Source organism: Sphingomonas sp. SORGH_AS_0950 (genome assembly GCF_030818415.1).
In the GTDB taxonomy this organism is placed as follows: domain Bacteria; phylum Pseudomonadota; class Alphaproteobacteria; order Sphingomonadales; family Sphingomonadaceae; genus Sphingomonas.
In genome coordinates this window covers 3,051,390-3,107,756 of record NZ_JAUTAE010000001.1, presented here as the reverse complement: position 1 = coordinate 3,107,756, position 56,367 = coordinate 3,051,390, and the positions used below count along the sequence as shown (strand labels likewise).

Annotated in this window: 54 protein-coding genes (2 of these 54 running past the window's edge); 19 read left to right on the top strand and 35 right to left on the bottom strand. The window is 66.9% G+C overall.

From position 1 onward, the window contains the following. Together QE385_RS13910 and glgX are read left to right on the top strand one after the other, a co-directional pair. A protein-coding gene (locus tag QE385_RS13910) for an alpha-D-glucose phosphate-specific phosphoglucomutase (RefSeq protein WP_307102801.1) crosses the window boundary here: on the top strand, positions 1 to 424 show its end. 1,202 nt of this gene lie to the left of the window's left edge; 424 of the gene's 1,626 nt are visible here — the last part of the coding sequence; the start codon falls outside the window, past its left edge; it ends in the stop codon at positions 422 to 424. Between the two features lie 144 nt (positions 425 to 568). Continuing rightward, positions 569 to 2,365: a glycogen debranching protein GlgX gene (gene glgX / locus QE385_RS13905; protein ID WP_307102799.1), complete on the top strand. Its 1,797-nt coding sequence runs from the start codon at positions 569 to 571 to the stop codon at positions 2,363 to 2,365. Here the strand turns inward: glgX and cyoD are convergent. From cyoD to QE385_RS13880, 5 genes are read right to left on the bottom strand one after another with little or no spacing between them, the layout of a single operon-like run. Next, a complete protein-coding gene (gene cyoD, locus QE385_RS13900) occupies positions 2,362 to 2,745 on the bottom strand; it encodes a cytochrome o ubiquinol oxidase subunit IV (RefSeq protein WP_307102797.1) in 384 nt (127 codons plus the stop codon). The two genes, glgX and cyoD, sit on opposite strands and share 4 nt — an antisense overlap. Beyond that, positions 2,742 to 3,377, bottom strand: a complete 636-nt coding sequence (locus QE385_RS13895) for a cytochrome (ubi)quinol oxidase subunit III (protein ID WP_307102795.1) — start codon at positions 3,375 to 3,377, stop codon at positions 2,742 to 2,744. The genes cyoD and QE385_RS13895 overlap by 4 nt, the downstream gene beginning before the upstream one ends. Continuing rightward, complete coding sequence (gene cyoB, locus QE385_RS13890; protein WP_307102793.1) at positions 3,374 to 5,386, bottom strand: cytochrome o ubiquinol oxidase subunit I; 2,013 nt, start codon at positions 5,384 to 5,386, stop codon at positions 3,374 to 3,376. Before cyoB ends, QE385_RS13895 begins: the two co-directional genes overlap by 4 nt. Then, positions 5,383 to 6,270 carry a ubiquinol oxidase subunit II gene (gene cyoA / locus QE385_RS13885; RefSeq protein ID WP_307102789.1) on the bottom strand — a complete coding sequence of 296 codons (888 nt, stop codon included), beginning with the start codon at positions 6,268 to 6,270 and terminating at the stop codon, positions 5,383 to 5,385. Before cyoA ends, cyoB begins: the two co-directional genes overlap by 4 nt. Before the next feature lie 47 nt (positions 6,271 to 6,317). After that, positions 6,318 to 6,770 (bottom strand): hypothetical protein, encoded by a 453-nt coding sequence (locus QE385_RS13880; protein ID WP_307102787.1) that lies wholly within the window; start codon positions 6,768 to 6,770, stop codon positions 6,318 to 6,320. A 140-nt stretch (positions 6,771 to 6,910) separates the two neighbouring features. Between QE385_RS13880 and QE385_RS13875 the strand changes: the two genes are divergently transcribed. Continuing rightward, on the top strand, positions 6,911 to 7,747 hold the full coding sequence (locus QE385_RS13875) for a CoA ester lyase (protein WP_307102786.1): 837 nt from the start codon (positions 6,911 to 6,913) through the stop codon (positions 7,745 to 7,747). Positions 7,748 to 8,046: 299 nt separating this feature from the next. On the opposite strand, the gene QE385_RS13870 is transcribed toward QE385_RS13875, so the two are convergent. From QE385_RS13870 to QE385_RS13815, 12 genes are all read right to left on the bottom strand, one after another. Beyond that, on the bottom strand, positions 8,047 to 8,574 hold the full coding sequence (locus tag QE385_RS13870) for a hypothetical protein (protein ID WP_307102784.1): 528 nt from the start codon (positions 8,572 to 8,574) through the stop codon (positions 8,047 to 8,049). 24 nt (positions 8,575 to 8,598) lie between these two features. After that, entirely contained in the window at positions 8,599 to 9,141 is a 543-nt protein-coding gene (locus QE385_RS13865) for a demethoxyubiquinone hydroxylase family protein (RefSeq protein WP_307102782.1), read from the bottom strand. After that, the gene (locus tag QE385_RS13860; protein WP_307102780.1) at positions 9,138 to 9,632 is read right to left on the bottom strand and encodes a disulfide bond formation protein B; all 495 of its coding nucleotides are present in this window, start codon (positions 9,630 to 9,632) and stop codon (positions 9,138 to 9,140) included. Before QE385_RS13860 ends, QE385_RS13865 begins: the two co-directional genes overlap by 4 nt. Position 9,633: 1 nt before the next feature. Beyond that, positions 9,634 to 10,983 carry a S41 family peptidase gene (locus QE385_RS13855; protein WP_307102778.1) on the bottom strand — a complete coding sequence of 450 codons (1,350 nt, stop codon included), beginning with the start codon at positions 10,981 to 10,983 and terminating at the stop codon, positions 9,634 to 9,636. Positions 10,984 to 11,199: 216 nt separating this feature from the next. Continuing rightward, complete coding sequence (locus QE385_RS13850; RefSeq protein ID WP_307102776.1) at positions 11,200 to 12,087, bottom strand: hypothetical protein; 888 nt, start codon at positions 12,085 to 12,087, stop codon at positions 11,200 to 11,202. A gap of 13 nt (positions 12,088 to 12,100) precedes the next feature. After that, positions 12,101 to 12,466, bottom strand: coding sequence for a hypothetical protein (locus QE385_RS13845; protein ID WP_307102774.1), 366 nt, complete (start codon positions 12,464 to 12,466; stop codon positions 12,101 to 12,103). Positions 12,467 to 12,660: 194 nt separating this feature from the next. Then, positions 12,661 to 13,607 (bottom strand): IS630 family transposase gene (locus QE385_RS13840; protein ID WP_307098127.1). Its coding sequence is split into 2 segments (ribosomal slippage): positions 12,661 to 13,271 and positions 13,271 to 13,607, totalling 948 coding nucleotides; the frame shifts between segments, so codons are not numbered across the junction. 100 nt (positions 13,608 to 13,707) lie between these two features. After that, the gene (locus tag QE385_RS13835) at positions 13,708 to 14,883 is read right to left on the bottom strand and encodes a murein hydrolase activator EnvC (RefSeq protein WP_307102772.1); all 1,176 of its coding nucleotides are present in this window, start codon (positions 14,881 to 14,883) and stop codon (positions 13,708 to 13,710) included. A 2-nt stretch (positions 14,884 to 14,885) separates the two neighbouring features. Next, positions 14,886 to 15,308, bottom strand: coding sequence for a 23S rRNA (pseudouridine(1915)-N(3))-methyltransferase RlmH (locus QE385_RS13830; protein ID WP_307102770.1), 423 nt, complete (start codon positions 15,306 to 15,308; stop codon positions 14,886 to 14,888). Positions 15,309 to 15,326: 18 nt separating this feature from the next. Beyond that, positions 15,327 to 15,731, bottom strand: a complete 405-nt coding sequence (rsfS, locus tag QE385_RS13825; RefSeq protein ID WP_307102768.1) for a ribosome silencing factor — start codon at positions 15,729 to 15,731, stop codon at positions 15,327 to 15,329. Between the two features lie 12 nt (positions 15,732 to 15,743). Next, entirely contained in the window at positions 15,744 to 16,343 is a 600-nt protein-coding gene (locus QE385_RS13820; protein WP_307102766.1) for a nicotinate-nucleotide adenylyltransferase, read from the bottom strand. Then, complete coding sequence (locus QE385_RS13815) at positions 16,340 to 17,614, bottom strand: glutamate-5-semialdehyde dehydrogenase (protein WP_307102764.1); 1,275 nt, start codon at positions 17,612 to 17,614, stop codon at positions 16,340 to 16,342. The genes QE385_RS13820 and QE385_RS13815 overlap by 4 nt, the downstream gene beginning before the upstream one ends. A gap of 263 nt (positions 17,615 to 17,877) precedes the next feature. On the opposite strand from QE385_RS13815, the gene QE385_RS13810 reads away from it, so the two are divergent. Next, positions 17,878 to 20,622, top strand: coding sequence for a [protein-PII] uridylyltransferase (locus QE385_RS13810; RefSeq protein ID WP_307102762.1), 2,745 nt, complete (start codon positions 17,878 to 17,880; stop codon positions 20,620 to 20,622). A 511-nt stretch (positions 20,623 to 21,133) separates the two neighbouring features. Here the strand turns inward: QE385_RS13810 and infC are convergent. The 6 genes from infC to QE385_RS13780 form a co-directional block, all read right to left on the bottom strand. Next, positions 21,134 to 21,667 (bottom strand): translation initiation factor IF-3, encoded by a 534-nt coding sequence (gene infC / locus QE385_RS13805; protein ID WP_037569087.1) that lies wholly within the window; start codon positions 21,665 to 21,667, stop codon positions 21,134 to 21,136. Positions 21,668 to 21,820: 153 nt separating this feature from the next. Then, a complete protein-coding gene (thrS, locus tag QE385_RS13800) occupies positions 21,821 to 23,866 on the bottom strand; it encodes a threonine--tRNA ligase (protein ID WP_307102760.1) in 2,046 nt (681 codons plus the stop codon). Positions 23,867 to 23,968: 102 nt separating this feature from the next. Beyond that, positions 23,969 to 24,718, bottom strand: coding sequence for an EAL domain-containing protein (locus QE385_RS13795; protein WP_307102758.1), 750 nt, complete (start codon positions 24,716 to 24,718; stop codon positions 23,969 to 23,971). Between the two features lie 118 nt (positions 24,719 to 24,836). Beyond that, the gene (locus QE385_RS13790) at positions 24,837 to 25,034 is read right to left on the bottom strand and encodes a general stress protein (protein ID WP_307102756.1); all 198 of its coding nucleotides are present in this window, start codon (positions 25,032 to 25,034) and stop codon (positions 24,837 to 24,839) included. A gap of 239 nt (positions 25,035 to 25,273) precedes the next feature. Beyond that, the gene (locus QE385_RS13785; RefSeq protein ID WP_307104731.1) at positions 25,274 to 26,023 is read right to left on the bottom strand and encodes an SIMPL domain-containing protein; all 750 of its coding nucleotides are present in this window, start codon (positions 26,021 to 26,023) and stop codon (positions 25,274 to 25,276) included. A gap of 32 nt (positions 26,024 to 26,055) precedes the next feature. After that, positions 26,056 to 26,871, bottom strand: a complete 816-nt coding sequence (locus QE385_RS13780) for an LD-carboxypeptidase (RefSeq protein ID WP_307102754.1) — start codon at positions 26,869 to 26,871, stop codon at positions 26,056 to 26,058. Positions 26,872 to 26,944: 73 nt separating this feature from the next. On the opposite strand from QE385_RS13780, the gene murC reads away from it, so the two are divergent. From murC to QE385_RS13740, 8 genes are all read left to right on the top strand, one after another. After that, entirely contained in the window at positions 26,945 to 28,336 is a 1,392-nt protein-coding gene (murC, locus tag QE385_RS13775) for a UDP-N-acetylmuramate--L-alanine ligase (protein ID WP_307102752.1), read from the top strand. Between the two features lie 79 nt (positions 28,337 to 28,415). Continuing rightward, positions 28,416 to 28,670: a DUF6356 family protein gene (locus QE385_RS13770; RefSeq protein WP_307102750.1), complete on the top strand. Its 255-nt coding sequence runs from the start codon at positions 28,416 to 28,418 to the stop codon at positions 28,668 to 28,670. An 86-nt stretch (positions 28,671 to 28,756) separates the two neighbouring features. Then, positions 28,757 to 29,488, top strand: a complete 732-nt coding sequence (locus QE385_RS13765) for an alpha/beta hydrolase (RefSeq protein WP_307102748.1) — start codon at positions 28,757 to 28,759, stop codon at positions 29,486 to 29,488. Beyond that, entirely contained in the window at positions 29,485 to 30,255 is a 771-nt protein-coding gene (locus QE385_RS13760) for a hypothetical protein (protein WP_307102747.1), read from the top strand. The genes QE385_RS13765 and QE385_RS13760 overlap by 4 nt, the downstream gene beginning before the upstream one ends. Before the next feature lie 121 nt (positions 30,256 to 30,376). After that, on the top strand, positions 30,377 to 30,793 hold the full coding sequence (locus QE385_RS13755; protein ID WP_307102745.1) for a VOC family protein: 417 nt from the start codon (positions 30,377 to 30,379) through the stop codon (positions 30,791 to 30,793). Positions 30,794 to 30,803: 10 nt separating this feature from the next. Continuing rightward, complete coding sequence (gene gloB, locus QE385_RS13750; protein WP_307102743.1) at positions 30,804 to 31,520, top strand: hydroxyacylglutathione hydrolase; 717 nt, start codon at positions 30,804 to 30,806, stop codon at positions 31,518 to 31,520. Between the two features lie 37 nt (positions 31,521 to 31,557). After that, entirely contained in the window at positions 31,558 to 31,986 is a 429-nt protein-coding gene (locus QE385_RS13745) for a hypothetical protein (protein WP_307102741.1), read from the top strand. Next, entirely contained in the window at positions 31,986 to 32,351 is a 366-nt protein-coding gene (locus QE385_RS13740; protein ID WP_307102739.1) for a DUF6491 family protein, read from the top strand. Before QE385_RS13745 ends, QE385_RS13740 begins: the two co-directional genes overlap by 1 nt. A gap of 170 nt (positions 32,352 to 32,521) precedes the next feature. Here the strand turns inward: QE385_RS13740 and hslU are convergent, their stop codons facing one another. The 3 genes from hslU to phaR all read right to left on the bottom strand — a co-directional run bounded on the left by hslU (position 32,522) and on the right by phaR (position 35,261). Continuing rightward, entirely contained in the window at positions 32,522 to 33,820 is a 1,299-nt protein-coding gene (gene hslU, locus QE385_RS13735) for an ATP-dependent protease ATPase subunit HslU (RefSeq protein ID WP_307102735.1), read from the bottom strand. A 12-nt stretch (positions 33,821 to 33,832) separates the two neighbouring features. Next, positions 33,833 to 34,375: an ATP-dependent protease subunit HslV gene (gene hslV / locus QE385_RS13730; RefSeq protein ID WP_058744342.1), complete on the bottom strand. Its 543-nt coding sequence runs from the start codon at positions 34,373 to 34,375 to the stop codon at positions 33,833 to 33,835. Positions 34,376 to 34,697: 322 nt separating this feature from the next. Further along, complete coding sequence (gene phaR, locus QE385_RS13725) at positions 34,698 to 35,261, bottom strand: polyhydroxyalkanoate synthesis repressor PhaR (protein WP_307102732.1); 564 nt, start codon at positions 35,259 to 35,261, stop codon at positions 34,698 to 34,700. Positions 35,262 to 35,300: 39 nt separating this feature from the next. On the opposite strand from phaR, the gene QE385_RS13720 reads away from it, so the two are divergent. From QE385_RS13720 to QE385_RS13710, 3 genes are all read left to right on the top strand, one after another. Then, entirely contained in the window at positions 35,301 to 36,347 is a 1,047-nt protein-coding gene (locus tag QE385_RS13720) for an alpha/beta fold hydrolase (protein WP_307102730.1), read from the top strand. 23 nt (positions 36,348 to 36,370) lie between these two features. Next, a complete protein-coding gene (locus QE385_RS13715) occupies positions 36,371 to 37,543 on the top strand; it encodes an acetyl-CoA C-acetyltransferase (RefSeq protein ID WP_307102728.1) in 1,173 nt (390 codons plus the stop codon). Positions 37,544 to 37,735: 192 nt separating this feature from the next. Further along, the gene (locus QE385_RS13710) at positions 37,736 to 40,915 is read left to right on the top strand and encodes a TonB-dependent receptor domain-containing protein (RefSeq protein WP_307102726.1); all 3,180 of its coding nucleotides are present in this window, start codon (positions 37,736 to 37,738) and stop codon (positions 40,913 to 40,915) included. Between the two features lie 51 nt (positions 40,916 to 40,966). Here QE385_RS13710 and alr read toward each other — a convergent pair whose 3' ends face one another. The 7 genes from alr to QE385_RS13675 all read right to left on the bottom strand — a co-directional run bounded on the left by alr (position 40,967) and on the right by QE385_RS13675 (position 48,715). Beyond that, positions 40,967 to 41,995 (bottom strand): alanine racemase, encoded by a 1,029-nt coding sequence (alr, locus tag QE385_RS13705; protein ID WP_307102724.1) that lies wholly within the window; start codon positions 41,993 to 41,995, stop codon positions 40,967 to 40,969. A gap of 207 nt (positions 41,996 to 42,202) precedes the next feature. Then, positions 42,203 to 43,192 carry a 3-hydroxyisobutyrate dehydrogenase gene (gene mmsB, locus QE385_RS13700; RefSeq protein WP_307102722.1) on the bottom strand — a complete coding sequence of 330 codons (990 nt, stop codon included), beginning with the start codon at positions 43,190 to 43,192 and terminating at the stop codon, positions 42,203 to 42,205. Between the two features lie 33 nt (positions 43,193 to 43,225). After that, positions 43,226 to 44,002: an enoyl-CoA hydratase gene (locus QE385_RS13695; protein WP_307102719.1), complete on the bottom strand. Its 777-nt coding sequence runs from the start codon at positions 44,000 to 44,002 to the stop codon at positions 43,226 to 43,228. Positions 44,003 to 44,015: 13 nt separating this feature from the next. Then, positions 44,016 to 45,065 carry an enoyl-CoA hydratase/isomerase family protein gene (locus QE385_RS13690; RefSeq protein WP_307102717.1) on the bottom strand — a complete coding sequence of 350 codons (1,050 nt, stop codon included), beginning with the start codon at positions 45,063 to 45,065 and terminating at the stop codon, positions 44,016 to 44,018. 109 nt (positions 45,066 to 45,174) lie between these two features. Continuing rightward, entirely contained in the window at positions 45,175 to 46,317 is a 1,143-nt protein-coding gene (locus tag QE385_RS13685; RefSeq protein WP_307102715.1) for an acyl-CoA dehydrogenase family protein, read from the bottom strand. A gap of 137 nt (positions 46,318 to 46,454) precedes the next feature. Continuing rightward, the gene (locus QE385_RS13680) at positions 46,455 to 47,960 is read right to left on the bottom strand and encodes a CoA-acylating methylmalonate-semialdehyde dehydrogenase (RefSeq protein WP_307102713.1); all 1,506 of its coding nucleotides are present in this window, start codon (positions 47,958 to 47,960) and stop codon (positions 46,455 to 46,457) included. A gap of 125 nt (positions 47,961 to 48,085) precedes the next feature. Next, the gene (locus QE385_RS13675; protein ID WP_307102712.1) at positions 48,086 to 48,715 is read right to left on the bottom strand and encodes a YoaK family protein; all 630 of its coding nucleotides are present in this window, start codon (positions 48,713 to 48,715) and stop codon (positions 48,086 to 48,088) included. On the opposite strand from QE385_RS13675, the gene QE385_RS13670 reads away from it, so the two are divergent. Further along, entirely contained in the window at positions 48,714 to 49,049 is a 336-nt protein-coding gene (locus tag QE385_RS13670; RefSeq protein WP_307102710.1) for a hypothetical protein, read from the top strand. The two genes, QE385_RS13675 and QE385_RS13670, sit on opposite strands and share 2 nt — an antisense overlap. Positions 49,050 to 49,083: 34 nt before the next feature. Here the strand turns inward: QE385_RS13670 and QE385_RS13665 are convergent, their stop codons facing one another. Continuing rightward, positions 49,084 to 49,239, bottom strand: a complete 156-nt coding sequence (locus QE385_RS13665) for a hypothetical protein (RefSeq protein WP_307102708.1) — start codon at positions 49,237 to 49,239, stop codon at positions 49,084 to 49,086. 257 nt (positions 49,240 to 49,496) lie between these two features. Here QE385_RS13665 and QE385_RS13660 point away from each other — a divergent pair, with 257 nt between their 5' ends. From QE385_RS13660 to QE385_RS13650, 3 genes are read left to right on the top strand one after another with little or no spacing between them, the layout of a single operon-like run. Further along, positions 49,497 to 50,759 carry an efflux RND transporter periplasmic adaptor subunit gene (locus QE385_RS13660; RefSeq protein ID WP_307104729.1) on the top strand — a complete coding sequence of 421 codons (1,263 nt, stop codon included), beginning with the start codon at positions 49,497 to 49,499 and terminating at the stop codon, positions 50,757 to 50,759. Next, entirely contained in the window at positions 50,759 to 53,953 is a 3,195-nt protein-coding gene (locus QE385_RS13655) for an efflux RND transporter permease subunit (RefSeq protein ID WP_307102706.1), read from the top strand. Before QE385_RS13660 ends, QE385_RS13655 begins: the two co-directional genes overlap by 1 nt. Then, on the top strand, positions 53,950 to 55,383 hold the full coding sequence (locus QE385_RS13650; protein ID WP_307102704.1) for an efflux transporter outer membrane subunit: 1,434 nt from the start codon (positions 53,950 to 53,952) through the stop codon (positions 55,381 to 55,383). The genes QE385_RS13655 and QE385_RS13650 overlap by 4 nt, the downstream gene beginning before the upstream one ends. 422 nt (positions 55,384 to 55,805) lie before the next feature. Here QE385_RS13650 and QE385_RS13645 read toward each other — a convergent pair whose 3' ends face one another. Further along, positions 55,806 to 56,367, bottom strand: the 3' portion of a protein-coding gene (locus QE385_RS13645) for an inorganic phosphate transporter (protein ID WP_307102701.1). The gene runs 452 nt beyond the window's last position; the window shows 562 of its 1,014 coding nt (coding positions 453-1,014); its start codon lies beyond the right edge, outside the window; it ends in the stop codon at positions 55,806 to 55,808.

Sequence of the window (56,367 nt, the reverse complement as noted above, 5' to 3'; positions counted from 1 at the left end):
CGATCACTGGGCGACCTATGGCCGCAATTACTATGCGCGCCACGACTATGAGGGTGTCGAGAGCGAGCGCGCCGATGCGCTGATGGCCGATCTGCGCGCCAAGCTGCCGACCCTGCCGGGCGAGAGTTTCGCGGGGCTGACGGTCGAGACGGCGGACGACTTCGCCTATACCGACCCGACCGACCAGTCGGTCAGCCGCAACCAGGGCATTCGCGTGCTGTTCGAGGGTGGCAGCCGCGTGGTGTTCCGCCTGTCGGGCACCGGCACCAGCGGTGCGACCTTGCGCGTCTATCTGGAGCGTTACTCGGCCGACGAACTTGACCGCGAGACGCCCGAGATGCTCGCCGACATCATCGCCGCGGCGGACGAGATCGCCGGCATCACCCAGCATACCGGCCGCACCGAACCCGATGTGGTGACGTGATCCCACCTTCTTCCTCCCCTGCAAGGGGAGGTGGCAGTCCGCAGGACTGACGGAGGGGTGTCACCATCAGCGGGGACACCCCTCCACCACCGCTTCGCGGCGGTCCCCTTCCCCTTACAGGGGAGGAATTGCCATGCTGCCGCCATGACGAATCAGCCCGCCCTCCCCCTCGGCGCAACGCCGGTCCCCGGCGGCACCCGCTTCGCCGTCCGCTCGACCGCCGATCGGGTGGAATTGTGCCTGTTCGACGGCCCCCAGGAACGCCGCGTCGCCATGGCCCGTGAGGGCGATGTCTGGAGCGCCACCGTTCCCGGCCGCGACCATCTCTACGGCTATCGCGCGCACGGCGAGTATGATCCAGCGCGCAACCTGTGGTTCGACCCCGCCAAGCTCCTGGTCGATCCTTACGCGCTTGAACTCGACCGCCCCTTCGTCCAGTCCCCGCGCCTTGGCCGATATGGCAAGGACACCGCCGACATCGTCCCGCGCGCCCGCGTCGTCGCCCCGCTGACCGAGCCCCCCGCCCCGCCGCTCTTTCGACCGGGCGGGCTGATCTATGAGCTGAACGTTCGCGGCTTCTCGATGCGCCATCCCGCCATTCCGCCGGAACAGCGCGGCACGCTGGCGGCGCTCGCGCATCCGGCGGTGCTCGATCATCTCCGAAAGCTGAGCGTGGCGGCGGTCGAACTGATGCCGATCACCGCCGCGATCGATGAGCGCCATCTGCCGCCGCTCGGCCTACGCAATGGCTGGAGCTATAATCCGGTCGTGCCGATGGCGCTTTGTCCGGAGCGGGTGCCGGGCGGCGTCGCCGAGCTGGTCGCCACCATCGCCGCGCTGCGACAGGCGGGGATCGGCGTCATCCTCGACCTCGTCTTCAACCATATGGGCGAGAGCGACGTACAGGGCGGGACGCTGTCCTTCCGGGGGCTCGATCCGGACGTTTATGCCCGGACGGCGGACGGCACGCTCATCAACGATGCGGGGACCGGCAATACGCTCGACGCCAGCCGCCCCAGCGTCCGCGCGACGATCCTCGACAGCCTGCGCCATTTCGCGCGGGCCGGGGTCGACGGCTTCCGCTTCGACCTCGCCCCCGTGCTGGCGCGCGGGCCGGGATTCGATCCGAACGCCCCCATCTTCGCCGAGATCGCCGCCGATCCGATCCTCTCGACCCGCGTGATGATCGCCGAACCGTGGGACATCGGCCCCGGCGGATACCAGCTGGGCGCTTTCCCCGAGCATTGGCTGGAGTGGAACGACCGCTACCGCGACCAAGTGCGCCGCTTCTGGCGCGGCGACGGGCGCAGCGGTGACCTCGCGACGCGGGTGGCGGGATCGGCCGACATATTCACTGGCGCGGCCAGCCGCTCGGTCAATTTCGTCGCGGCGCATGACGGCTTCACCCTGGCCGACATGGTTGCCTATGCCGGGCGGCACAATCAGGCCAATGGCGAGGACAATCGCGACGGGCATGGCGACGAGGTGTCGTGGAACCATGGCGTCGAGGGGCCGAGCGACGACCCCGCCATCCGCGCTGCCCGCATCCGCTCGGTCCGCGCGCTGCTGGCCACGCTGTTCCTGTCGCGCGGCACCCCGATGCTGACCGCCGGCGACGAGTTCGGCCGCAGCCAGCGGGGCAACAATAACGGCTATGCGCAGGACAATGACACGACCTGGCTCGACTGGGAGAGTCGCGACGAAGCGCTGGAGGATTTCGTCGCCGCGCTCAGCGCCTTCCGTCGCGAGACGCCGCTCGACTGGACCGACTGGCTGAAAAACGCCGAATGGCGTACGCTATCGGGCGATCCCATGGGTGCTGACGACTGGAACGGCGACGGCTTCGCCCTGCACCTGCCGCTCGACGACGAAAGCCTGATCCTGCGCTTCGACCGGGCACGCGGCGTCTCCGCCATCCGGGGCCCGGCGATCCAGAGCTAGGGCGTCGCCATCGGCCCCATCAGATTGTGGTTCAGATGCCCCATGATCCAGATCGACCCCAGCAGCACCAGCGCCACGATCAGCACGCCGAACAACAGCGCCAGCACATTGTTGCTGTTGTCGGGCCCGGTGGTGATGTGGAGGAAAAACACCAGATGCACCCCCATCTGCCCGATCGCCAGCGCCACCAGCGCGGCGGGGACCGCCGGGCCCCAGACGATGTCGAACTGCACCAATGCGAAGGACGCCGCCGTCAGGATCGCCGCCGCGACCAGCCCGATCGCATAGCTGCGGATGCCGCCCACGATCGAGTCGCGCTCGCCATCCACGCCCGGCGCGGTTTCGTCGCGCGCCATTTCCTCGTCGGGCCGCTCGCTCATCCGCGCACTCCCATCAGATAGACCATGGTGAACAACGCCACCCAGATGATGTCGAGCGCATGCCAGAACAGGCTGAAGCACAGGATGCGCCGCAGGATATCCTCGCGAAACCCCTTGGCCCAGGCCTGCGCCATCATCGTCGTCAGCCAGAGCAGGCCGAGCGTGACGTGCAATCCGTGACAACCGACCAGCGCGAAGAACGCCGACAGGAAGGCGCTGCGCCCCGGCCCCGCCCCCTCGCCGATCAGGTGGAGGAACTCATAGGCCTCCAGCGCGAGGAAGGCGGCGCCGAGCAAGGCGGTCACCGCCATGGCGATCTGGAACCAGCGCATGTCGCGCGCCATCGTGCCCACCCCCGCCAGCCCGCAGGCGAAGCTGGACAGGAGGAGCAGCACCGTCTCGGCCTCGACCAGCTTCAGCTCGAACAGGTCCTTGCCCGAGGGGCCGCCCGCCGTCGCGTCCACCAGCACCGCATAGGCGGCGAAGAAACAGGCGAACAGAATGAAGTCCGACAGCAGGAAGATCCAGAAGCCATAGGACACCACGATCCGCTTGGGGGCGGGGCCATCCGGATTGGGCTCGGCGGCGCGGCCCAGCTTGTTGGGATCATGGGCCTTGGCGGTCTGGCTCATGACAGCGCCTCTTCGGGCAGGTCGAGCAGCGTCGCCTTGCTCCGGCGGCGCGCCTGGTCCAGCCGCTCGACCTCCTCGACCGGGATGTCATATTCGGCCTTGTCGCGCCACGCGAAGACGATGAACGTCCCCCAGGCCCCGAAGAAGCCCAGGATCACCAGCCACCAGATATGCCAGATCAGCGCAAAGCCCATGGCGGTGGCGAAGAAGGCGCTGACGATTCCGGTGGGCGAGTTGCGCGGCATCTCGATCGGTTCGTAATCGGGGCGGTCCGACAGGCGGCGGTTCTCGCGCGCCTTGGACTTGATGCCCCAATAGGCTTCCTCGCCCTTCACATCGGGCAGCACCGCGAAGTTGAAGGCGGGGGGCGGCGAGCTGGTGATCCATTCCAGCGTGCGGCCGTCCCAGGGATCGCCGCTCTCGTCGATGCGGGTCTCGCGCGTCCTGATCGAGACATAGAGCATCATGACCTGGCACATGATCCCGCCCAGGATCAGCAGCGCGCCGACCCCGGCCACCAGCAGCCAGGGATGCCAGCCGGGCACGTCATAATGCTGCATCCGCCGCGTCATGCCCATCAGCCCCAGCACATAGAGCGGCATGAAGGCGACGTAGAAGCCGCTGATCCACAACCAGAAGGCGCGCTTGCCCCAGCGCTCGTCCAGGGTGAAGCCGAACATCTTGGGGAACCAGAAGGTGAAGCCCGCAAAAGCGCCGAACAGCACGCCACCGATGATGACGTTATGGAAATGCGCGACCAGGAACAGCGAGTTGTGCAGGACGAAGTCGGCGGGCGGCACCGCCAGCATCACCCCGGTCATGCCGCCGATCACGAAGGTCACGATGAACCCGATCGACCACAGCATCATCGACGTATAGCGGATGCGCCCGCCATACATGGTGAACAGCCAGTTGAAGACCTTCACCCCCGTCGGCACCGCGATGATCATCGTGGTGATGCCGAAGAAACCGTTCACATCGGCGCCCGCCCCCATGGTGAAGAAATGGTGTAGCCAGACCATGAAGGACAGGATGCAGATCACCATGGTCGCGATGACCATCGACCGATAACCGAACAGGGGCTTGGACGAGAAGGTCGAGATGATCTCGGAAAACACGCCGAAGGCGGGCAGGATCAGGATATAGACTTCCGGATGGCCCCAGGCCCAGATGAGGTTGACGAACATCATCTGGTTGCCCCCCGCCTCGGGCGTGAAGAAGTGGAAGCCCAGATAACGGTCTAGGATCAGCATGCCGAGGCAGGCGGTCAGCACCGGAAAGGCCGCGACGATCAGCAGGTTGGACGCCAGCGAGGTCCAGGTGAACATCGGCATCCGGCTATAGCCCATGCCCGGCGCGCGCATCTTCAATATGGTGGTGACGAGGTTCACGCCGGACAGCAGCGTCCCCATCCCCGATATCTGCAGCGCCCACAGATAATAATCGACCCCGACACCGGGGGAGAAGCGCAGTTCGGATAGCGGCGGATAGACCAGCCAACCGGTCTTGGCGAATTCGCCGATGACCAGGCTCATATTGATCAGCAGCGCGCCGCTGCACGTCAGCCAGAAGCTGACCGAATTGAGCGTCGGAAAGGCCACGTCGCGCACGCCGAGCTGCAACGGCACGACGAAGTTCATCAGCCCGATCATGAACGGCATCGCCACGAAGAAGATCATGATCGTGCCATGCGCCGAGAAGATCTGGTCGTAATGGTCGGGCGGCAGATAGCCCTCATTGCCGTACGCGATCGCCTGTTGCGACCGCATCAGCAGCGCGTCGGAAAAGCCGCGCAACAGCATCACGCCCGCCAGCAGGCAGTACATCACGCCGATCCGCTTATGGTCGACGCTGGTGATCCACTCGCTCCACAGATAGGGCAGAGCCCCGCGCCGCCAGACCCAGATGAAGACGCCCAGGAGGACCACGCCGATCACCCCGGCCGACACCAGCGGCAGCGGTTTGTGGAACGGGATCGAATCCCAGCCCAGCTTGCCGGTCAGGCTCATTGCTCGCGCCCATCCTTGGCCCGGTCGCCCTCGGGCGCGCCGTTGCGCATCACGATCTGGTCGTAAAGGCCCGGTTGAAGCCGGGGATAGCTGGCGGGGCGGACATTGCGGCTGGGATGCGCCATCGCCACGAACTCGTTCCAGTCAAGCGTCTTGCCCCGCCCCGCCCTGGCGGTCGCGACGAAGCGATCGAACGCCGCCTGCGGCACCGCATCGACGAAGAAGTCCATATCGGCAAAGCCCTCCCCGCTATAATGCGCCGACAGCCCGCGATACCGCCCCGCCTTGTCCGCGCGCAGGTGAAGCGTCGAGTCCATCCCCGACATGGCGTAGATCTGGCTGCCCAGCTGCGGCACGAAGAAGCTGTTCATGACGCCCGCCGAGGTGATGCGGAACTTCACCGGCGTACCGACCGGCACGACCAGCCGGTTGATCGTGGCGATCCCCTGTTCGGGGTAGAGGAACAGCCATTTCCAGTCGGTCGCGACGACCTCGACCGTCATCGGCCTTGCCTTGGAGGCGATCGGCCTGGGCGGGTCGAGATCGTGGCTGCCGATCCAGGCGATGCCGCCCAGGAACATGATGGCCAGCGCCGGGATCGACCAGACCAGCAATTCCAGCCGCCCCGAATAGGCCCATTCGGGCAGATGCCTGGCGCGGCTGTTGCCCGCCCGGAACCACCAGCCAAAGGCGAAGGCCAGCACGATCACCGGCACGACGATGGCCAGCATCACCGCCAGCGCATTGAAGAAGATGCTGCGCTCACCCGCCGCGATCGGCCCGGCCGGGTTCAATATGCCCGGCTCGCAGGCGGTCAGGACAGCGCACAGGCCAAGGCACGAAAAACGCGCGGAAAATCGGGCGAGGCGCGGATCGCGGAGCATTCAGACGGTGAACGGCGGCCTCATGCTTTCGTTCCGCACCCGCATGGTCAGGCCGCGAGTCGTCGCCCCTCGCCGTCGCCGCTGTCATTGGCGGGCCGCTCCGTCCGGCGCGGGCGCGCCGCCCGGCTCGCGGACATTTGCCGTCCCCAGCGGCGGAAGACCGGCCAGCGCGCCAGCATCGAGGAGGACAGGACCGTAGCCATGGTCAGTTCGGCCAGCCCGCCCCATTCGATCGTCGAGACGATCATCACCAGATCGCCCATCGACCCCGCCGCCCCGCCGAGCATGCGGATCTCGTCAATCTCGAACCAGATGGCGAACCCGATCAGCGCCACCCCCAGCGCGATCGTCGCCCAATGCCCCGGCCGGACCCGATTCAATTGCCGCGCCGGGGCCTCGACCAGCAGGCGCGCCAGCCAGCGGCTTATCGGCAAGGTCGGGCAGCAGCGCAGCAGAATCGTCAGCCCCAGAAGCAACAGCGCGGTCGTCTCCACCATCATCCCCCTTCGATCCCCCTGCCGCCTCCACGTCCCTTTGCGGGGATGGTGGAACCGGTTTTCGCGACCGTCCCACTATGGAGACGAAACGGCGATTTACCAGAGGCGTGACGGCGGCGCCCGCTCGCGTCTATGCTCGTGCCATGACCCTGCGCAGCGCCCTGTTCCTTCCCGCCTCCAATCCCCGCGCCATCGCCAAGGCGCGGACGGTCGACAGCGATGCGGTGATCCTCGACCTGGAGGATGCGGTCGCCCCCGATGCCAAGGCGGCCGGGCGCGAGGCGGCGGTGGCCGCGGTGCGCGAGGGAGGCTTTGGGGACAGGCTGCTGGTGGTGCGGACCAACGGGCTCGACACCCAGTGGGCGGCGGACGATCTCGCCGCGCTCGCCGCCGTGCGTCTGGCGGCGGTGCTGATCCCGAAGGTCGATGACGTTCCGACCCTGGCACGGGCGCGGGCGGCGCTGGGGCCGGGCGTGCCGCTCTGGGCGATGATCGAGACGTGCCGGGGCATCCTGTCGCTGGGCGCGATCGCACAGGCCGCGCGCGAGGTCGGGCTGACCGCGCTGGTGGCGGGCACCAACGATCTCGCCAAGGAGATGCGCCTGCCCGCGCCGCCGCCGCCCGAGGCCTTGCTGCCGTTGCGGGTGCAGATCGTCGTGGCGGCCCGCGCGGGCGGGATGATCGCGCTCGACGGGGTGTGCAACGCGCTCGATGCGCCCGAACGGCTGGCGGCGGAATGCGCCGAGGGGCGGCGGCTGGGGTTCGACGGCAAGACGCTGATCCATCCCAACCAGATCGACGCCGCCCATCGCGGCTTCGGCCCCGACGAGGCTGAGATCGCCTGGGCCCGGCGGATCGTCACCGCCTTTGCCGATCCCGACCAGGCGGCGCTGGGCGCGATCCGGCTGGACGGGCAGATGGTCGAGCGGCTCCATCTGATCGAGGCGGAGCGGATATTGGCGCTGGCGGGCGTGGTGTAGCGACTATCTCCGCCTTCCCCGTGCCGGGGAGGATTACGGCGGATCGACATTTACTATTGCTTCTTCTTCCCCTCTCCCCTGGACAGGGGAGAGGGTTAGCGAAGCTTGCCAGCCTGCTGGCTAGCGCAGCTTGGGTGAGGGGTTGAGCGAGCCCAAAGGCTCGCGCGCTCGCTTCGCGAGCGCCCACCCCTCACCCAGCTCCGACTAAGCCTTTGCTTTCGCAAAGGCCAAGTCTGCGCAACCCTCTCCCCTCTGCGAGGGGCGAGGGACGGAAAGGTGTCGCCGAATGTCGATTGGCCCTAGGGGACGCTGGCCTCGCGCTTGCGGTCGGCATTGGCGGCGCGATTCTCGCGGACGCGCTGGGCAAAGCAGCCGGTTGCGCCGCCCGCGCCGACCGCCGAGCAGCTGCCGATGCTGTTGACGCCGACGCCTTCGTTGGTGGTGCCGGTCGCGCGGACCGCCCAGCTTTCATTCTCGGGCGTCACCTGGAGCTCGCGAAGCTCCTTGGGCACGCGGAACTGTTCCTGCGCGCTGCGGCGGACGCAGACGACGATCTCGTTGCCGTTATTGTCGGTGGGGCAGCGTTCGTTGCCGAACAGGGTCAGCACGCCGTTGATCGGCGCGTTGCGCGACACCTCGCCCGGCGCCTGGGCAGGCTTGGGCTTGACCGCACCGGGCGCGGCGACCGGTTGCACCGGAACCTGCTGGATCGGAGCCGGCTGGATTGGGGTCTGCCGGACGGGGGCCTGCTGGGCCGCGACCGGGCTCGCCGCCGCGATCACGCCCAGCCCCGCCAGCATCGCCCCGCGCCACGTCCGCTCGACCATATCCTCTCTCCCACTCACCCCGTGTCAGATCCGCTTGGCCGCCGCGATCGCGACCTTGCAGCCCGCCCGGATCAATCCGTACAGCACCGGATAGGCGATCGCCTCCTCCGCGCCCGCGCCCAGCGCATGGTCGCGATGCTCCAGTTCCTCGGCCTGGAAATCGGCGATCGCCTCGGACAGTTCGGGGTCGCTGTCGCCCAGCTGGTCGAGCTGGTCCTGATAATGTTTGTCGATCTCGGTCTCGACCGCCGCGGTGCACGCCATCGCCGCCTTCGGCCCGATCGCCGCCGTGATGGCGCCCAGCGCGAATCCCGCCTTGTCCCAGAAGGGCTGGAACAGCGTCGGCCGCACCCGGCGCTCGGCGATCATCCGGTCGAAAAAGGCGCGGTGGCGCTCTTCCTGCTCGGCCATGTGGTGGATGGCGCGGGCAAAGGGATGCCGGTCGCCCAGCACCGCCAGCTGCCCCGCATAGATGCGGGTCGCGCCATATTCCCCGGCCTGGTCCACCCGGACCATTGCCTTCATCGGTTCGCGCCGGTCGCCCGGCATCCAGCGAAGCTGGCTCATCGCGCCTTCCTCATCAACATCAGGATCGCCGCCGCGCCGCCCAGCGAGAAGATCGCGTTGAACCCGGCCAGCGAAATGCCGCCCAGCGTCCATTGCGCCACGTCGCAGCGGATGACCGGCGCATGCATGATCGCATTCAACCGATCGGTCGCGCTCAATCCGTTCAAGTCCACCGTCGAGGTGCAGGCGGTGAAGCCCTGCCACCAGCCATATTCGACCCCGGCATGCGCGACACCGATCGCCCCCGACACCGCGATCAACAACGCGGCAAGGATGACAAGCGATCCCCGGATGCTGCGCTGGGGCACTACAAAGGCGAGCAGCGCGGGCACCAGCGCGGCATAATGCGGCCAGCGCTGCCAATGGCACATCTCGCACGGATACAGCCCGCCGATCAGCTGGCTGCCCCACGCCCCCGCCAGCAAGGCGGCGGGCAGCAGCAGCGCGATCCAGTTGGCGCGGCGTTCGCTGCGGGTACGCGGGGTCGTCATGTCACTTCACCGGCGGCTTGGTGGCGGCGGCGACCTGCGCGGCCCCGCCCAGCCGCGCGATGGTCTTCAGCGCATAATAGAGCTGGAAGTCCTCGACCCCCTGCTTCTTGAGCGCATCGGGGGTCATCGCGAAGCGCGGATCGGTCTTGGTATCCTCTTCCAAGATCGCATTGTCGGCCTTCACCTCGTTGATCAGGTGGCGGCGCAGATCGGCCTCGCGGAAAACGGGCCGCGTCTTGTAATCGGGATCGGAAATCTGCGGCACCTTGATATCCGGCTCGATCCCGCCCTCCTGCACCGACCGGCCCGAGGGGGTGTAGTAGCGCGCGGTGGTCAGGCGCAGCGCGGTTTCGGGGCCGAGCGGCAGCAGCGTCTGAACCGATCCCTTGCCGAAGCTGCGCTCGCCCATCACCAGCGCGCGGTGATGATCCTGAAGCGCGCCCGCGACGATCTCGGAGGCCGAGGCGGTGCCCGAATTGGTCAGGACGATCACGGGCAGGCCATGCGCGTCGTCGCCGGGCTTGGCGTAATAGCGTTCGATGTCCGATTTCTCGCGGCCGCGCTGCGACACGATCTCGCCATGATCAAGGAAGGCGTCGCTGACCGCGATCGCCTGGGTCAGCAACCCGCCGCCATTGTCGCGCAGGTCGACGACATAGCCCAGCGGCCGATGGCCCAGCGCCTTGTCGATCGCCATGATCGCGGCGCGCGTGTCGGCGCCGGTGTTTTCGGAGAAGGTGTTGATGTTGATATAGCCGACATCGCCCTTGACCTCCCACTTGACCGGGCGCTGGACGATGACCTCGCGGGTCAGGGTCAGTTCCAGCGGCTTGTCGCGGCCGGGGCGGACGATGGTCAGCCTGATCTTGGTGCCGGGCTTGCCGCGCATCTGGCCGATTGCCTCGTCCAGCGACTGGCCATAGACCAGCTTGCCGTCGATATGGGTGATATAGTCGCCCGACTTGATGCCTGCGCGGCCCGCCGGAGTATCTTCCTGCGGCGCGATGACCTTGATCGCGCCGTCCTCCATCGAGACGGTCAGGCCCAGCCCGCCATAATTGCCCTCGGTCTGGATCTTGAGATTGTCGAAATCCAGCGCATCGACATAGCTGCTATGCGGGTCGAGCGCGGCCAGCATCCCCTGGATCGCGCCCTTGATCAGCGTGTCGTCATCGACCTTGTCGACATAATCGGCCTTGATCCGGTTATAGACGTCGAGGAAGCGGTCGAACTGCCGCACGGTGGAGCTGTCGACCGCCGCCATCGCGGAGGTCGTGATCGGCACCATGGCCAGCGCGCCGACAATGGCAGTAGCAGTCAGAAGCGGACGTTTCGGCAGCAAACGGGGCATCGAGGGTCCTGGACCAGAAAAGCGGACCGCCTGTGTAGCGGGAAGCCGTTCCCAATCAAAGCGCAACCGTGCTGAACGAGGGGTGAGCGGTGGGATGCCGGACTCTCCTTGTACCGAACGCCCATAATGGCGGACTGCAATCGCCCCCGACCAAATGCCCTGCCCCGATATGAAAGGGATCGTTCCATTTCCCTAATTGAGATGGCCGATCGTAAATTAGTTCATCTCTGTGACGATATCATTCGCCAAGTGCATCATCGCCGCTACGGAATGATCGTCTGTCTGCCGGATATGCAGACTGCTGGTGCGCCCATCCGGACCATACCATTGTACCGCCGACATCGACTTTCCGCTTGCGTCCTGGAGCCGGATCAACGTCGCAGGATAACTACCAACCGACGTGTTTATGCTGTTTTGAGGCACCCTAACGACAATGCCCGCCGCCACGTTATCGGCCTCCCTGAATATCACCCTTCCTATTTCCGGATAATCTGAGAATACGCGAGTTATACCAGACCAGCCACGCCTTCCGCTCGGCGTCCTCTCTAAAGACCTCAGCCTATCGGTTTCTGCATAAGCATCACCTCTTAAATACTTTCCATCATAATAATATCCTGCAAACTTCGCGCTCTCCAGATTCGTGCCAACTACAGACAACGGCACTATGTACGAATCCTCATCATTGGCCAGGTTATCCGGACCTCTAAAAACTTTCTCCGCACTAAAATTTCTATCAATGTCGATGACGCCTCCTATTGGCACCACCTTGATTTTTGTTGCGCTTAACGCGGGGGCGCCAACAACAGACACAATATGAACACCGGGCTTAAGCCCCCCTGCCGCAGCGCGATTGAGATCCCTGATGCGCTGAACGGACTCAGCAACCATGGCTTCCACTTGAGATACACTGAGCTTTTCGCGTTTTGCGATTCGCTTTATTCCAGCCCTCGCCTCTTCTGCAGAGAGCTTTTCATTCTTCGAAAAATCCTCAATTACCTGGATAGTATTGATCCTTGAGGATTCCCGCTCAATTCCGCTAAATTTGAACAAACAGAGTAGGATCACTGCTACGGACGCCGCCGTCATTGCCGATTTCACTTTCATGGGGCCCGCTCTCCTACAGGTTACACCCAATGGCAAAGCTGTCGCCATAGAAGGTGACCCCAAATTCATCGGTCCACCGGTGAAGGCCGCTGACCGTCCAAAACGGACCTCCAGGCGACCCCATCCCTTCACCCCAATCAATCGCCTTGGCAGCGTTATCGCCCATTCTCACATCAAATATCGTATGATTATCAGGCTCCACCCCATTCCATACGTGATGGGAAGATGCGCCAATCTCTGGATATGTCTGCTGGGTCCAGTCCCATGTGATCGACTCGTTGTTTCCGCAATTTGCTCTACTAATCAGACTCATTGCGGGCGCCTGCGAGGAAGCAAAGAGCGCAATCATACAAAATGCATGAGGAATAAGTCTCATCATTATTTCCTATCCCTGATCGCACGGCGCAAGTTTAAGTACTATAACAATAATTATCTCCGATTCACCAATTAGCATATCAAATGCCTCTTGGCAAGAAGAAGATAAGCTTTTGACAGTTGCAAAATATAATGAAATCAACAATCTTGTGGGGAAGTGAAAGCAAACAGTCGGATTTATATTAGAGAGGATTCTGATCAGTCTGGATCATAACCACAGGAGGTGAAGTAGTTGGCGCATTCCTGTGGTTGGAACAGATCGACCAACCTGCCGATGAGGGACCACAAGCCCGACACGGTGCGTTCGCCGGCCCTGCGCAGCATAGCCTTGAGGCGGGCGAAGGCCTTCTCGATCGGGTTGAAGTCGGGACTGTAGGGCGGGAGAAACATGAGGCGGGCGCCTGCGGCTTCGATGGCTTCACGGACGCCGGCACGCTTGTGGCTGGACAGGTTGTCCATGATGACCACGTCGCCGCGTCCGAGGTCGGGCACGAGAACCTGTCGGACGTAGGCCTCGAACCAGTCGCCGTTGATCGGGCCGTCGAGCACCATCGGCGCGATCATGCCGGTCATGCGCAGGCCAGCGACCAGCGTGGTCGTCTTGCGATGACCATGTGGGTAACCCATCCGCAGCCGCTCGCCCCGCCGGCAGCGGCCGTGGCTGCGGGTCATATTGGTCGCCGTCCAGGTCTCGTCGATGAAGACGAGCCGCGCAGGGTCGAGGTCGAGCTGGCCATCAAACCAGTCCTCACGCGCACTCAGGACGTCGGCGCGATCCTGCTCGATCGCATGCCCGGTCTTTTTTTGCGCGTGATCCCGTGACGGGCAAAGAAGCGGTGCAGCGTCGAGATCGCCACCGTCACGCCCGCCTGACCCAGCTCGCGACGCAGCTCGTCCAGCGTGATGTCGCGACGCGCTTCGTGCAGCGCCAGGATCGTGGGCGCATGCGCTTCGATCCGCCGCGACCGCGTGTCCCCGCCCTGCGGCTTGGCGGCATAGGTGCCCGTGCTGCGGCGCTGGTCGTGCCACCGGATCACCGTCGCGGCCGCCACACCGAACCGCACCGCCGCAGCCCGGCAACTCATCCCCTCGTCAACCGCGGCCAGCGCTCGCGATCGTAGATCCATCGACAACGGCTTGCCCATCAATGCCGGCCTCCATCCAGCCAGCACCGTGAATCAGATCAGCTCGGCCATGGGAATCCCCCGTCGACTCAGGTCGGCCGGAAAACGCTCTAGAAGGCTCTCACCCCAGCAGCGCGGTGATATCCATCGGCCGCCCGTCGCGGCGAAGCTCCACCGTCACGCGCGGCGCCATGCCCCCGCGCCCCTGGCCCGCCCGGCCCAGCACCGCGCCCGCCGCGACCCTCTGTCCGACCCGCACCGCGATGCCGCCCAGCCCGGTGACGAGGCTGGTCCAGCCCGCGCCGTGATCCACGATGACGATCCCGCCATAGCCGCGAAACGGCCCGGCATAGCGGATCTCGCCCCCGGCCGGCGCGACGACCGGCGCCTGCGGCCCCGTCGCCAGCGTGATGCCGCGCGCGCGCACGCCCGCATCCGAAATCTCGCCAAAGCCGCTCGCCACCCGTCCGGCGACTGGCAGGCGATAGGTGCCCGGCGGGATCGCCGGTCCCGCCGCGCCCGGTGCCAGGGGCCGCGCCACCGGGCCGGGCAGCGCCAGGAGTTCACCCGCCGTCGCCTGCGCCTCGCCACGCTCGGCCATGCGGTCGACGATGTCGCGCGCCGCCTCGCCCAGCGCCAGGGCGCGATTGGCCTCGTCCACCGCGCCGCGCCCCAGCGTGTCGGCCCGTCCGCGATGCACCGCCTCCAGCCGGGCCAGCGCCTGACGCTCACTCTCCAATTTCGCGGTGGTCGCCGACAGCGCCCGCGCCGCCAGTCCCGCCTGCGCCCGGATTCGCCGGGTCGTTGCCAGCTCGGCGCGCACCACCGCCGATCGTTCTGCGATCACCGGCGCAATGGTGCCGAAGACCGCGCGGACATGCGCGACATCGGCGACCGAGCCCGGCTGCGCCACCGCCGCGATGGGGGGCCGCGCCGCCATGCCCTGCATCGCCGCCAGCAGATGCGCGAGCGGCGCCTGCGTCCGGGCCAGCCGCGCCTGTTGCTGCGCCAGCAGCCCCGCGACCAGATCGACCCGCGCGCGCGCCGCACGCACCTCCGCCTCGGCCGCCGCGACGCGTGCGGCCATGGCCCGCTCGCGCGCCTGGGCGATGGCGGCGGCATCGCGTTCGGCATCGGCCTGTCGTTCCAGCGCCTGGGCGCGCGCCTGCGCCGCCGCCGCGCCCGCCCGCGCATCGGCCAGGCGACGCTGGTCGGCGGCGATGTCGGTCGCGCCGAGCAGCGCCAGAGCGGCCAGCGCCAGAGCGGCCAGCGCCAGAGTCGCATGCCGCCGGGCCACGCCTATCCCTCGCGGTGATAGGGGTGGTTGGCCAGGATGCTGGTCGCGCGGAAAAGCTGTTCGGCCAGCATCGCCCGCGCCATCATGTGCGGCCAGGTGGCGCGACCATAGGAGATGAGCAGGTCGGCGCGCGCCCGGTCCTCATCCTCGAACCCGTCCGCCGCGCCGATCATGAAGCGGCACTCGCGCACGCCGTCGTCGCGCCAGCGCTCCAGCCGACGCGCGAAGTCCATCGAGGTCAGGTTCTCGCCCTTCTCGTCCATCAGGACGAGGCGCACCTGTCCCTCCAGCGGAGGAATTTTTCCGCCGGTGTCAGGGAGTTCGGTGATCCGGGTCGGCCAGCCGATCCGCTTGATATAGCGGTCGACCAGCTCGGCCTCGGGCGAACGGCCGATTCGCCCGCGCGCGACGATATGCAGCAGCACGGGCGAAACCCCTGGGCGTCAGAGGTTGCGGTCGGCCGGGCTGGCGGGGGGAGTCGGCGCATCGCCGAACGCCCACATCCGCTCGAGATTGTAGAAGGTCCGCACCTCGGGCCGGAACAGGTGGACGATGACGTCATTGGCGTCGATCAGCACCCAGTCGGCGGTCGGCAGGCCTTCGATCCGCACCGAACGGCCGAACTCGGCCTTGATCTTCTCGGCGAGCTTCATCGCCATCGACGCGACCTGCCGGGTCGACCGACCGCTGGCGATCACCATGAAATCTGCGATCGACGACTTGCCCGCCAGCGGGATCGAAATCGTCTCCACCGCCTGGTCGTCGTCGAGCGAGGCGAGGATCAGGCGATGCAGCGCCTCCACCTCGGCAGGATCGGACGGACGCGGCGATTGGGGGGAAGTGGCCAAGTTAGCTCCTGTTCAGGGGACGTTTCGGCCCATATGCCGAAACCAGTCCGGATCGCGGGCCCGAAGGCCCGTGGCGGAAGTCGGGTCGGGGCGGAAGCGCAGCAGCACGAAGGCTGGCAAACTCCACATCGTCCAGTTCTTCGCCTGGCCCGGACGCCTCTGGAAACGCCTGAACCAGCCCAGCGCGGGTGTCGCGTGGGCGGCGGCATTGTACCCCGGACGGCCGATAACCGCAATCGGGATCGCGCGCGCAATCGATCGCCATCCGCGCCACCGGTGAAACTGCCGCAGATTGTCCTCGCCCATCAGCCAGATGAAGTCATGGCCGGGGTAGCGCCGGGTGATCGCGCGCACGGTGTCGAGGGTATAGCGGGTGTGCAATTCCCGCTCGATCGCGCTGGCCCGGATCGGCGCGCGGCGCGCCATCCGCTCGGCCGAAGCCAGCCGCGCGGCGAAGGGCGCCATGTCCCCCGCCCCGTCCTTCAGGGGGTTTCCGGGCGAGACCAGCCACCACACCTCGTCGAGCGCCAAAGCGCGCATGGCGTCCAGCGAGATGCGCCGATGCCCCCGATGGGCGGGATTGAACGACCCGCCGAGCAGTCCGATCCTCATCCCCGCGCGTCGGCGCGGATCTGGCCCGTGCCTCGGCCAACCCATTTATACGTCGTCAGCCCCTCGAGCGCGACCGGCCCGCGCGCGTGCAGACGCCCGGTCGCGATGCCGATCTCCGCACCCAGCCCGAACTCCCCGCCATCGGCGAACTGGGTCGAGGCGTTCCACAGCACGATCGCGCTGTCCACTTCGGCCAGGAACCGCTCGGCGACGGCTTCGTCCTCGGCCACGATCGCATCGGTATGGTGCGACCCGTGCGCGGCGATATGCGCCATCGCGCCCGCCACGCCGTCGACCAGCGCGACGCTGGCGATCGCATCGAGATATTCGGTGTCCCAGTCCTCCGCGCTCGCCGCCTCCAGGCCGGGCACGATCTCGCGCACCGCATCGTCGCCGCGCACCGTACAGCCCGCATCGATCAGCGCGGCGACCAGTTCGGCGGCGTGGCAATAGGCGCGGTCGATCAGCAACGTCTCCATCGCGCCGCAAATGCCGGTACGGCGCATCTTGGCGTCACGCACGATCCGTGTCGCCATCGCATGGTCCGCCGAGCCGTCGACATAGACATGGTTGATCCCGTCGAGATGCGCGAGCACCGGCACCTTCGCCTCGGCCTGGACCCGCGCGACCAGGCTCTTCCCGCCGCGCGGGATCAGCAGGTCGATCAGCCCATCCGCCGCCAGCATCGCGCCCACCGCCGCGCGGTCGGTCGTGGGAACCAGCTGCACCGCGTCCGCCGGACCGCCCGCCGCCGTCCAGCCACGGGCGAAGGCGGCATGGAGCGCGCGGTTGCTGTGCACCGCCTCCGAGCCCCCGCGCAGGATCGCGGCATTGCCCGCCATCGCGCACAGCGCGGCGGCATCGACCGTGACGTTGGGACGGCTTTCATAGACGATGCCGATCACCCCCACCGGCACGCGGATGCGCGACAGGTTCAGGCCGTTGGGCCGGGTCCGCTCGTCGATCCGCTCGCCGACCGGATCGGGAAGCGCTGCCACCGCTTCGACGCCCGCGACGATGCCCGCGATCCGCTCCTCGTCCAGCTTCAGCCGGTCGAGCATCGCCGGGGACAGACCGTTCGCCGCGCCAGCCGCGACATCCTGCGCATTGGCGGCCAGGATCGCCGGGCTGTCCTGACGAATCGCCAGCGCGGCGGCGCGCAGGGCCTGCGCCTTGGCGGCGGTCGGCATCTGCGCCAGCGTCTGCGCGGCGGTGCGGGCGCGGCGGCCCATGTCGGCGATCAGGGCGGGCATGTCGTGATGGTCGGCCATGGCGCGGCGGTATCATGGTCGGGCGGCGGGCCCAAGCATGGGAATCTTGGCCGGTGGAAAGAGCGGGCCGCGCCCCTCCACCATGCTGCGCATGGTCCCCCTCCCCAAGCCCGGCTTGGGGAGGATTTGGGCGACATCATTCCTCCCCAAGCATGGCTTGGGGAGGGGGACCGCCCGGCGCAGCCGGGTGGTGGAGGGGCATTCCCACCGCTTCTGCCGAAGCCCCTCTCCATTTGTTCATCACCAGTCCCTATGAAGGCCCCATGCACAGCCGTTTCGAATCCCTCCCCAACCGCCGCGCCATCGTCGACCGCCGTGCCCTTGCCGAGCAGGTGGCGGCGCTGGGCATCACCGGGCCCGAGGGGCGGACGCAGGTCACGCCGATCCTTCGCGCCGCGCTCGACGCCGGGCGGCAGGAGGTGGCGCGGCGGCTGTCGCTCCATCCCTCGCGCGGACTGGAGGCGGCCGCCGCACAGGCCTATCTGACCGATCAGGTGCTGAAGCTGCTGTTCGAATTCACCACCGAGACGCTCTACCCGCTCAGCAACCCCACGGCGGGCGAGCGGCTGACCCTGATCGCGGTGGGCGGCTATGGCCGCGGCGAGATGGCCCCCTATTCGGATGTCGATATCGGCTTCCTCACGCCCTTCAAGCAGACGCCGCATGCCGAGCAGGTCATCGAATCGATGCTCTATTCGCTCTGGGACCTGGGATTGAAGGTCGGCCATTCCAGCCGCTCGATCGACGAGATGATCCGCCAGGCGCGCGCCGACGTGACGGTGCGCACCGCGCTGCTCGAAGGGCGGTTCCTGTGCGGCGACCAGGCGCTGTATCAAGAGGCCTCGCGCCGCTTCAAGTCCGAGATCCAGACCGACTCGCACCGCCAGTTCATCGCCGACAAGCTGGCCGAGCGCGACCTGCGCCACCGCAAGATGGGCGACACCCGCTATGTCGTCGAACCCAATGTCAAGGAGGGCAAGGGCGGCCTGCGCGACCTCCATGCGCTGTTCTGGATCGGCAAATATGTCTATGACGTCGACCGCGCCGCCGACTTGATCGAGCGCGGGCTGTTCACCCGCGAGGAATATCGGCAATTCCACCGCGCCGATAATTTCCTGTGGGCGGTGCGCTGCCACCTCCACACCATCACGGGCCGTGCCGAGGACCGGCTGACCTTCGACGTGCAGCGCCAGATCGCCGAGCGGATGCGCTTCTCCGACCGGCCCGGCAAGGCCAAGGTCGAGCGGTTCATGCAGCTCTATTTCCTCCAGGTGAAGACGGTCGGCGCGCTGACCGGCGCCTTCCTGGCGCATCTGGACGAGCGGTTCGCGGCGCGCGGGCATCGCTTCGGCCTGCCCACGATCCGCAGGCGACCGCGCCGGTTGAACGGCTTCGTCCTCGATCGCGGGCGGCTGGCCCTGCCGCGCGACGATTTCTTCCAGGAGGACCCGGTCCGGCTGATCGAGATCTTCCAGCTCGCCGACCGCTATGAGCTGGAGGTCCATCCGCTGGCGATGCGCGCCGCGTCGCGTGATGCCAAGCTGGCCGACGATATCCGCCGCGATCCCAGGGCCAATGCGCTGTTCCTCGACGTGCTGACCAGCCGCCACGACCCCGAGCTGGTGCTGCGCTGGATGAACGAGGCGGGGGTGTTCGGCCGCTTCGTGCCCGATTTCGGCCGCGTCGTCGCGCAGATGCAGTTCGACATGTACCATCACTATACGGTCGACGAGCACACCATCCGCGCGCTGGGCCTGCTGGCGAAGATCGAGCGGCAGGAACTGGTCGAGGAACACCCCGTCGCCTCGGCGATCATCGACCAGATCGTGTCGCGGCGCGTCCTTTATGTCGCGGTGCTGCTCCACGACATCGCCAAGGGGCGCGGCGGCGACCATTCGATCCTGGGCGCCGAAGTCGCCGAGCGGCTCTGCCCCCGGCTGGGGCTGAGCGAGGCCGAGACCGAGACGGTGGCGTGGCTGGTCCGCTGGCATTTGCTGATGTCGGCGACCGCGTTCAAGCGCGACCTGTCCGACTTCAAGACGATCCTCGACTTTTGCGAAACGGTGCAGAGCCCCGAGCGGCTGCGCCTGCTGCTCCTGCTGACCATCGTCGACATCCGCGCGGTCGGACCGGGGACGTGGAACGGGTGGAAGCGCCAGTTGCTCGCCGATCTCTACGACGCCGCCGAGGAGGTGCTGCGACTCGGTCACAAGCAGCGTGGCCGGGGCGAGCGGATCACGGCCAAGCAGGAACGGCTGCGCGAGACCCTGGACTGGCCCGAGGCGCAGTTCGCCGCGCATGTCCGCCGCCTGCCCGAAGCCTATTGGATCGCCGAGCCCGAGGATGTGCTGGCGCATAATGCGCGCCAGATGGCGGCGGCGGGCGATGCGCAGCTGTCGATCGATGCGCAGGTTTACGGCGAACGCGGCGCGACCTTGGTCTCCATCTATGCCGCCGACCATCCGGGGCTGTTCTACCGAATCGCGGGGGCGATCCATGTCGCGGGCGGCAACATCATCGACGCGCGCATCCACACCACGCGCGACGGCATGGCGATCGACAATTTCCTGGTGCAGGACCCGCTGGGCCGTCCCTTCGACGATCCGGGCCAGCTGGGCCGCCTGCGCCGCGCGATCGAGGATGCGCTGGCCAATCGCAGCAAGCTGGCCGACCGGCTGGTCGCCAAGCCCTCGGTCCGTCCGCGCGCGGACGCCTTCCCGATCGCCCCCAATGTCCTGATCGACAACCGCGCCTCCAACCGCTTCACCGTGGTCGAGGTCCATGCGCGCGACCGCCCGGCGCTGCTCAACCAGCTCGCCCATGCGCTGTTCCAGTCGAAGGTGACGATCCACTCGGCGCATGTCGCGACCTATGGCGAGCGCGCGGTCGACGTCTTCTACCTGACCGACCTGACCGGCGACCGGATCACCAATGGCGGGCGGCTGAAGACGCTGGAGAAAAGGCTGCTCGGCGCGGCGGCGGGGGAAGTGCTGGAGGTGGCGGCTTAGCAGTTCGCTTTGCGCGAATCGGTGTGATGGGTTCGCGCAGAGGCGCGGAGGACGCAGAGGGTGTGAGGGCGATCGGCAAACTTTCCTCCCCTGCAAGGGGAGGTGGCTGGCCGAAGGCCAGACGGAGGGGTGTCACGGCCGGAGAGGTCACCTATTCTCGCGACGGGTGACACCCCTCCACCAGTTTCGCTGGTCCCCCTCCCCTTGCAGGGGAGGAATGAATTGAGGCTAGCGGGACGTTTCCTCCGCCTTCCACGAAGCCGCTCATCCCCCACCCGTTCGCACTGAGCGAAGTCGAAGTGCAGCCCCGGCGCGTGCCAAGTCGCGTGAAGCGTGGGATTCGCTTGGCCTTCGACTTCGCTCAGGCTGAACGGAGCGTGGAGCAACAATTCGGTGCCCGCACGCGGTTTCACCGCCCCGCGCCTCCAAAGAAAAACCCCGGTAACCCAAAAGGCTCCGGGGTCTTTCGATGCCATCACCCGGCGGGCTCACGCCCCCGAGTCGATCCGGGTCACTTCGGGGCCAGCACCATCAGCATCTGGCGGCCTTCCATGCGCGGATAGGCTTCGACCTTGGCGACCTCGGCCACCTGCTCGGCGACGCGCTGGAGCACGTTCATGCCGAGCTGGCCGTGGCTCAGCTCGCGGCCGCGGAAGCGCATGGTGACCTTCACCTTGTCGCCCTCGCCGATGAATTCGACCACCTTCTTCATCTTGGTGTCGTAATCATGGTCGTCGATGTTCGGACGCATCTTGATCTCCTTGATCTCCTGCGTCTTCTGCGACTTGCGGGCGAGGTTCGCCTTCTTCTGCGCCTCGTACTTATACTTGCCGACGTCGAGGAACTTGGCGACGGGCGGATCGGCGTTGGGCGACACTTCGACCAGGTCGAGGCCGAGCTCCTGCGCCTGCGCCATCGCCTCGCGCGTGTACATCACGCCAAGGTTCTCGCCCTCATGGTCGATCACGCGAACCTTGGGGCTTTGAATCCACTCGTTGAACCGAGGACCGTTCATCGGCGGCGCCTGCATCGGACGGCGCATCATGGGAGGACGTATGGGTATTTCTCCTGTGGCAATTACAAGTCTAATATAAGCGATCGGGCACGAATTTGAAAGGGCGAGACAAACGCCCCGCCCTTTCGATCAATTCAGCGGATCTCGGCCGCGCAGATCGGGCGGAGTCGCGTCCTCGTGCAGCTACCACTCCTCCGGTACGTTCTCGTTTGCGCGGCGCAAATCCGGCGGCGTCGCTTCCTCGCGCAGCATGGCGATGGCCTCGTCGAGCGTCATCACCTCCTGCGCCTGGCTACCCAGACGGCGGACGGCGACCTTGCCTTCCTCGGCCTCGCGCTTGCCGACGACCAGCAGCACGGGGACCTTGGCGACCGAGTGTTCGCGTACCTTGTAGTTGATCTTCTCGTTGCGCAGATCGGTCTCGACCCGAATGCCCGCCGCCGCCAGCTTGGCCGCGGCCTCTTCAGCATAGCCGTCCGCGTCCGACACGATGGTTGCGACCACCGCCTGGACGGGCGCGAGCCAGACGGGGAAGCGGCCCGCATAATGTTCGATCAGGATGCCGATGAACCGCTCATAGGAGCCGAAGATCGCGCGGTGGAGCATGATCGGGCGGTGCCGCTCGCCATCCTCGCCGATGTACGACGCGTCCAGTCGCTCGGGCAGGACCCGGTCCGACTGGATGGTGCCGACCTGCCAGGTCCGGCCGATCGCGTCGGTCAGATGCCATTCCAGCTTGGGCGCATAAAAAGCCCCCTCGCCCGGAAGTTCTTCCCAGCCATATTGTTCGGTCGCGAGCCCCGCCGCGACGACCGCATTGCGCAGTTCCTCTTCGGCCTGATCCCACATCTCTTCGGTGCCGAAACGCTTTTCGGGGCGCAGCGCCAGCTTGATCGAATAGGTGAAGCCGAAATCCTTGTAGATCCGGTCCGCCAGCTCGCAAAAGGCGCGGACTTCCTCGACGATCTGGTCCTCGCGGCAGAAGATGTGCGCATCGTCCTGGGTGAACTGGCGCACGCGCATCAGGCCGTGCAGCGCGCCGTGCGGCTCGTTGCGGTGGCAGCAGCCATTCTCATAGAGGCGCAGCGGCAGGTCGCGATAGGACTTGATCCCCTGGCGGAAGATCAGGACGTGCGCCGGGCAGTTCATCGGCTTCAGCGCCATCCACTGCGCATCGTCCGAGACCAGCGGCCCCTCGTCCTCGGTGTTGGGCACCTCGTCGGGGATGACGAACATATTCTCGCGATACTTGCCCCAGTGGCCCGACTGCTCCCACTGGCGCGCGTCCATCACCTGCGGCGTCTTGACCTCGCGATAGCCGGTCGAGTCGATCGCGCGGCGCATATAGGCCTCCAGCTCGCGCCAGATGCGATAGCCCTTGGGATGCCAGAAGACCGAGCCATGCGCCTCCTGCTGGAGGTGGAACAGGTCCATCTCGTTGCCCAGCTTGCGATGGTCGCGCTTGGCGGCTTCCTCGAGGCGCGTCAGATGCTCGGCGAGCTGCTTCTTGTTGAGCCAGCCGGTGCCGTAGATGCGGCTGAGCATCGCGTTCTTCTGGTCGCCGCGCCAATAGGCGCCCGACACGCGGGTCAGCTTGAAGGCGTTGGGATCGAGCTTGCCGGTCGAGGCCAGATGCGGCCCCCGGCACATGTCGAGCCAGGCATCCTCGCCCTTGCCGGCGCGATAGACGGTCAGTTCCTCGTCGTCGGGCAGCTCGGCGGCCCACTGCGCCTTGAACGTCTCGCCCTGCGCGGTCCAGCGCTCGATCAGCTGCTCGCGGGTCCAGACCTCGCGGATCAGCGGCTCGTCTCGCGCGATGATCTTGCGCATTTCGGCTTCGATCGCGGGCAGGTCCTCCTCGGTGAAGGGGCGATCCCGACCATCAACCTTGGGGGGCGCGAAGTCGTAATAGAAGCCGTCATCGGTCGCGGGCCCGAAGGTGATCTGCGTGCCGGGGAACAGCGCCTGCACCGCCTCGGCCAGCACATGCGCATAATCGTGGCGCGCGAGTTCGAGCGCATCGGCCTCGTCCTTCGCGGTCACCAGCGCCAGCGCGGAGTCACCCTCGAACGGGCGCATGATGTCGCGCAGCTCGCCATCGACGCGCGCGGCGATCGCCGCCTTGGCCAGACCCGGCCCGATCGCGGCGGCGATGTCCGCGGGGGTAGTTCCGGGCGCGACCTCACGGACGGAACCGTCGGGCAGCGTGATACGGAACATCGCGGACATGGAACAACTCTCTTCGATAGGTGCGGATGATGCGCCTGCGCGGGATCGGCGGGCACAGCGCGGCTCTATAGGGAAGAATCCCGGCGACGTATATGGGGTGGCTCAGGCCCGTCCCTGAACCCCGGGCAGCATCTCCAGCGCGGGGCGCGCATACCAGTAACCCTGGTGATAACGCACGCCCAGGTCCCGCAAGGCCCCGGCCTCGGCGGCGGTTTCGATCCCCTCGGCGATCAGCAGCGTGTCGAGTTCGGCGCACATGCCGACCATCGCGCGCACGATGGCGCGGCGGCGAGAATCGGTGTCGATGTTGCGGACCAGTTCCATGTCGAGCTTCACCTCATCGGGCCGGAAGCGGACGAAGCGGTCGAGCCCCGAATGGCCCGCGCCGAAATCGTCGATCGCGACCGAAAAGCCGATCTGCTTATAGGTGTCGATGATCCCGCCGACATGCTCGGGCGAGCCCATCTCCTCGTTTTCGGTGAATTCGAAGATCAGCCGGTCGATCGGCAAGCCTTCGGCCTGGGCGGTGCGCAGGGTCAGCTGGATACAGGCCATCGGCGAATAGACGGCATTGGGCAGGAAGTTGATCGACAGCCGCGCATCGCCGTCCATGATGCCCGCCGCCATCGCCGTCTCGATCGCCTTGACCCGGCATGCCTGGTCGAAGGAATAGCGATTGGCCTGGGTCACCTGCGACAGCACGCTATACGCCCCCTCGCCCTCCAGCCCACGGATCAGCGCCTCATAGGCAAAGGGACGTCCGGTCATCGTGTCGACGATCGGCTGGAATGCCATCGTGAACGGGATGTCGAAATCGATACCGTCCCGGCATCCGCTACAGATTTTGCGCATTTCCATGCCCTTAGGCTATCCGCGAATAGTTAACAGCCTCCACATCCCAGGTTTTTCACAAGAAAAAGGGCGGCGGTGGTCCGACTCCACCGCCGCCCTCAATTGGCGCGTCGAAGCGTCAGCTGCCCTGGCCGCCGCCGCCATGGCTGGCCTGGCCGCCCTTCGACCCCGCCTCGGCGGCGCGCTCCGGATCGTTCTTGAAGTTGCCGCCGCTCTCCTGGCCGCCCTTGCGACCGGCTTCGGAAGCCTTTTCGCGGTCATTGGCAAAATTGCCCGGATTGTTCTCGCGGCCGCCGCCGCCATTGCTGTTGGCCATCTTGTCTCTCCTACTGCGCCCCCGCAGCTCAAAGACGATATTGAGGCCCATCAAGTTTCTGAAAAGGAACGGATAATATTATTCTGCATAAGAGCATGAACGTGATCTGGTTTATGGAGCGAAGCGGCGTCCCCGGCGACCATTTTGACCCAGATCATTATCCGTATCAGGCGGGCGACAGTCCCATCGCGCACGGACGGTGAGCGATCACCGGTTCCTATCGCCCACCGAACGCCGGCTCATTGATCGATAGCGTACGCCACCACGACATTGACGTTGGTCGAAATCGGCATCGGGACCAGATCGACCCGGATGGCCTCGGGCGCGGGCGGCGGAGGCGGCGGCGGTGGGGGCGCCTCGTCCGCGCGGGCCGCGGACACGACGATCGTCGTGTCGGCAAAGCTCCCATCCTGAACACGCAGCAGCGCACCGAGTTTGGCGCCCGAGCTTTCGGCGATCAACCGGGCCTGTGCCTTGGCGCTGGCCAGCGCGGCTTGCATCGCCTGTTGCCGCGCCGCCCTGTCATCCTTCAGCCAGAAACGCTGCAATCCGGCGTCGAGGCCACCCAGGCGCCCGATCAAGCCGACAAGCGTTCCCGCATCCTTGATGCGCGGCGTATCGATCGACACCGGCATGGTTGCGACATAGCCCAGGATCGCGCAGGGCCCCGTCGAGAGCTGCGCCTGGCCATAGCCGTTCTGCGTGCATTCGCGCGACCGGACGGGCACGATGTCGAAATCGGTTGAATGAAGCTCCATGTCGCCGCGCAGCAATCCCTCGACACCGGTGCGAATGGCCTTCGCAGTGTCGCGCAGCCGGGCGGTCGCTTCATCCGAGGTCGCACCCTCGCCCCGCACGCGATACCCGACCGTGGCGCGGTCGGGCAACGTCTTGGCCGTGCCGGTGCCCGAGACCCGGATCTGGGGCGGCTCCGTCGTCTGCGCGATGGCTCCGCTTGCCGATAGCAGCATCAGCATTCCGACCGTCATTGCCTTCACGTCAGACCTCCCTTTTTATGGCGTCACACGATTCCGAACGGCACCAGATGATTGTCCTGGGTGTGCCCGACCCGTGCCCGCCCCAGATAGGGCACACCCATCTCGGTGCACCAGCGCTGGATCATGAACTCCAGCGTCTCGCCCCATTCCGGTTCATTTTCCTGCACATTGCTGACCGCACCCAGCCTGACGCCCGCCACGCCCTTCAGCTGGGTGGCGTTGGCCATGGTGAACAGCATCCGGTCGATCGCATACATATGCTCGGACACTTCCTCGACGATGAGGACATGGTCGGTCAGGTCGGGAAGCCAGGGCGTGCCGATCAGCGCATGAAGGATCGACAGGTTGAACGCCGCCGCCGGGCGTCCGTCCAGGCCGGGCTCCAGCCCCTGCCGGTCGCCGCCGGTCAGCCAGCCGAGCGAGCGCGCCACCGTCACGTCGCCATGCTGGCGCCTGATGTCGCTCGCCATCGGGCCGTGCACCGGCCGCCCGATCCGCCGGGCATAGAGCGCGGCCAGCACGAAGCCGAGATCGGAATAGCCGATATAGGTCTTGTGCCCCGCCGCCGCGTTCAGATGGGGCATGACCCGCGACAGGATGCGGTTCGATCCGTAACCGCCGCGCAGGAACCAGATCGCGTCGATGCCGGGATCGTTGGCGAATTCGAGAAAGGCCGAGGCGCGGCGTTCGTCGGACCCGGCGAAATGCCCGTCCTGCTCATAGCATTGCGGGTGGAAGATCAGGTCGACGTCCGGATAGGCGATCGCGGCGAAGGCGCTGACCGGCGCCTCGGCGGCGGGGTTGCCGATGCTGGCCGGGGCGAGGATTCCGATCTTCATGTCCTGCGTCCCTCCATTCGCTCGTCCGGCCGGGCATTGCCCTGCACCGCCATCTCGCCGATAGCGTGACGCCATGGACAACGGCAATTCCTGTTTTCTGGTGGGCATCGGCGGATCGGGCATGATGCCGCTCGCCATGATCCTGCACGCCCGCGGCTGGGCGGTTTCGGGCTCCGACCGGGGGCTCGACCAGGGCCGGGTCGCGGCCAAGTTCGACGCGCTGCGCCGGGCGGGCATCGCGCTGTTCCCGCAGGACGGGTCGGGCGTGGTGTCGGCCGACCAGCTGGTGATCGCCTCGGCGGCGGTGGAAGAGACGGTGCCCGACATCGTCGCCGCCAACCGGCTGGGCTGCGCGCGCGCCACCCGGGCGCGGATGCTGGCGGGGCTGTTCAACGACAGCGCGCTGCCCATCGGCGTCGCCGGGACCAGCGGCAAGTCGACCGTCACCGGCATGATCGCCTTCATCCTGCACGAGACGGGGCGCGACCCGACCGCGATGAACGGCGCGGTGATGAAGGATTTCGTCTCGCCCGACAGCCCCTTTGCCAGCGCGCTGGTCGGCGGCGGCGAGGCGTTCGTCAGCGAGGTGGACGAAAGCGACGGCTCGATCGCCTTTTACGACCCGGCCATCGCGGTGCTGAACAATGTCAGCCTGGACCACAAGTCGCTGGAGGAATTGCGCGACCTGTTCGGCGGCTTTGCCAGGCGCGCGCGTCATGTCGTCGCCAATGCGGGCGATGCCGAGACGGCGGCGCTGCTGGCGGACATCCCCAACCTGACCACCTTCGCGGTCGAGGGGGCGGGCGATCTGGTCGCCGAGGCACTGAAGCCCGAACCCTTTGCGATCGGCTTCGACCTGATCACGGGGGGCGCGGGCTATCATGTCCGGCTGTCGGTGCCGGGCCGCCACAATGTCTCCAACGCGCTGGCGGCGATCGGCGCGAGCGTGGCGGCGGGGGTGCCCCTGATCGACGCGATCCGCGCGGTCGAGCGATTCACCGGGCTCAAGCGCCGGTTCGAGAAGGTCGGCGAGGCGGGCGGCGTGACTGTGATCGACGATTTCGGCCACAACCCCGACAAGATCGCCGCGACCCTGGACACGCTCCACGCCTTTCCGGGCCGGTTGCTGGTCCTGTTCCAGCCGCATGGCTATGGCCCGCTGAAGGTCATGCGCCGCGAACTGGTCGACAGCATCGCCGCGCGGATGAAGCCCGGCGACGTGCTGGCGCTGCCCGACCCGGCCTATTTCGGCGGCACGGTCGCGCGCGAGGTGACGAGCGCCGACATCGTCGCCGACCTGCACGCGCGCGGCGTCGATGCCCGCCATATCGCCGAGCGTGCGGAGGCCGCCGAGGCGCTGGTCGCGGAGGCACGGCCGGGCGACCGGATCGTGGTGATGGGCGCGCGCGACGACACGCTCAGCCTGCTGGCGCAGGACATGGTGGAGCGGCTGGCGGGCCGGTAAAGGGCCTTCCCTTCGTCATTTGGCCAATCCCCACCGCCATGATAGGATCAGCGCAAACGGCCATAGGAGAACGCCCGTCATGTTCCGCCGCCTGTTTACCGAGCATCCCGAAAGCGTCGGCGAGAGCTATGTCCAGCATTTCGGCGTCGCGGCGCGGTTCGGGGGGATCATGATCGCCGGCGGTCTGGGCGCGCTGGTCCATGCGGTGGTGCCGGGGCTGTGCACCACGACCGGCAGCGACACGATCGCGCGGCTCCACGCCGAGATGGTCGCCAAGCGTCGCAAGGTCCAGGCGGCGCAGGCGCAGATGAAAAGCGTGGAATATGTGATCTGAAGCCCCCTCTCCTCCGCTCGGGCCGAACGGAGGGGAGGATAAGCCCATGGGTTTCCATTGTTTCCTCCATCCCCTAAATCCCGCGCATGACCGACACCCCCGCCCCGCCGCGCCCCAGGCTCGCCCATCACTGGACGCCGGGCAAAGCGCCCGCGATCGTCTTCCTGCCCGGCTATGCCTCGGACATGCAGGGGTCGAAGGCCCTGGCGCTCGAACAATGGGCCAAGGCGAACGGGCGGGCATTCCTGCGCTTCGACTATGGCGGCTGCGGCGAGTCGGAGGGGGCGTTCGAGGATCAGGCGCTGGCGGACTGGCGCGACGACGTCATCGCGATGCTCGATACGGTGGTGCCCGGCCCCGCCGTGCTGGTGGGATCGTCGATGGGCGGCTGGCTGATGCTGCTGGCCGCGCGCGCCCGGCCGACCCAGGTCAAGGCGCTGGTCGGCATCGCCCCCGCGCCCGACTTCACCGACTGGGGTTTCTCGCCCGAGGAGAAGATGGCGATCCTTCAGGAAGGGCGGCTGGAGCGGCCCAACCCCTATGGCCCCGCGCCCACCATCTATACCCGCCGTTTCTGGTCCTCGGGCGAGGCGAACCGGCTGACCTTCGCCCCCATCGAGTTCGACGGCCCCGTCCGGCTGCTCCAGGGAATGGCGGACAGCGACGTGCCGTGGCACCGCACCGCGCATCTGGCCGGGCTGTTCCGTTCAGCCGATGTGCAGACACTGCTCATCAAGGATGGCGATCATCGGCTGTCGCGCGAGGCCGACATCGCGCTGCTGATCCGGAGCGTCGAGGGAGTGTTGAGCCGCCTATGATCCTTCTCCCCCTCGCGCTCGCCGCGCTGGTTCAGACCGGGGCTCCCGCAGTGACCAAGCCCGCCCTACCCGCCGACCCGCGCGAGGCGCGCTATCAACGCTGCGTCACCCTGGCCGAACGCGATCCGGGCACGGCGCATGCGGAGGCGGCGCGATGGCAGCTGGCCGGGGGCGGATTCTTCGCGCAGCAATGCCTGGGGCTCGCCTATGCGACCGAGCGAAACTGGGTGGCGGCGGCCAGCGCCTTCGAGCAGGCGGCGCGCGCGGCCGAGACGGCGCATGACGTCCGCGCCGCCAATTACTGGGCGCAGGCGGGCAATGCCCAGCTGGCGGCGGGCAACGCCGTCAAGGCGCGCGCCGCGCTCGACGCCGCGCTGGGGGCGGGCGAGCTGACCGGCTTCGCGCGCGGCGAGGTGCAACTCGACCGCGCCCGCGCGCTGGTCGCCGACAGCCAGATGGCGGCGGCGCGCGTCGATCTGGACGCCGCGCTGACCAACGTGCCCGGCGACCCGCTCGCCTGGCTGTTGTCGGCGACGCTCGCCCGGCGGATGAACGACCTCCCCCGCGCGCAGAAGGACATCGCCCAGGCGCTGGCCCGCTCCGCCGACGATGCCAATGTCCAGCTCGAGGCGGGCAATATCGCCGCCGCCAGCGGCGACGAGGCGGGTGCGCGCAAGGCGTGGAGCGAGGCCGCCCGGCTGGCCCCCGCCGACAGCCCGATCCGCAGCCTGACCGCCAAGGCCCTGGCCCAGTTCCAGAGCCGCTGACGCCCCTTATCGCAGGTCAAGGTGGAACGGATTGGTTGCGGGTAGGACGGTGATCCGGTCGAGGCGGCTATCGCCTCCCGCGACCGGTGCGCCGCCCCTCTATTCCCAGGCAGGAGACACGATGCGCTATCTTCACACCATGATCCGGGTCAGCGATCCCGATGCCAGCATCCGCTTCTTCGAGCTGCTGGGGCTGAAACAGGTGCGGCGGATCGACAATGAGCGTGGCCGCTTCTCGCTGATCTTCCTGGCCGCGCCGGGGGACGAAGGCCGCGCCGAGGTCGAGCTGACCCATAATTGGGACCCCGAAATCTATGGCGGCGGGCGCAATTTCGGGCATCTGGCCTACCGCGTCGACAATATCTACGACACCTGCCAGCGGCTGATGGACGCCGGGATCACGATCAACCGCCCGCCGCGCGACGGGCATATGGCCTTCGTCAAGACGCCCGACGGCATCTCGATCGAGCTGTTGCAGGACGGTGCGCTGCCCCCGGCCGAACCTTGGGCGTCGATGCCCAATGTCGGAAGCTGGTAAGGCGCGGTTCATGGAAATCGTCCGAGTCCCCGTCCTGTCCGACAACTATGCCTGGCTGATCCACGATGCCGGGCACACCGTGGCGCTCGATCCGGGCGAGGCCGGGCCGGTGGCCGCCGCCGCCGCCGCACGCGGCTGGACGATCGGGCAGGTCTGGCTGACCCATTGGCATCCCGATCATGTCGGCGGCGCGGCCGCGCTGCGCGCCGCGGGCGCGACGGTCGCGGGGCCGGCGGCGGAGGCGGACCGGATCGCAGGGCTCGATACGCTATTGGAGGAAGGCGACGGGATCGCGGTCGGCCATGCGCAGGCCACCATCTGGTCGGTGCCGGGGCATACGGCGGGGCATATCGCCTTCCACCTGGCCGATCGCGGGGTGATCTTCACCGGCGACACGCTGTTCGCAATGGGATGCGGCCGATTGTTCGAGGGGACGGCGGCGCAGATGCACGCCAATATGCGCCGCTTCGCCGCGCTGCCCGAGGATACGCGGGTCTATTGCGGACACGAATATACGCTGTCGAACGCACGCTTCGCCGCCACGGTCGAGCCGGACAATGCGGCGATCGCGGCCCGACTGGCCGATGTCGAAGCGATGCGCGAACAGGGCGAGCCGACCATCCCCACGACCATCGCGCTGGAGCGCGCCACCAACCCGTTCCTGCGTTCGGTCGATGCCGACGAATTGGCCGAGAGACGTGCAGCCAAGGATGCGTTCAGAGGTTAACGTCTAGCTACGGGAGACGCTGATCGAAGGAGACGAAATGATGCGTATCGCGACATGGCTTTCGGTGCTTGTTCCGGCGGTGGCCTTGGCGGGCTGTACGCTGACCCCGGCGGAAAAGGCGCGGATCGAACAACGGGCCGAAACCGAGAAGGCCGATCTGGACAAGGCGTTGCGCGGCCTGACGTCGGGATCGCCGACCCAATGCATCAGCCAGTATCGGACGCAGCAGGTCCGCTCCTATGGCCCGACCATCGTCTATACCGTGTCGCCCAATCTGAAATATGTCAGCCAGACCTCGGGTGGCTGCGACGGGGTCGGCGGACAGGGCAACAACATCTTCGTCACGCGCACCACCACGGGCCAGCTCTGCTCGGGCGATATCGCGCAGACCGTCGACCGCGCATCGGGCTTCTTCACGGGCAGTTGCAGCTTCGGCGAATTCACCCCCTATCGGAAGGCCCGGTGATGCGCTGGCGCGTCCTTCCGCTCGTCGCCCTGGGGCTGAGCCTGGTGGCGGCCAAGTCCGATCCCTTTGCGGGCCGGGTCGCCGGGCCGCCCGCCAAGTGTGTCGATACCACCACCGCCATGTCGGGGCCGTCCATCTATGACAACGACACGATCGTCATCAATGGCGGCGGCCAGCGCATGTGGCGCGCCAAGGTGCGCGGACAATGTCCGGGGCTCCAGCCGTTCAATACGCTGATCGTCGAACGCTGGGGCTCGCAGATCTGTCGCAACGACCGGTTCCGGGTGCTGCAACAGGGCATGTCCATCCCGTCGCAATGGTGCGTGTTCGACGGGTTCGTGCCCTATGATAGGGTGAAAAAATAGGCGGTGTCGCCTGGGGGCCTGCCCTCCCCCACCCCCTCCCGCCTGCGGGAGGGGAGCGGCAAGATCGGAGGGTTCGATCTATCCGCCAATGACGGCCTTGGCTCGCCCCTCCCGCAAGCGGGAGGGGATGGGGGAGGGCCACGGTGTCTCACCGAGCCCTCACCCCGGAATCACAGGACGAACCGGCTCAGATCGGTATTGCGCGCCACCGCCGACAGTTGCTGGTCGACATAGGCCGCATCGACCGTCAGCACCGTGCCCTGACGATCCTCCGCCTCGAAGCTGATATCCTCGAGCAGCTTCTCCATCACCGTCTGCAAGCGCCGCGCGCCGATATTCTCGACCTGCGCGTTCACCTCGGCGGCGATGCGCGCGATCGCCGCGATGCCGTCCTCCGTGAAGGAGATGTCCACCCCCTCGGTGCCGATCAGCGCCTTGTACTGCGCAGGCAGCGACGCCTTGGTATCCGACAGGATCGCAACGAAATCCCCCTCGGTCAGCGCCTTCAGCTCGACCCGGATCGGCAACCGCCCCTGAAGCTCGGGCAACAGGTCGGACGGCTTGGCGACATGGAAGGCGCCGGACGCGATGAACAGGATATGGTCGGTCTTCATCGGGCCGTACTTCGTCGAGACGGTGGTACCCTCGATCAGCGGCAGCAGGTCGCGCTGCACGCCTTCACGGCTGACCGAGCCACCGCGCACGTCCGACACGGCAATCTTGTCGATCTCGTCCAGGAAGACGATCCCGTTCGCCTCGGCATCGGCCAGCGCGGCGCGGCTGACCTCGTCCTGGTCGAGCCGCTTGTCCGCCTCTTCCTCGACCAGCTTGGTCCAGGCCGCGCCGACCGTTAGCTTGCGCCGCTTGAGCGGCTGGCCGCCGCCGAACGCCTTGCCCATCATCTCCGACAGGTTGATCATCTGCGGCGCGGCACCGGGAATCTCGAACGGCATGGCCGGGGCCTGTTCCAGTTCGATCTCGATCTCGGTCTGGTCGAGATGGCCGTCGCGGAAACGCTGGCGGAACGCCTCGCGCGTCGCCTGGCTCGAATCCTTACCGACCAGCGCATCGAGCAAGCGGTTCATCGCCGCCTCTTCCGCCTTGTCCTTCACCGCGACCCGGCGGCGTTCCTTTTCGAGCCGGATCGCTTCCTCGACCAGGTCGCGCGCGATCTGCTCGACATCGCGGCCGACATAGCCGACCTCGGTGAACTTGGTCGCCTCGACCTTGACGAAGGGCGCGTCGGCCAGCTTCGCCAGACGGCGGCTGATCTCGGTCTTGCCGCAGCCGGTCGGGCCGATCATCAGGATGTTCTTGGGCGTCACCTCGTCACGCAAATCCGCGCCGAGGCGCTGGCGACGCCAGCGGTTGCGCATCGCGACGGCGACCGCGCGCTTGGCGTCGGCCTGGCCGATGATATGCGCGTCGAGCGCGGCGACGATCGCCTTGGGGGTCAACTGATCGTTCATGGGAACCCTAAATTATTGCGCGCCGTCGATGGCTTCGAGCGTGACGCGGTCATTGGTGTAGACGCAGACATCGGCGGCGATCGCCATCGCCTTGCGCGCGATCGTCTCGGCATCCTGTTCATAGTCGACAAGCGCCCGCGCCGCCGCGAGCGCGTAATTGCCGCCCGACCCGATCGCGCAAATGCCGTTCTCGGGCTCCAGCACATCGCCATTGCCGGTCAGGATCAGCGTCACGTCCTTGTCGGCGACGATCATCATCGCCTCCAGGTTGCGCAGGAACTTGTCGGTCCGCCAGTCCTTGGCGAGCTCGACCGCGGCGCGCAGCAACTGGCCGTTATGCCGCTCCAGCTTGGCCTCCAGCCGCTCGAACAGGGTAAAGGCATCCGCCGTCGCCCCCGCAAAGCCGCCGATGACCGATCCGTCGCCCAGGCGCCGGACTTTCCGCGCATTGGGCTTCATGACCGTCTGGCCCATCGAAACCTGACCGTCCCCGGCCACCACCACCCGGCCGCCACGGCGCACCGAGCAAATCGTCGTGCCATGCCAGGTGGGCATGGCGTGTTCATTCCCGCTCATGCGCGGCGATATGGATGCGGGCAGGCGCGGGTTCAATGGAGGGAGTTTCCCGACCTCCGTCCAGCCGGAGCGAAGTCGAAGGCCATCTTTTCATTCCTCCCGTGCAAGGGGAGGTGGCGGGCCGAAGGCCTGACGGAAGGGTGTCCCGGTTGAAGAGGTGGTGCCGCCCTCGCGACCGGGGACACCCCTCCACCAGCTCCGCTGGTCCCCCTCCCCTTGCAGGGGAGGAAGAGAAAGATGCACGGCGGTCAACGTTTCAGCATGGCCTTCGACTTCGCTCAGGCTGAACGGCGGTCGGGGCTTACTCCCCCAGCTTCTCGATCTTGTCCTTCAGCGCCGCCAGTTCCGCCTTCAGCGCGGCCATTTCGTCGTCCCTGCCGGCCGCAGGAGCCGCCGGGGCGGGCGCGGGTGCAGGGGCGGGCGCACCGGGCTTGAACCCCTGCGTCGCCGCCTCGAACATCGCCAGGTTCCGCTTGGCCATGTCGGCGAAGGGCGTGCCCGCGAACGCGCCCTCGACCGCCGACTTGAACTGTTCCTGGTTGCGGCGGAAGCTGTCCATCGACGCCTCCAGATAGCCCGGCACCACCGCCTGCATCGAGTCGCCGTACATCGAGATCAGCTGGCGCAGGAAATTGACCGGCAGCATCGTCTCGCCCCGGCTTTCCTCTTCCATGATGATCTGGGTCAGGACATTATGGGTGATGTCCTCGTCGGTCTTGGCGTCGACCACCTTGAAGTCGCGCCCCGCCCGGATCATCGCCGCCAGATGGTCGAGCGTGATGTAGGAGGAGGTTTCGGTGTTGTAGAGCCGCCGGTTCGCATATTTCTTGACGATCACGACGCCGTCCGCTGCCTGCTTCTTCATGGACCCCCGCCTTCTATGATTTTGACCTAGCCTAACGTCATGGATTTCGCATCGCAACATGGTCCGCGCCCCTTGCCGCTGTTCCTGGCGATGTTGCGCAGCGAGGCCGCGGAAAATCCCGATCTGGTAAAGCGCGCCATGGAGGGGTTGCGGCGGTTCCAGGCCGCGAAGCGCGAACGGCCGATGCGCGCGCTGGCCGTGCGGCGACGGCGCGGACGGGTAAGGTTGCGCGACGCCGGAGGGCAGGGACGGCCCGTGCTGTTCGTCCCCTCACTGATCAACCCGGCCTCGATCCTGGACCTGTCCCGCGACCGATCGCTGATCCGCTGGCTGCGCGAGCGGGGCTGCCACCCCTGGCTGATCGACTGGGGCACGCCCGGCGTAAAGGACCGCGACATCGACGTGGCGGGGCATGTCGAGCGTTTCCTGCTGCCGCTGATCGCGACATTTGCCGAACCGCCGGTGCTGGTCGGCTATTGCCTGGGCGGCACGCTGGCCATGGCGGCGGCGGCGCGCAGCAAGGTGGCCGGGATCGCCGCCATCGCCGCGCCGTGGCATTTCAGCGGCTATGGCGAAGAGGCGCGCGCCGCGATGGCCGCGCAATGGGCCGCGATCAAGCCGACATCCGAGGCGCTCGGCGTCGTTCCCATGGAGGCGTTGCAGGCGGGGTTCTGGCGGCTCGACCCGGCGCGGACCATCGCCAAATATGCCGCCTTCGCCGATCTCGATCCGCGCAGCGATGCCGCACGCCGCTTCATCCGGCTGGAGGACTGGGCCAACCAGGGCGCCCCCCTGCCCCATGGCTTCGGCCTGGAACTGTTCGAGCGGCTGATCGCCGAGGATCGTCCCGGTCAGGGACGATGGCGCGTCGGCGGCGGGATCGTCACACCGTCGCAATGCGACGCCCCTAGCGTCGAGTTCGTCGCCGCCGCCGACCGGATCGTCCCCGCCGCCACCGCGATCGGGCTGGCCGACCGGCGTCAGGGCGGGACCGGGCATGTCGGGATGGTCGTCGGCGGACGCGCGGAGCAACAGCTTTGGCAACCGCTGGCCGACTGGATCGCGGGCCTGCCTGCCCCTAGATAGAGTGTAAGTAGAGAGGAGCCTTCATGACCGAGATCGTCATTACCGCCGCCAAGCGTACCCCCGTGGGCAGCTTCCTGGGCGCCTTCGCCGCCACGCCCGCGCATGAACTGGGCCGGGTGGCGATCACCGCCGCGCTCGAACAGGCGGGCATCACCGGCGAGGACGTGTCCGAGGTCATCCTCGGCCAGGTGCTGACCGCCGCGCAGGGGCAGAACCCCGCGCGCCAGGCCTCGATGGCGGCGGGCATCCCCAAGGAAGTCCCGGCTTACGGCGTGAACCAGGTCTGCGGCTCGGGCCTCCGCGCGGTCGCGCTGGGGCTTCAGGCGATCGCCAATGGCGATGCGACCATCGTCGTGGCGGGCGGCCAGGAGTCCATGTCACTCTCGCCCCATGCCCAGACGATGCGCGGCGGCACCAAGATGGGTCCGCTGACCATGGTCGACACCATGGTCCATGATGGCCTGACCGATGCCTTTGCGGGCTATCACATGGGCATCACCGCCGAAAACCTTGCCGAGCAATATCAGGTGACGCGCGACGATCAGGACCGGTTCGCGGTCCGCTCGCAGAACCTCGCCGAAAAGGCGCGCGGCGAAGGCCGGTTCAAGGACGAGATCGCCCCCGTCACCATCAAGACCCGCAAGGGCGAGACGGTGGTCGCCGACGACGAATATATCCGCGCCGGCGCCACCATCGAGAGCGTCTCGGGCGTCCGCCCCGCCTTCAAGAAGGACGGCACCGTCACCGCCGCCAACGCCTCGGGCCTGAACGACGGCGCCGCCGCGCTCGTCCTGATGAGCCGCGAAGAGGCCGAGAAGCGCGGTACGCCGGTGCTCGCGACGATCAAGAGCTGGGCCTCGGCGGGCGTCGACCCGTCGGTCATGGGCATCGGCCCCGTCCCCGCCACCCGGCGCGCGCTGGAAAAGGCGGGCTGGAGCGTCGGCGACCTCGATCTGATCGAGGCCAACGAAGCCTTTGCCGCACAGGCCCTGTCGGTCGGCAAGGAGCTGGGTTTCGATCCCGACAAGGTCAACGTCAACGGCGGCGCGATCGCGCTGGGCCATCCGATCGGCGCCAGCGGCGCGCGGGTGCTCACGACCCTGATCTACGAAATGCAGAAGCGCGACGCCAAAAAGGGCCTCGCCACTTTGTGCATCGGCGGCGGCATGGGCATCGCCATGTGTGTTGAGCGGTAAACACGCTTCTATGCGAAAATTTCGCTATTAACGGTTATATTGCAGGGATGTGTCGAACCTGTCACATCCCTGCAACATCGGTTACACAATTTTCATTTGCGATTTTAGAGGCGCTTGTTTTCGCGTCGGAAATTTCTTTCCCTTGGATGAACGGACATGAACGATCCGTCATAATGGGGGTAAAGAATGACAATGCGTACCCTGCTGGGAGCCTCTGCGCTGGCCAGCACCCTGGTTCTGTTGCCGGTCGCCGCGTTGGCACAGACCGCGACGTCCGAAACCACCGCGACGCAGCCGCAAGAAGGGGCGGCCACCGATCCCAACGTCACCGAGCGCGACGAACAGGCCAAGGGTGACGTCATCGTCACCGGCTCGCGTCTGGCGCGGCCGAACCTGGATTCGCCGACCCCGGTCACCTCGGTCACCGCCGAGCTGCTGACCTCGACCGGCAACCTCAACATCGGCGATTCGCTCAACCAGCTGCCGGCGCTGCGCTCGACCTACAGCCAGGCCAACTCGACCCGCTTCATCGGCACCGCCGGCCTGAACCTGCTCGACCTTCGTGGTCTGGGCACCAGCCGCACGCTGGTCGTGGTCAATGGCCGTCGCCATGTGACCGCACAGCCGGGCAGCTTCGTGATCGACACGAACACGATCCCCACCGAACTGCTGGAACGCGTCGACGTCGTCACGGGCGGCAGCTCGGCCGTCTATGGTTCGGACGCGATGGCGGGCGTCGTCAACTTCGTGCTGAAGCGCAATTTTGAGGGCATTCGCGCCACCGGCCAGAGCGGCGTGTCCAGCCACGGCACGCGCGGATCCTATTTCGGGGCGCTCACCGTCGGCAAGAATTTCGCCGAAGGCCGTGGCAATATCGCCGCCGCCGCCGAATACTCGTTTTCGGATGTCGTCTATTACACGGACCGCGACGATATCACCGGCGCCTATTCGGGCCGCAGCCAGTTCAATGCGGTGCAGAACACCGGCCCGCAGCTGAATCCCAATGGCGGTCCGATCCGCACGACGCCGGAATCGTCGCTGGGCGACGGCATTCCCGATACGGCCTTCCTGCGCAATGTCCGTAACAACACCATTTCGGAAGGCGGCCTGTTCACCGCCAGCTGCCCGACGGTCGCCGCCACCGGCGAGTCCGCCGCAGCCTTTGCGGCCCGGCGCGGGGTCGCCTGTTCGGGCCTGGCCAATATCGGCAGCTCGAACACGCTCAGCCAATATGGCCGCACCTTCGTCTTCAATCCCGATGGTACGCTGACCGCCAACAACTGCGTTACCGACCTTCGCCCCTTCGGCTCGGGCAACTGCGTGGGCGGCCAGGGTTCGACCCTGCGCCTGAACGGCATGCTCCAGCCCAAGCTGGAACGCTTCTCGGGCAACATCCTGGCCCATTTCGACGTCTCGGACGCGTTCAAGCCGTTCGTCGAGGCCAAATATGTCCGCATCGACGCGTTGCAGGAAGGTCAGCCGACCTTTGCCAACAACACGTTCAGCATCAACAACCCGTTCCTCAGCAGCCAGGCCCGCGCGACGCTCGTCTCGGCGCTCGCACCGGGGGCGACGACCTTCACGGCGCAACGTTTCAACGTCGACTTCGGCGGTCGCGGCGAGATTCACAGGCGCGAGACCTTCCGCATCGTCGGCGGTGTCGAGGGCGATTTCGCCGAGGGGTGGCACTATGAAGTGTCGGCCAACTATGGCCGTCTCGACACCTTCTACAAGACCAACGGCAACTATGTAACGCAGAAGTATCTGAACTCGATCAACGCGGTGCGCAACGCCGCCGGTCAGATCGTCTGCGGGATCAATGCCGATGCCTCGACCGCCAATGACGACGCGGCCTGCGTGCCCGTCAATCTGTTCGGTTCGGGTCAGGTCAGCCAGGCGGCGCTGAACTATTTCTCGATCACCTCGACGCGCAAGCAGAAGGCCGAGCAGTTCGACCTGGTCGGTTTCGTCAACGGCACGCTGTTCCGCCTGCCGGGCGGCGATGTCACCTTCTCGCTGGGCGGCGAATATCGTCGCGAGACGGCCTATTCGAAGTATGACGATCTGACCGCCAGCGGCGCGACGTTCCTGAACTCGATCCCGACCTTCGCGCCGCCGGCGTATGACATCAAGGAAGCGTTCGGCGAGATCAGCGTGCCGCTGCTGGCCGACCGTCCGTTCTTCCACGAACTGACCCTGACCGGCGCGGCGCGCGTGTCGCATTACAATGTCGGCAATGCGGGCACGCCGTGGACGTACAACGTCAACGCGATCTGGTCGCCGATCCGCGACATCACCTTCCGTGGCGGCTATGCCCGCTCGGTCCGTGCTCCGTCGCTGAGCGAATTGTACGCCGCCAGCTCGCAGACCTTCGCCCAGCCGTCGGATCCGTGCAGCCAGAACAACATCAACAACAATCCCAACCGCGTCCGCAACTGCGCCGCGGCGGGCGTGCCGACCACGCAGACTTTCAACGGCACGACCGAACCCTTCACCAACAATGCGGCGTCGAGCATCTACGGCTTCAACCGTGGCAATTCGGCGCTCCAAGCCGAGAAGAGCCGCAGCTTCACCATCGGCACGGTGATCCAGCCGCAGGCCATTCGCGGTTTCTCGGTTACCGTCGACTATTATAACATCACGATCAAGGACGCGATCTTCTCGCTGGCCGCGCAGACGATCATCAACCAGTGCTACGACAATCCGAGCGGCATCAACAATCCGTTCTGCGCGGCGGTGTTCCGCAATCCGAACGGCACCTTCGCGGGCCAGCAGAACGTCATCCATGGCGGTGCGACGGTGTCGTTCCCGACTACGGGGCCGTCCTTCTTCTCGCAGGGCTTCAACTACGCCAAGCTGGAAACCTCGGGCATCGACATCGATGCGTCGTATCGCACCAAGATCAGCGACACGGGTACGCTGACCCTGCGCCTTCTCGCCAGCTACATGGCGCAGAACAACGGTTATACCGATGTGGGCGATCCGACCTTCCGCGACCGGTACAAGGGCGAGCTGGGCTTTTCCGCATGGCGCGGTCAGTTCGTCGGCAACCTGAACTTCGAGACCTTCGATATCCAGTATCGTCTGCGGTATGAAGGCAAGTCGACCGTCGCCGCCGAGTATGAAACGCAGAACAGCTATGACGGCCGTCCGGCGCGCAACCCGGACGCGTTCCCGGTGGTCTGGTATCCCGAGGCGTTCTACCACGCGATCCAGGTCGGCTTCAACGCGACCGAGCGCTTCCGCTTCTATGTCGGCGTCGACAATGTCACCGACAAGAAGCCGCCATACAATCTGATGGGCGTCGACTCTGGCGACCCGTACGACAATATCGGCCGGTTCTTCTATGCCGGGTTCAAGGCCAACTTCTGATCCGTCGGGATCGGAACTGATCGGGGCTCTCCTTCGGGAGGGCCCCTTTTTTCATCCCCGCCCGAAACGCTGTCCCAACCCGGTCAGCAGTTCATATTGCGACACGCCCGATGCGGCGGATGCGGCGGCCAGGTCATAGTCCATCGCCAGCCAGTCGCCCTCGGCCAGATCGGGCCTGGCGGTCACGTCGACCGCGACCAGATCCATTGATACCCGGCCGAGTACCGGCAGGACCACATCGTCCGCGCGTGCCGCCCCCCGGCCCGACAGCGCGCGGCGATAACCGTCGGCATAGCCCAGGTTCAGGATCGCGACCTCGGTATCGGCGGGGGCGGTCCAGGTGGCGTTGTAGCCGACCGTCTCGCCTGCGGGGACCAAGCGACGCTGCAGGATCTGCGCCTCGGGCCGGGCGACCTGCCGCAGCGGTCCGGCCATGTCGGGACGCGGAATTCCGCCATAAAGCGCCAGCCCCGGTCGGGTCAGGTCGAAATGATAGTCGGCACCCAGCCCGATCCCCGCCGAATTGGCCAGGCTCATCCGGCGCGCGCGCGTCCGCCCCTTCAATCCGGCAAAGGCCGCCTGCTGACGCGCGTTCATCGGCACATCCTCATCGGCGCAGGCGAGGTGACTGATTAGCGTCTCGATCGCCAGTCCGTCGAGCAGGCCGTCGGCCACCGCCTGTACCGACACGCCCAGTCGGTTGATCCCGGTGTCGACCATAACGTCGCACGCGCCACCGCCGCCCTCGCGCCACCGCGCCACCTGTTCGGGGGTGCTGAGCACCGGACGCGCGAACCCCGCCATGGCCGCGGCCATGTCCTCGGCGCGCAGGCCGTGCAGGACCGACAGGGTGAGGCCCAGCGGGGCGAGCGCCAGCGCCTCGGCCCAGTTGGCGACGAAGAAGTCGCGGCATCCCGCCCCGGCCAGCGTCTGCGCGACCAGCGTCGCCCCCAGGCCATAGCCATTGGCCTTAACCGCCGCGCCGCACGCCGCCGCCCCGCTCATCCGGTCCATGGCCTGCCAGTTGGAGACAAGCGCATCGCGATCGACACGCAGGCGAAGGGGGGCGGGTATTTCCATCACGTTGCGGGCTTTAGGCCGCATTGGCGGGAGGGAAAAGGCGCGATGGGTTTTTCACATGCCGCGCCCGACCGGCCTTACGCGGGCGAAGGCGACGCTATGCGCTTTCCTCAGGCGGCTCCTGTGGAATAGCGATTCCCTTGGCCTTCGACTTCGCTCAGGCTGAACGGTGGTTTTTCAGGTCAGATCGCTGAATGGCGATCGGCTCTAGCGCAGCGTGCGGATGATGCCGGAGAAGTCGACCGGCGGCTGCCCCTCGCCCACGAACGCGGCGTAAAGCTCGGCCGCCCGCTCCCCCATCGGCGTGGTCGCGCCCGCGTCGCGTGCCGCTTCCATCGCCAATTTCAGGTCCTTGAGCATCAGCACCGCCGCGAAGCCGCCCTGATAGTCGTGATCGGCGGGCGTTTCCGGCCCGACGCCGGGCACCGGGCAATATTTGGTCATCGACCAGCTCTGCCCCGACGACACCGAGGCGATGTCGTAGAAGGTCTGCGCTTCCAGCCCCAGCTTCTCGGCCAGCACGAACGCCTCGCAGGTCGCGATCATCGTCGCGCCGAGCAGCATGTTGTTGCAGATCTTCGCCGCCTGCCCCGCGCCATTGCCCCCGGCATGGATCACCGCCTGGCCCATCGCCGACAGGAAGGGCTCGGCGCGCTCGAAGGCCTGGTCGGAGCCGCCGACCATGAAGGTCAGCGTTCCCGCCCTGGCCGCCGCGATCCCGCCCGAGACGGGAGCATCGACCGCCATCATGCCCTTGCCCCGCGCCGCCTCCGCCACGCGTCGCGCGGTGGCGACGTCGATGGTCGAGCAGTCGATCAGGATCGCGGACGGCGGCGCGGCGGCGAAGACGGCGTCGGCATAGACGCGCTCGACATGGGTTCCGGCGGGCAACATCGTCACCACCGCCTCGACGCCCTCCATCGCCGCCACCGCGCTGTCGACCGGCAGGCAGCCCGCCGCCCGCGCCGCCGCCAGCGCGTCCGCCGACAGGTCGAAGGCGCGGACGTCATGCCCCGCCTTCGCCAGATTGGCGGCCATGCCGCCGCCCATATTGCCCAGGCCGATAAACGCGATCCGCGCCATGTCCGTTCTCCTAATTTCTTCTTGTTCTTCTGCCCCCCTCCCGCAGGCGGGAGGGGCTGGGGGAGGGAAAGGCCACGGGCTATGGTCTCGGTGAGACTCCTGGCCCTCCCCCATCCCCTCCCGTTTACGGGAGGGGCGTGAGTCACATCAGCGGCTAGTCCAGACGGGCGTGCGCTTCTCCACGAACGCGGCCATGCCTTCCTTCTGGTCGGCTGAGCCGAACAGGCCGTGGAACAGGCGGCGTTCAAACTGCACGCCCTGCGCCAGCCCCATGTCGAAGGCGGCGTTGACCATCTCCTTGTTGGCGCGCACCGCGATCGGGGCCATGCCGGCGATCGTCGCGGCGGTCTTCAGCGCATCCTCGACCAGATCGGCGGCGGGGACGATGCGCGCGACCAGGCCCGCCCGCTCGGCTTCCTCGGCGTCCATCATCCGGCCGGTCAGGCACATCTCCATCGCCTTGGCCTTTCCGACCGCATGCGCCAGCCGCTGCGATCCGCCCATGCCCGGCGTCACGCCCAGCTTGATCTCGGGCTGGCCGAACCTGGCGGTGTCGGCGGCCAGGATGAAGTCGCACATCATCGCCAGCTCGCACCCGCCGCCCAGCGCATAGCCCGCGACCGCCGCGATGATCGGCTTGCGGATGCGGGTGAATTCGTCCCAGCCGGAGAAATGGTTGCCGCCATACATGGCCGCGAAGTCCATCTCCTGCATCTCCTTGATGTCCGCCCCCGCCGCGAACGCCTTGGGGCTGCCGGTGATGACGGCGCAGCGCTGGTCTGGATCGGCGTCATAGGCGCGCATCACCTCGAGCAACTCGGCCAGCAGCTCGGCATTCAGCGCATTGAGCGCCTGGGGCCGGTTCAGCGTCACCAGCGTCACCGCCTCGCGGCGCTCGACGATCAGGGTGGTATAGTCGGTCATGCGGGCGTCCTCTTCAGCGGTCTTCGGGTGTCCAGGCCTGGGCCTCGGGCAGGGGGGCGAAGATATGGTCGATCATCGTATCGGTGACGCCTTCCGGGGTCGCCGGGTTCCAGCGCGGGGCATTGTCCTTGTCCACGATCAGCGCGCGGACGCCCTCGATGAAGTCGGGGCGCTGCACCACGCGGCTGGCGACGCCGTATTCGCGGCGCATCTCGTCGGCGAACTCGGTGGTCAGTCCGCCCTCGTGCAGCAGACGCAGAGAGACCTTGCAGGCCTGCGGGGATTTGGTGCGGAGTATGGCCAATTGCTGCGCCGCCCATTCGCCGCCATCGGCTTCCAGGGCTGCGAGTATGTCCTCCAGCGTATCGGCGGCGAAAAGCCGATCAATGTCCCCCGCCCGCTCCATGATCTTCGCCTCGGGCGCGGGAGTGGACAGGCGGTCGAGCGTCGCGGCGATGTCCTGCGGCGTGGCGACGATCGCGGCCTTGGCCTCCTCCACGGCCGAGGAGGACAGATAATGGGTGGCGAGACCCAAGGCATGGGCCTCCGCTCCGTCCAGCCGATGCCCGGTCAGCGCCAAGAACACCCCCATCCGCCCCGGCAAACGCGAGAGATACCAGCCGCCGCCGACATCGGGGAACAGACCGATGCCCGTCTCGGGCATGGCGAACCGGGTATTCTCGGTCGCGACCCGAAAGCGCGCGGGCGCGGAGATGCCGACGCCGCCGCCCATGGTGATGCCGTCCATGACGGCGACGATCGGCTTGGCATAGGTGAACAGCCGGTGGTTCATCCGATATTCGGCGTGGAAGAAGCCCCGTGCAGCCTCGCCGTCGCCCGCACCGCTCTCGGCCAGCAACCGTATGTCGCCGCCCGCGCAGAAGCCGCGCCCCTCGGCATGGTCGATGATGATCGCCTCGACCGACAGATCGCCGCGCCAGTCCTCCAGCGCGGCCAGCACGCCCTCGCACATCGCACGGGTCAATGCGTGGATCGCCTTGGGCCGGTTGAGCCGCAGCCGCCCGACCGGGCCTTCGCGGGTGACGATCAGATCCTGGGTCATGTCGGTCCTTTTACCTTCTTCCCTACCGTCATCCCAGCGGAGGCTGGGATCTCTCTCAAGAACGCGACACCTGTGGAGAGAGGCCCCAGCCTGCGCTGGGGCGACAGATTTACGCCTTCAATAACTCCCGCCCAACGATCATCCGCATCACCTGGTTGGTCCCTTCCAGGATCGAATGCACGCGCAGGTCACGCCAGAAGCGCTCGATCGGGTAATCCATCAGATAGCCGTAACCGCCATGCAGCTGGAGCGCCCGGTCGACCACCGAGGACCCGGTATCGGTCGCCAGCCGCTTGGCCATCGCGGCGAAGCGCGTCTTGTCGGGCGCACCCCCCGTCACCTTGGCGGCCGCGAGATAGAGCAGCGCGCGCGCCGCCTCCAGCTCGGTCGCCATGTCGGCCAGAGTGAACTGGGTATTCTGGAACTCGGCGATCGCTTTCCCGAACTGGCGGCGGTCCTTCACGTAAGCGACCGCTTCGTCCAGGCAGCGCTGCGCGCCCCCCAGCGAGCAGGCACCGATGTTCAGCCGCCCGCCGTCCAGCCCCATCATCGCGATGCGGAAGCCCTCGCCCTCCGCGCCCAGCCGGTTGGCGACCGGCACGCGGACATTGTCGAACGTCACCTGCCGGGTCGGCTGCGAATGCCAGCCCAGCTTGCGCTCGTTCGCGCCGAAGGACACGCCGGGGGTGTCCTTGTCGATCACCAGGCAGGAAATGCCCTTCGGCCCCTCCTCCCCGGTGCGGACCATGGTGACATAGACCTCATTCTCGCCGCCGCCCGAGATGAACTGCTTGGAGCCCGAGACGACATAATGGTCGCCGTCGCGCACCGCGCGGGTCTTGAGCGCCGCCGCGTCGGAGCCCGAACCCGGCTCGGTCAGGCAATAGCTGGCCATGCGCGCCATGGTGACGAGATCGGGCAGGTAACGCGCCTTCACATCCGCATCGCCGAAACGGTCGATCATCCACGACGCCATATTGTGGATCGAGATGAAGGCGGAGGTGGAGGGACAGCCATAGGCCATCGCCTCCATGATGAGCGCCGCCTCCAGCCGTCCGAGCGCGATGCCGCCCGATTCCTCGGACACGTAGATCGCCGCGAAGCCCAGTTCGGCGGCTTCGCGGATCGTGTCGCGCGGGAAGACATGCTTCTCGTCCCATTCGGCGGCGAAGGGGGTGATGCGGTCGGCGGTGAAGCGGCGCGCCAGTTCCTGGATCTCGCGCTGCTCGTCGGTCAGGTCGAATTGGGTCATCGGGTTCGTCTCGTCCTGTTAAGCCCCTCCTCCCGGAGGGGGGAGGGGTTTGGGGAGGGGGCTACGCCACGGGCGATGGTCTCTGTGAGACTCCTTTCCCTCCCCCATCCCCTCCCGCCTGCGGGAGGGGCGTGCTTTTAGGCCATGGTGGGAATCACGAAGGCGTTGCCGCCATCGGGCGAGCCATCGGGCCAGCGCTGCGTCACCGTCTTCACCTTGGTCCAGAAGCGGACGCCCTCCATGCCGTGCTGGTTCACGTCGCCGAATGCGGATCGCTTCCAGCCGCCGAAGCTGTGATAGGCCACCGGCACCGGGATCGGCACGTTGATGCCGACCATGCCCACCTCGACACGCGCGGCGAATTCGCGCGCGGCATGGCCGTTGCGGGTGAAGATCGCGACGCCATTGCCATATTGGTGCTCGCTCGGCAGGCGCACCGCCGTCTCGAAATCGGGCGCCCGGACGATCTGGAGCACGGGGCCGAAGATTTCCTCGCGATAGCTCTGCATGGCGGGCGTCACCCGGTCGAACAGCGACGGGCCGATGAAGAAGCCCTCCTCATAACCTTGCAACTTGAAGCCGCGCCCGTCGACCACCAGTTCCGCGCCCTCGTCCACGCCGGTCTGGATCCAGTCCTCGACCCGGCGCTTGTGCGCGGCGTTCACCACCGGGCCGTAATGGGCCTGTTCGTCGGTCGAGACGCCGACCCGCAACGCATCGATCGCGGGGATCAGCTTTTCGCGCAGCGCATCCGCGGTTTTCTCCCCCACCGGCACGACGACGGGCAGCGCCATGCACCGCTCGCCCGCCGAGCCGAAGGCCGCGCCCGACAGGTCGGCGACCACCTGGTCCAGATCGGCATCGGGCATGACGATGCCATGGTTCTTGGCCCCGCCCATCGCCTGGACGCGCTTGCCCGCCTCGACCCCGCGCCGATAGACATAGTGCGCGATGTCGGACGAGCCGACGAAGCTGACCGCGCCGATCGCGGGATGGTCCAGGATCGCATCGACCATCGCCTTGTCGCCGTGCACGACTTGCAGGATGCCCTCGGGCGCGCCCGCCTCGCGCATCAGCTCGGCCAGGCGGACGGGAACCGAGGGATCGCGCTCGGACGGTTTCAGAATGAAGGCGTTGCCGCACGCGATGGCGATGCCGAACATCCACATCGGGATCATCGCGGGAAAGTTGAACGGGGTGATGCCTGCGCCGATGCCCAGCGGCATGCGCATCGAATAGACGTCGATGCCGGGCCCGGCGCCTTGCGTATATTCGCCCTTCAGCGCGTGGGGGATGCCGCAGGCGAACTCGATCACCTCCAGCCCGCGCTGGATGTCGCCTTTCGCATCGGCGATCACCTTGCCATGTTCGGAGGACAGCAGATGCGCCAGCGCGTCCATATTCTGCTCGACCAGTTCCTTGAACCGGAACATCACGCGCGCCCGGCGTTGCGGATTGGTCGCGGCCCAGGCGGGTTGCGCCCTTTGCGCGGCGGCGACCGCCCGGTCGAGCAGCGCGGCATCGCCCAGCGGCACGCGCGCCTGCACCTGGCCGCTATTGGGGTCGAACACATCACCCTGACGGGTCGAAGCGGCGTCGGTCGCGGTCTGTCCACCGGCGACCACATGGTCGATCACGCGCATAGGCTCTCCTGTCACGGGTCTGCTGCCCGACTCTAGGCTTTGTAATTATATTACTCGCGCGTGGAATCCAAGTCGGGCCGTAACAAAAGCCGAGCAGCGCCTGGCCGGAACGCCCCCGATGCGCGTCAAGAAGCCGGACGCCAGCGCCATGCGACCGCCGCCGCCGCCAGCGCGCCGATGCCCGCGCCGTGCAACGCCGCCATGCCCCAGAAGGGATAGAGCCACGCGCCCAGCCCCGCCCCCGCGACGAATCCCGCCCAGAGCAGCGTATAGGGCAGCCAGCGCCACCGCTCGCGCCCCGCCACGGCCTGCGCCAGATGCTGGCCGATCTTGACCAGCGTGCCGGTCATGTAGGTGACGCCGATGCTGACCTCGCCGTCCCGCTCGAAGGTGGCGTTGGCCGCACCCATCGCCACCGCCATCCCCCAGCCGAGCCGCGCGTCGAGTCCCGCCAGCCCGAGCAGCAAAGCGACCAGCAGCAGCACCGCCGCCTGTCCGCCACGCGGCAGGACCAGGCGGATCAACGTGCCCCCCATCACCCCGCCGACGAACAGCGCGAGCAGCATGGCCAGCATCGCCACGCTCCCGTCCGCCGGACCGGGACGAACGAGATGTACGGCCAGCATCGTGCCGTTGCCGCTCATGAAGGAGACGAAATAGCCGCCCAGATGCTGGAACCCGATCGCGTCGACATAGCCCGCGAGCAGCGCCAGCCCGATGGCCAGGGGCCAGGAACGTCGATCGGATCGGATCATGATGCGCCGTCATAAAGCCAGGCCGTGCGCACGTCATGGTCGTATTTCGCCGCGCACGGCCATCTTGGGCTGTCGTGTGCGCCTTCCGTCACTTTATTTTTATCTGTCGGGAGCAAAGCCGGGCACGGGCCGTTGGCCCGGCTCACTCAGGGGATATCGGATGGCGGGTGCGCTGCTGGAGATATGGCTCACGATATCCGCTCTGTCGTCGCTATCGATCATGCTGATCGCGATCGGGCATAGCGATATCGGCATGGAGCGGCGCTTTCGCCTGCGCCCGGTCCGGAGCGGTCAACCCGCTCGCCGCAAGCGCCGGATGACGGCCGGACACTGACGATCCGCCGGGAAGGCCCCGGCGGCGGCAAATTTCAGAACAGGTGAAGCAGTCGGTCGAACAGGCCCGATTTGCGGTCCCGCATCGCCATATAGCGCGCGCGATCGTCGGCGGCGCGACGATACAAGGCATCCAGACGTTCCTCGCGCGGCAGGTCCGAAATCCGCGGCGGCGGTCTATGGCTGGCCATCTTCACCCTCCCTCAGTTGAGCCGTTCGATTCGAACGACGAAACGAAACTTTTGTTCCCTGCCAGGTGACATGCCGTTCATGACGCGTCCGCAATGACCAAGCATTTGAATAGATGAGGAAGATGCCAAAAACAGCGTCGCCATCGATGCCGCAATGCCCGCACAGATGAACGTCTCGTAAGATTTCCGCAAGGAAAGCGTCAGAGCCTTGCCCGTATCGGCCGAAGCAATTCCGTTCCTTGCGCCGAAAGACTCCGATGCACGTCAATCCTGCCGACGCGACATTACCCGAAACCCGCCGCCTGTCCTCCGCGCAGCAATGGCGCTGGATCGGGATCGCCGCCGCCGTGCTGGTGGGTGCGCTGATCCTGATCACGGTGATCGGCAAGCTGACCCACAAGGAGGAGACGCCCCCCGCCCCGCCGCCGCCGGGTACGCTGCGCCTGTCCAGGGAGCAGCTGGCGGCGATGCCGACGGTGCGCGTCGAGCTCGGGGCCTCGGGCGACCAGACCATGGCGACGGGCGCGATCACGGTCGATGCGACCCGCTCGACCCCGGTGCTGATGCCCTATGCGGGCCAGGTCGTGCGCGTTCTGGCCGAGGCGGGCCAGGCGGTGCGCCAGGGCCAGCCGCTGCTGCAGATCAAGACCAGCGATTTCGTCGATGCGCGCTCGGGGCTGTTCTCGGCCCGCGCGGCCTATCAGAATGCGCAGGCGCAGCTGGTCGCGGCGCAGCGCAATGCCGACCGCCAGCAGCAAATCTATGAAACCGCCGGCGGCGCGCTGAAGGATTATCAGCAGGCCAAGGTCGACCTGGCCGCCGCGCAGGCGACCGCGCGCACCGCCGCCGCCTCGCTGGGTGCCGCGCGCGACAAGCTGGCGATCCTCGGCAAGTCGCAGGGCGAGATCAACCGGCTGGAGAATGTCGGCGAGGTCGCGGGCATCCACGACATCACCACGCTGCACGCGCCGATCAGCGGCGTCGTCGCCTCGCGCGATGTCGCGCCGGGGCAATATGTCTCGCAGGGCGGCGACAAGCCGGTGATGACGATCACCGACCCCTCGCGCGTCTGGCTGATCGCGCAGGTGGCCGAGAGCGATGCCGAGAATGTCCGCGTCGGCGATCCCGTCGAGGTGACGACGCCCGCCATCCCCGGCCGCGTCTTCCACGCCACCATCGACCTGGTCGGCGCCGCGCTCGACCCGCAGACCCACCGCCTGCCGGTGCGTGCCTCGATCCCCAACCCCGACAAGGCGCTGAAGCCGCAGATGTTCGCCAGCTTCGCGATCCAGCATCGGGGTGCGGGTCAGGCGATCCGCGTCCCCGCCGCCGCCGTCATCCATGAAGGCGACGCGGCGCGCGTCTGGATCATGCGGCCCGACGGCCTGCTGGTCGCGCGCGACGTGACGACCGGCGACTCGGCCAATGGGCTGGTCACCATCACGTCGGGCCTGAAGCCGGGCGAGAAGATCGTCACCTCCGGCGCGCTGTTCGTCAACGAAGCGGGGATCGGCGAGTAATGAACCGCATCGTCGACTTTGCGCTGCGTCAGCGACTGCTGATCGTCGGCCTGTTCTTCGCGATGATCGTCGCTGGCGTCATCGGTTTCATCAACCTCAACATCGAAGCCTATCCCGATCCCGTGCCCCCGATGGTCGAGGTCATCACCCAGACGCAAGGGTTGTCGGCCGAGGAGATGGAACGCAACGTCACCATCCCGATCGAGGTCCAGATGGCGGGCATCCCGCATCTGACCGCGATCCGCGCGATCAGCCTGTTCGGCCTGTCGGACATCAAGATCCAGTTCACCTACGACTATACCAACGAACAGGCGCGCCAGCAGGTCATCAACCGCCTGTCGCAGCTGCCCCCGCTGGCGGGCGGTGCACAGCCGACGCTGTCGCCGACCTCGCCGGTGGGCGAGATCTATCGCTACCGCATCTCCGCGCCCAAGGGCTATTCGGTGATGGACCTGAAGACGTTGCAGGACTGGGTGCTCCAGCGCCGGTTCAAGCGGATTCCGGGCGTGATCGACGTCACCGGCTGGGGCGGCAAGCTGCGCGCCTATGACGTGGTCATCGACCAGAACCGGCTGAACGCGCACGGCGTGACCGTGTCGCAGGTGCTGGCGGCGCTGTCCAAGAGCGACGGCAATGTCGGCGGCCAGACGATCAACTTCGGCGAACAGGCCGCGATCGTGCGCGGCATCGGTCTGATCCAGTCGCCCGACGCGATCCAGAACGTCCTGGTCGGCCAGGCGGGTGGCCAGCCCGTGCTCGTCAAGGACGTCGCCACCGTCAAGATCGGCAACGCGCCGCGCATGGGCATCGCCGGGTATAATAACGACGACGACATCGTGCAGGGCATCGTCCTGATGCAGCGCGGTGCCCAGTCGATGCCGACGATCAAGGCCGTCCAGGCCGAGGTCGCCAACATCAACGACAGCGGCATCCTGCCCCCCGGCGTCCATCTGGAGCGGATCTATGACCGTTCCGACCTGATCAACCTGACCATCCACACCGTCATGGAAAACATGGTGGTGGGCATCCTGCTGATCTTCGCGCTGCAATGGCTGTTCCTCGGCAATCTGCGCTCGGCGATCATCGTGGCGGCGACCATCCCCTTCGCGCTGGCCTTCGCGATCCTGATCCTGGTGCTCCAGGGGGAGAGTGCGAACCTGTTGTCGGTGGGGGCGCTCGACTTCGGCCTGGTCGTCGATGCCTGCGTCATCATGGTCGAGAATATCTTCCGCCACATGGTCGAACGCTCGACCGCGGTGGAGAATGGCCAGGGCCGCTATACCCTGGCCAGCCGCTTCGGCGCGGTGCTGGGCGCCTCGTCCGAGGTCAGCCGCGGTATCTTCTTCGCCGCCGCGATCATCATCGCCAGCTTCCTGCCGCTGTTCACCCTGACCGGCGTGGAGGGGCATATCTTCGGCCCGATGGCCAAGACCTATGCCTATGCCATCACCGGCGGCCTGCTCGCGACCTTCACCGTCGCGCCGGTGCTCTCGACGCTGCTCCTGCCGGACAAGCTGGCCGAGACTGAGACGTTCATCGTCGGCAAGCTGCGTGCCGTCTATGAACCCGCCGCGTCCTTCGCGCTGCGCAACAAGATCGTGACGATCGGCGGCGGCCTGCTGATGATGGGCCTCGCCATCGTCGGCGTGCGCTCGCTGGGCATCGAGTTCCTGCCGCACCTCGAAGAAGGCAATATGTACATCCGCGCCACCCTCCCCTCCTCGATCAGCCTCGAGGCGGGCGAGAAGGTGACCAACGAGGTGCGCAAGATCATCGCCAGCTATCCGGAAACCACTGCGGTCCTGTCCGCGCATGGCCGCCCGGACGACGGCACCGATGCGACCGGCTTCTTCAACATCGAATTCTTCGTGCCGCTCAAGCCCTTCGACAGCTGGCCGAGCGGAATGACCAAGGAGAAGCTGATCGAGGAACTGTCGAGCCGCCTCGCCAAGAAATATCCGGGCGTCGACTTCTCCTTCTCGCAGATCATCGAGGATAATGTCGAGGAAGCCGCCTCGGGCGTGAAGGGCGCCAATTCGATCAAGCTGTTCGGCCCCGATCTGGTCACGCTGGAAAAGCTGGCCAACCAGATCAAGGCGCAGATGGCCAAGGTGAAGGGCATCGAGGATCTCGGCGTGTTCGAGATCCTGGGCCAGCCGACCGTGCGGATCGACGTCGATCGCGCCAAGGCCGCGCGCTATGGCCTGACGCCCGACGACATCAACCAGACGGTGGCCGCGGCCATCGGTGGCCAGTCGCCCGCCGACCTGTACGAACCCGGCACCGACCGCCACTTCCCGATCATCGTGCGTTTGAAGCCCGCCCAGCGCGACTCGCTGGAATCGGTGCGCAACATCACGATCGGCGCGCCTTCGCCCGACGGCAACGGGACCATCCAGGTGCCGCTGTCCGAGGTGGCGAACGTCAAGCTGACCAGCGGCGCGTCCTTCATCTATCGCGAGCATCAGGAGCGCTATGTCCCGATCAAATTCTCGGTGCGTGGCCGCGATCTGGGCGGCGCGGTCGAGGAGGCGCGCGCGCGGATCAACCAGAATGTCCACCTGCCGCCGGGCTATCACCTGGAATGGGCGGGCGAGCTGGACAATCTGAAGAACGCGATCGCCCGTCTGGAGATCGTGGTCCCGATCAGCCTCGTGCTCATCCTGCTGCTGCTCTATGCGAACTTCGGATCGATGCGCGACAGCCTGCTCGCCTTCTCCGCGATCCCGATGGCGATCGTGGGCGGTGTGCTGGCGCTGGCCCTGACCGGCACGGCGTTCAGCATCTCGGCGGCGATCGGCTTCGTGGCGCTGTTCGGCATCGCGGTGATGGACGGCATCCTGGTCGTCACCACCTTCAACAACGCGATCGACGAGGGCGCCCCGCGCGAGAATGCGCTGGCCAACACCGTCAAGAACAGCCTGCGCCCTGTCGTCATGACCTGTCTGGTCGCGGCCATCGGCCTGCTGCCAGCCGCCCTGTCGCACGGGATCGGCAGCCAGGTGCAGAAGCCGCTGGCACTGGTCGTGGTGGGCGGCATGACGCTGGCCCCGGTGCTGATCCTGCTGGTCCTGCCGGTCCTGATCAGCCGCTATTCGACCCGCCTGCCGCTGTCGCAGCGCAAGAAGAAGCATGATCCGATGGTCGACGACCAGGACGATACCACCATCTCCGACTCTGGGGTTCCGGCATGAAGCGTTTCCTGACCCTGCCGCTGCTGGCCTGCGTTTCGGCCAGTATCTCGGGCTGCGCCGTGGGACCGCATGACCTGGACGCACATGCCAGCCTGCCGCCGCTGGCGCCTGCGCCGGTGATCGCACCCGCGACCGGCCCGGCACAGACGGTGTCCGCCACCGTCGCGCCCCAATGGTGGCATGCCTTCGGCAATGCCCAGCTCGATGCGCTGGTCGCCGAGGCGCTGGCGCACAATAACGACGTGGCCGTCGCGCAAGCCTCGCTGAAGCAGGCGCAGGAACAGGCGCGGGCGACGCGCGGCTCGCTGCTGTTCCCGCAAGGGGGCCTGAACTATCAGGCGCAGCGGACCCGCGTGTCCAACGCGCTGTCGCCAGCGGTCGCCGACCAGAACCAGCAGCTTTATACGCTGCACACCGCGCAGGTCAGCGTGTCCTATGACGTCGACGCGTTCGGCGGCAACCGGGCGCAGGTCCGCTCCGCCGCCGCACGCGCCGAGGTCGAGCGGCACCAGCTGGACGCGGCGCGGATGACGGTGGCGGCGAACCTCGTCACCGCGCTGATCGAACGGGCGAGCCTGGCCGAACAGGTCGCCGCCGCGCAGACGGCGGTACAGGTCAACCGTGACATATTGGGCGCGCTGCAACAGCGGCAGCGGCTGGGCGCGGTCGGCGCCTCGGACGTCTCGACCCAGCAGGCCGCGCTGGCGACCGCCGAGGGCGCGCTGCCCCCGCTGGTCCGTGCCGAGGCGGCGCAGCGCACCATCATCGCGACGCTGATCGGCCGCCCGGCGGGATCGGCGCTGCCGCCGCTGCCCGAGCTGGCGCAGCTGACGCTGCCGACCGAGCTGCCCGCCATCGTCCCCTCCGATCTGGTCCATCGCCGTCCCGACGTGCTGGCCGCCGAAGCCCAGTTGCGGGGCGCCGGGGCCGATGTCGGCGCCGCCATCGCTGCACGGCTGCCCAGCATCCAGCTTTCCGCCAATGCGGGCGGCTCGGCACAGAATTTCGGCGACATGTTCAAGAGCGGCAATCCCTTCTGGGCGCTGCTCGGCGGGATCACCCAGCCGCTGTTCCACGCCAATGCGCTGCGCCACCAGCAAAAGGCGGCCGAGGCGGCGCTGGAGGGTGCCAAGGCGCAGTATCGCCAGGCGGTGCTCCAGGCGTTCGGCGATGTCGCCGACTCGCTGACCGGCCTGTCCACCGACGCGCAGGCGCTCGACGCGGCGCAGCGGGCGAGCAACGCGGCGGGCCAGGCGCTGACCTTTGCCCGACGGCAGTTGGCGCTGGGCGATGTGGGCACGTTGCAGCTGCTCAACGCCACCGCAACCGACGCGCAGGCCCGGTCGCAACTGATCCAGGCCAAGGCGGCGCGCATGACCGACTCGGTCGCGCTGTTCCAGGCGGCCGGGGGGCCGGTTACGGGGTCTTGAGGGTTATGGGGGCGGATGGAGGAGTCCGCCCCACAATCCACCTCCGTTCCGCCTGAGCGAAGTCGAAGGCCAAGGGATTCGGTTCGCACAGAAGCGAAGAGAGCGCCTTCTCCAGAACGCCACCTCAACATCCTTCTGTTCCCCGGCGAAGGCCGGGGCCCAGTTGCTACATACTGGGAGGTGCGCGGCGTCGGTGCCTGGGAGGCAAGAGCGGCCCGCCGTCGATGATGGGCCGCAACTGGGCCCCGGCCTTCGCCGGGGAACGGAGCAGCATTGAGGGGGCGTTATCCCAAAGAACGCAATCTCTGCGTCCTCCGCGCCTCTGCGCGAACCGAATCCCTTGGCCTTCGACTTCGCTCAGGCTGAACGGAGAATAGGATGATGCCCAACGAAAAAGGGGAGGACCTTCGCCCTCCCCCTTGTCAGAACAACCGGGTCAGCAGGTAGAAGCCCGCCCCCATCACCGCCGAGGCGGGGATGGTGATGATCCAGGCGATCACGACATTGCCTGCCACGCCCCAGCGTACCGCCGAGGCCCGCCGGGCCACGCCCGCGCCGATGATCGAGCCGGTGATGGTGTGAGTCGTCGACACCGGAATGCCCAGCGCCGAAGCGCAGAAGATCACGATCGACCCTGCGGTCGAGGCGCTGAACCCCTGGTGCTGCGACAGCTTGGTGATGCGGGTGCCCATCGTCTCGATGATCCGCCAGCCGCCGGTCATCGTGCCCAGCGCGATCGCGACATAGCAGGAGATGGCGACCCAGTGCGGCACCTCGAACGGGCCGGACAGCCGCCCGGTCGAATAGAGGAGGACGGTGATGATCCCCATCGTCTTCTGCGCGTCGTTCAGCCCGTGGCTGAGCGAATAGGCCGCCGAGGAGACCAGATGCATCGCGCGGAAGCTGCGTTCCGCCTGTCCCGCGCTCGACCGGCGCATGGCCCAGCTGCTCGCCAGCATGACCAGCATCGCCAGCATCATGCCA

Excerpts from the sequence above, each read along its gene's own strand:
- QE385_RS13720 (WP_307102730.1), top strand. The coding sequence starts at position 35,301 with ATGGATTTCGCATCGCAACATGGTCCGCGCCCCTTGCCGCTGTTCCTG.
- glgX (WP_307102799.1), top strand. The coding sequence starts at position 569 with ATGACGAATCAGCCCGCCCTCCCCCTCGGCGCAACGCCGGTCCCCGGC.
- cyoA (WP_307102789.1), bottom strand. The coding sequence starts at position 6,270 with ATGCTCCGCGATCCGCGCCTCGCCCGATTTTCCGCGCGTTTTTCGTGC.
- QE385_RS13710 (WP_307102726.1), top strand. The coding sequence starts at position 37,736 with ATGCGTACCCTGCTGGGAGCCTCTGCGCTGGCCAGCACCCTGGTTCTG.
- QE385_RS13685 (WP_307102715.1), bottom strand. The coding sequence starts at position 46,317 with ATGACCCAATTCGACCTGACCGACGAGCAGCGCGAGATCCAGGAACTG.
- QE385_RS13855 (WP_307102778.1), bottom strand. The coding sequence starts at position 10,983 with ATGCCCCGTTTGCTGCCGAAACGTCCGCTTCTGACTGCTACTGCCATT.
- QE385_RS13745 (WP_307102741.1), top strand. The coding sequence starts at position 31,558 with ATGATGCGTATCGCGACATGGCTTTCGGTGCTTGTTCCGGCGGTGGCC.
- QE385_RS13850 (WP_307102776.1), bottom strand. The coding sequence starts at position 12,087 with ATGAAAGTGAAATCGGCAATGACGGCGGCGTCCGTAGCAGTGATCCTA.
- QE385_RS13755 (WP_307102745.1), top strand. The coding sequence starts at position 30,377 with ATGCGCTATCTTCACACCATGATCCGGGTCAGCGATCCCGATGCCAGC.
- QE385_RS13870 (WP_307102784.1), bottom strand. The coding sequence starts at position 8,574 with ATGGTCGAGCGGACGTGGCGCGGGGCGATGCTGGCGGGGCTGGGCGTG.
- QE385_RS13665 (WP_307102708.1), bottom strand. The coding sequence starts at position 49,239 with ATGGCCAGCCATAGACCGCCGCCGCGGATTTCGGACCTGCCGCGCGAG.
- hslV (WP_058744342.1), bottom strand. The coding sequence starts at position 34,375 with ATGCCCACCTGGCATGGCACGACGATTTGCTCGGTGCGCCGTGGCGGC.
- QE385_RS13695 (WP_307102719.1), bottom strand. The coding sequence starts at position 44,002 with ATGACCGACTATACCACCCTGATCGTCGAGCGCCGCGAGGCGGTGACG.
- murC (WP_307102752.1), top strand. The coding sequence starts at position 26,945 with ATGGACAACGGCAATTCCTGTTTTCTGGTGGGCATCGGCGGATCGGGC.
- QE385_RS13690 (WP_307102717.1), bottom strand. The coding sequence starts at position 45,065 with ATGACCCAGGATCTGATCGTCACCCGCGAAGGCCCGGTCGGGCGGCTG.
- QE385_RS13820 (WP_307102766.1), bottom strand. The coding sequence starts at position 16,343 with ATGAGGATCGGACTGCTCGGCGGGTCGTTCAATCCCGCCCATCGGGGG.
- gloB (WP_307102743.1), top strand. The coding sequence starts at position 30,804 with ATGGAAATCGTCCGAGTCCCCGTCCTGTCCGACAACTATGCCTGGCTG.
- QE385_RS13810 (WP_307102762.1), top strand. The coding sequence starts at position 17,878 with ATGCACAGCCGTTTCGAATCCCTCCCCAACCGCCGCGCCATCGTCGAC.
- QE385_RS13790 (WP_307102756.1), bottom strand. The coding sequence starts at position 25,034 with ATGGCCAACAGCAATGGCGGCGGCGGCCGCGAGAACAATCCGGGCAAT.
- QE385_RS13670 (WP_307102710.1), top strand. The coding sequence starts at position 48,714 with ATGATGCGCCGTCATAAAGCCAGGCCGTGCGCACGTCATGGTCGTATT.
- infC (WP_037569087.1), bottom strand. The coding sequence starts at position 21,667 with ATGATGCGCCGTCCGATGCAGGCGCCGCCGATGAACGGTCCTCGGTTC.
- QE385_RS13765 (WP_307102748.1), top strand. The coding sequence starts at position 28,757 with ATGACCGACACCCCCGCCCCGCCGCGCCCCAGGCTCGCCCATCACTGG.
- QE385_RS13880 (WP_307102787.1), bottom strand. The coding sequence starts at position 6,770 with ATGATGGTGGAGACGACCGCGCTGTTGCTTCTGGGGCTGACGATTCTG.
- QE385_RS13715 (WP_307102728.1), top strand. The coding sequence starts at position 36,371 with ATGACCGAGATCGTCATTACCGCCGCCAAGCGTACCCCCGTGGGCAGC.
- QE385_RS13650 (WP_307102704.1), top strand. The coding sequence starts at position 53,950 with ATGAAGCGTTTCCTGACCCTGCCGCTGCTGGCCTGCGTTTCGGCCAGT.
- QE385_RS13845 (WP_307102774.1), bottom strand. The coding sequence starts at position 12,466 with ATGATGAGACTTATTCCTCATGCATTTTGTATGATTGCGCTCTTTGCT.
- QE385_RS13865 (WP_307102782.1), bottom strand. The coding sequence starts at position 9,141 with ATGAGCCAGCTTCGCTGGATGCCGGGCGACCGGCGCGAACCGATGAAG.
- QE385_RS13770 (WP_307102750.1), top strand. The coding sequence starts at position 28,416 with ATGTTCCGCCGCCTGTTTACCGAGCATCCCGAAAGCGTCGGCGAGAGC.
- QE385_RS13815 (WP_307102764.1), bottom strand. The coding sequence starts at position 17,614 with ATGGCCGACCATCACGACATGCCCGCCCTGATCGCCGACATGGGCCGC.
- QE385_RS13785 (WP_307104731.1), bottom strand. The coding sequence starts at position 26,023 with ATGACGGTCGGAATGCTGATGCTGCTATCGGCAAGCGGAGCCATCGCG.
- QE385_RS13860 (WP_307102780.1), bottom strand. The coding sequence starts at position 9,632 with ATGACGACCCCGCGTACCCGCAGCGAACGCCGCGCCAACTGGATCGCG.
- phaR (WP_307102732.1), bottom strand. The coding sequence starts at position 35,261 with ATGAAGAAGCAGGCAGCGGACGGCGTCGTGATCGTCAAGAAATATGCG.
- QE385_RS13740 (WP_307102739.1), top strand. The coding sequence starts at position 31,986 with ATGCGCTGGCGCGTCCTTCCGCTCGTCGCCCTGGGGCTGAGCCTGGTG.
- QE385_RS13795 (WP_307102758.1), bottom strand. The coding sequence starts at position 24,718 with ATGCGCAAAATCTGTAGCGGATGCCGGGACGGTATCGATTTCGACATC.
- QE385_RS13780 (WP_307102754.1), bottom strand. The coding sequence starts at position 26,871 with ATGAAGATCGGAATCCTCGCCCCGGCCAGCATCGGCAACCCCGCCGCC.
- mmsB (WP_307102722.1), bottom strand. The coding sequence starts at position 43,192 with ATGGGGGAGGGCCAGGAGTCTCACCGAGACCATAGCCCGTGGCCTTTC.
- alr (WP_307102724.1), bottom strand. The coding sequence starts at position 41,995 with ATGGAAATACCCGCCCCCCTTCGCCTGCGTGTCGATCGCGATGCGCTT.
- thrS (WP_307102760.1), bottom strand. The coding sequence starts at position 23,866 with ATGTCCGCGATGTTCCGTATCACGCTGCCCGACGGTTCCGTCCGTGAG.
- cyoB (WP_307102793.1), bottom strand. The coding sequence starts at position 5,386 with ATGAGCCTGACCGGCAAGCTGGGCTGGGATTCGATCCCGTTCCACAAA.
- QE385_RS13680 (WP_307102713.1), bottom strand. The coding sequence starts at position 47,960 with ATGCGCGTGATCGACCATGTGGTCGCCGGTGGACAGACCGCGACCGAC.
- QE385_RS13655 (WP_307102706.1), top strand. The coding sequence starts at position 50,759 with ATGAACCGCATCGTCGACTTTGCGCTGCGTCAGCGACTGCTGATCGTC.
- cyoD (WP_307102797.1), bottom strand. The coding sequence starts at position 2,745 with ATGAGCGAGCGGCCCGACGAGGAAATGGCGCGCGACGAAACCGCGCCG.
- QE385_RS13660 (WP_307104729.1), top strand. The coding sequence starts at position 49,497 with ATGCACGTCAATCCTGCCGACGCGACATTACCCGAAACCCGCCGCCTG.
- QE385_RS13760 (WP_307102747.1), top strand. The coding sequence starts at position 29,485 with ATGATCCTTCTCCCCCTCGCGCTCGCCGCGCTGGTTCAGACCGGGGCT.
- QE385_RS13875 (WP_307102786.1), top strand. The coding sequence starts at position 6,911 with ATGACCCTGCGCAGCGCCCTGTTCCTTCCCGCCTCCAATCCCCGCGCC.
- QE385_RS13675 (WP_307102712.1), bottom strand. The coding sequence starts at position 48,715 with ATGATCCGATCCGATCGACGTTCCTGGCCCCTGGCCATCGGGCTGGCG.
- hslU (WP_307102735.1), bottom strand. The coding sequence starts at position 33,820 with ATGAACGATCAGTTGACCCCCAAGGCGATCGTCGCCGCGCTCGACGCG.
- QE385_RS13895 (WP_307102795.1), bottom strand. The coding sequence starts at position 3,377 with ATGAGCCAGACCGCCAAGGCCCATGATCCCAACAAGCTGGGCCGCGCC.